We start from the raw sequence: 57,671 nt of genomic DNA, 5'->3' as shown, positions 1-57,671 counted from the left end.
AATGGTTGTAATATCATTATTTGCTTTTCCAAAATGATCTGCCGCACTAATATTTGTATACTCTGCTGCTCTTACATATCTGCACATACCTCTTTCTCCTTTCGGATAAAACTTGGTAGATTTTACTAATCTTTCCGCATCTGCTTTGGTACATATTTGCGGAACCTGAATGCATTTAACTCCAATATCTAAAGTTCTTAGAATTAAAGTTTCAGAATTTTCTGTAACTCTTACAACAGGTGTAATTCCTCTAGCCTCTGCAGCTCTAATCATATTCTGAGTAGATTCTATGCTGTAAGGACCATGCTCCATGTCTATAATAACAAAATCGAAACCTCCTAAAGCAGCAATTTCTACCATTGCAGGGTCTTGTACTTTACAAAAAGGACCGTAAAGTGTTTTACCCTCCTTTAAACTAGCTTGTAATAAATTTTTCGTCATAATTATAGTGCTGATGTAATACGTTTCTTAACTAAATAATCATCTAAAGCTAGGTGTGAACAATCGTGTCCAATTCCACTATTTTTAAATCCACCGTGAGGTAAATAAATAGCATATTTTACACCATTAATTTGAATTTCTCCAAACTCTAAATCTTCTGTAAATCTTTCTATTCTCTTGTTATTGTTTGTAAAAATATAAGAAGCTAAACCAAATTCTGTATCGTTTGCTAATTCTAAAACTTCATCATCAGTATCAAAAGACATTACACCTGCAATAGGACCAAAAGTTTCTTCTCTAAACAATTTCATTTCTGTTGTAGTACCAGAAATAATGGTTGGTTGCATCCAGTTTCCTCCTTCAGGTAAATCTTCAGGAATACTTCCTCCATATTCTAATTTTGCTCCTTTACTTACAGCATCTTCAATTAACTCAAACATTCTGTCTCTAGATCCCCTAGAAGCCAAAGGGCCCATAAATACATCTGGATTTTCTTTAGTTCCAAAACCTATTTTTAATGCTGATGCTCTTTTTACATATTCCTTTAAGAATTTGTCATAGATATTTTTATGAACGAAAATTCTGTTTGCAGCCACACAAATCTGACCTGTATTTCCAAATTTTAATCCGATTGCTAAATCTAAAGCCAACTCTAAATCGGCATCTTCAAAAACAATAAAAGGAGCATTTCCTCCTAATTCCATTCCTAATTTTTTGATAGAAGTTGTACTATCAGCAATAATTCTTTGTCCTGTTTGCGTAGAACCAATCATGGTAATTACTGCAGGAATTTTACTGGTAGTCATTGGTGTTGCCACTTCTCTACTAGAACCTGCTAAAATGGTAACCACACCAGCTGGAAAATTGATACTTTCTAAAATTTCACCTACCATATATGCAGATAAAGGCGATAAACTAGATGGTTTAATAATTAAAGAACAACCAGAAGCCAATGCTGGTCCTATTTTATACCCAACATTTAATAACGGAAAATTCCATGCTAAATAAGCAATAGCAACTCCTGCTGGTTTCGAAATCATTTTATGAGTATGCGTACCTTCATAATCAGGAATTTGCTCTTCTCTTAAATTTTTCATGGCATTTGGGTACCATTCTAATGACTCTGTAAGTCTTAATATATCTTCTTCAGAACCTGCATAGGTTTTACCCATTTCATGCACCATTGCATTTCTTAACTCATCTGATTTTTCTAAAATTGCATCACGCAATTTTAACATCCAAACGGTTCTTTCTATTAAAGAAAGTTTAGACCAATATTTAAAACCTTTTTGTGATGAGATCAATGCTTTTTCTGCATCTGCTTTTCCTGCTTTTGCAACCTGAGCAATTACTTCTCCTGTTGCTGGGCAAATAACATCTTCTCTTTCTCCACTAACAGCATCTACTAACTGACCATCAATGTATAATTTTTTATATCCGAAGTTTTGAGTCTTCATATGCTTGTTTATTTATTTAATATTTTTTCAATTTCTATTTCATTGGTAGTACTACTGATACAATACTTACGTAAAACATCTTCATCTACATCAATTCCTAAACCAGGTCTATTTGGTACTTCTAACATACCATCTTTCATTTCTAATTTAGGAAATGTTAAGTTGTCTCTTAATCCGTTTTCTGTTTGATCAAACTCTATTAGGTAATCTGCTTGATACATTCTACCAGGAATCGCCTCTAAGTTCGCAATAAAATGCAAACCAACATGTAAACCAATAGAAGTTCCCCAAGTATGTGGAATTAAATCGATACCATTTGTACTTGCCAAAGCAGCAATTCTTTTTGCTTCTGTTAAACCTCCACTTGCACAAACATCTGGTTGCAAAATATCTACAGATTTATTTTTGATTAATTCATTAAATCCAAATCGTAAATATTCACATTCTCCACCTGCAATAGGAATCGTCGTCTTTTCTCTTAACTCGCTATACTGTTCATAAAACTCTGGTGAAATTGGTTCTTCAAACCAACCAATATCGTATTTTTCTATTTTCCTAGAAAGCTCAACTGCTTCTCTAAAAGTATAGGCATGATTAGAATCTACCATTAAAGCGATGTCTGGCCCAATAGTTTCTCTAATTAATTTTACATTAGCAACATCTTCTTTGATGCCTAAACCAACTTTCATTTTTATAGCCTTAAAGCCCTGAGAAACGTACATTTTTGCTTCTTCTACAAATCCTTCAGAAAAATTATCGTGATTTGTAAAGTATAAACCTGTTGCATATGGTTGTATTTTCTTTCTATGTGCACCTCCTAATAATGTTGAAACTGGTAATCCTAAAATTTTACCTTTTAAATCCCAGATAGCAATATCTATAGCACTAACTGATGCCATATAAACACCTCTTCTAGAAAAATCTAACGTCTTTCGGTACATTTTGTTCCAAATTACTTCATTTTCTAAAGGATTTTCTCCTACCACAGTTGATTCTAATAATTTTATACCTGCTTCTACCATTGTAGCAGGACCATAAGCCTCTCCCCAACCGTGTTCACCGTTAGAGGCTGTTACTTTAACAACACAGATACAACGTTCTGCATATTCCCATTGTGAAAAGAAAAAACTTTTAGATAAAGTATCTTTAAGAACAAACGCTTCTATTTTTTCTATTGTCATTGTTTAGTTATTTAGTTGACTCTTTAGCAATTATAAATTACAAATCTGTAATTATGCTAGATGTTAAAAGTAAATAATAAGCTGTTTTTGGTAGGCTTCATTTTTATCTAAAACAAATCATATATTACCTTTTAATTCTTACTTAAAAGGTAAATAAAGAAAGTTTAAAAAATCATTTTTAATACTTGTAAGATAACTTTTATATCATTTAGATAAATAAAAAACATAATTTAGTTAAAACAAAAAAAGGCTACAGATATCTGTAGCCTTTCTTATTAAGTTAAAAAATAATATTAATTATAAACTTCTTCTTCAGAAACTTTTACATTAAAAACAGTAGTTCCGTCTACAGTTAAGGTTCCTTCTCCTGTTGTTTTGTCCGCAGATAAAACATAATTTACAGTTGCTTCATCGTCTAACTTATTTACTTCTACTTCAAAATTAGTATCAGTAGAAGAATCGGTAAAACCAGAAGATGTGTAAGATTCTAAATTTACTTCTGTAGAATATTCTACAATTACACTTACTTCTTTGTATATATTAATTTTAAAAGCGGCATTATTACCTGTAATGTCTGTAATGGTATATACTGGTGTTAAAGCTGTCGTAGACTCTTCAAAATTGCTTTCTTCGTCACAAGAAGTGAATGCCAAAACGATTGTAAAAACGGCAATATATTTTATTATATTTTTCATCATTATTTCTAATTTTAATTAAGGTCTTTCTTCTAATTTAATAAGTGTTAACTCATCTAAATACATTAGCTGCTCTGCTGTAGCAATCCCTACATTATCTTCTGCTAAAACTCTTAATGTAGTTCTTCTTTTTGCATCACTGCTTGTTAAATCTGCCGGAATAACAGCAGGCGCATCTGCAAAAACGCGTACCCATTTACCTTTTTCGATACTTGAGATATCAAAATGTAAATAATCTAAAACAGGATTACCAAATTCCATTCTAAAAGTAATTAAGGTTGTACCTGGCTCTACATACACCCAATAAGACACTTGGTAAGTTCCTGCTGGCATACCATTTGGACCATCTGCTAAACCAAAACCAAAAAGGTTTACAGTAGGTATAGCAACATTTGGCAGTTTATATCTCATACTAGCACCACCTGCATATGCTTTATCTGTGCTACGTGCCCAAATTTCTTCTCCAGCTCCAAACTGACCATTTCCATTTCCTCCAGGAATAAAAAACTTACCTGTTGCAAAAGCATTATTTACACCACCTCCTTCAGGCTCAAAACTACCCCAAGAATTTGATGGTAAAACATTGTTATCAAAATGCATTTGTACTTTTTGATTTGCAAAAGGAGCTAACACTCTTTCGTCTGCAGAAAGAATAGTTGTACCATTATAAGAAACCGTAATTACATCAGAATTATAAATTGGTGCAGATAATATTAACTCAATAAAAGTGGCATTACCTTCTTTTACTCTAGCTGTTTGCACAGTGAAATCTTCATCTAATCCTTTAGCAGCGTTTTTTACATTCACAGTAAAATTAGCTTCTTCTCCAGAAAATGCTTTTAACTCTCCAGTAACTCTAAACTCTATTACTTCATTTTCATTTTCTGTTAATGCTTTGTCAAAAACAAAAGGTTGTGAAGACTGAATTACTTTCACTTTTAAAGGTATAATTTTTTCAGCTGAAGCCACTGGTGCATTATCTTCTACTCCATCTACAGTTTGTACTTGTCTTAAAGATCTTATAGTTCCTGCATTATAGGTACCCAATTTATAAAACTTTACATCTTGAGATAATTCTGCCAAAGTACCTGCCTGACTAGGTACTCCATCTGGAATTAACCACGTTACTCTGTTAGGTCTTCCGGTAGTAGATTTATCTACAAAAGTTAATCCGGTTGCTGCCTCTACTTCTATAACTGGCCAAGTACTTTCATCTTTAATATCAGGAATATCTGTTTCTGTAACATTTAATACTTCTGCACCGTCTTTTAAAACTGAAAAAGCAGGTAAAATATTTGCATAAACATCAAACAAAAACTCTACGTCCATTATATGTTCATCTCCTTCTGTTGATGAATTTGCTATAACATACGCTGCTCTATCCTCCGAAACATTAGGACTTACTTCTTCAGTAAATTTATTTCGTAATCTAATTTTAGTTAAACCACTTTTACCAAATAAAACATGTGCCTTACTTTCTGAACTAGACAAACCAACGTCTTCATTAATAAATTTTGATAAAGTATCGCTAGAAGTGAAACCATCTTTTAGAAAATGATCTCCATCCTCTAAAATCCATTCGTGACTTGTTGCTCCTTGAGATAAATCGAAAAAAGAAATATAAGTATCTATATTTACTTTAAACTTTGCATCTATATTTGGTCTATTTGGATCTAAACCAATAAGCCATGAAACATCAGACAAATCATCTGGTGCTGTGTACCCTTTATAAGAATCTTCTTCACAACTTAGCAAGGCCAGTAAACTGAAGAAAAGTATATAATTTTTTATATTTTTCATGATATATCTTTTAATTTATGTTTGGGTTAGAATTTACCTCTGCAAAAGGAATAGGATACGTACCATTTTTAGCTTCATCATAATTTAAATATGGTGTATCATATTCATAATCTACAGCAGTAGAATTTACTGTTGGTAATTCGTTTACTAATGAAGGAAAATTACCTCTTGTAACCGTTTGGTTATTACTTCTTTTTGTATATGAAAAGTCTACTCCGTAATATACTTCTTCAGACAATTCTTTTAATCGGTCTTTAAAACCATAGTTATCAGATTTTTTCCATCTTTGGAAATCTAAAAATCTTATATTATGACCTTCTACTCCCATTTCTAAAGGTTTTTCAACTCTCATTAAACGTTGCATCAATTCATCTGCCGTGTATTCTGCATCAGTATCTTCTTTGTCATACGTACGAGTAGTATCTCCATTTGGTCTTCCTAAAAGCACCAATCCCCATCTTTTTCTAATCTGGTTTATTAATTTGATTGCTCCTTCTACATCACCTGTTTTTATTTTACATTCTGCTTGCATTAATAAAACATCTGCCAATCTATTAAGAGTTACATTTTTAGTAGAATATGCTTGTCCACCAGGAAGTTGACTTTCTGTAGAAACAATATCATCATTGGTGTACTTTTTCCACCAACCGAAGCCCCAATTGGCTCCTCCAAATCTACCGTATTCACTAGTAGTTCCTGTTAAGTAATACGTTGTTTCATTGTCGTCTACAACCGCCATCATAGAAGAGTTTCTTAATGGTACGCTTCTTAAACTAACGCTAGATGTGTTAGGATCTGTATAGTAATTTCTAGAATCTAAAGGATCCATAGGTTCTGTTTTGTATGCATTTACAATCCATGCTGGTCCAGTTGCAGAACGTGTTTGTGCTGTACGAACGTTTATCCAGTTTGTTCCTGAATCTCCATCCCAAGGTGGTAAATCTAATCTTGTGTTTTCTTCAGAAAAATTAATTTCTAAAATAGATTCTCTATTAAATTCACCAGCAGTTGTAAACATCTTAGTTAAATCTGTTTCTAAAGAATAACCATGATTATTAATTACATCATCAAAATAAACCATTGCTTTACTATAGTCTAATTCGTATAAATAGCTAGTACCTAAAATTGTTGCAGCTGCACCAGAAGTAACTTTAGCCAAATCATTGTCTGGGTATTCTCCATTTTTATACAAGTTAGCATACGCATATTCTAAATCTTCTCTAACAAAACTAATTACATCCGACGCAGGAGATAATGCTTTTGAAAAATCTTCATTGGTAGCAGGTACCGCATCTCTTATAATAATACTTCCATTATTAAAAGTGGTGTGTAAATAAAAGTGAAATAACCCTCTAAAGAAACGTGCTTGCGCCATTTGCGAAGTCCATTCTGCTTCATCTGTTGCTGTCTCTTTTATATTATTTAAAGCTTCAATTACTTGGTTTGCTCTAAAAATACCTAAATAAGAATCTTGCCATTTATTTAAGATTGCCAAACTACTTCCATTATATAAGTGTAAATAGAAATCTTCTGTATTGTTTGGATTTGGGCGACCATAACCAGGATATCCCATATCTGAACGTAACATTTCTTCAAACTTATTTAAAATAGCTGGTTTATGTAGTGTTTGATAAACAGCATTTAAACCTGTTTGAGTTTCCGCTAAATTTCTCCAATAATTATCTGTAGATATTAAGTTTGGGTTCTTTTGTTCTAAAAATTCATCTGCATCACAAGAGCTTAACACTCCTAAAGTAAAAATGAATATAAAATATTTAAAAATTAATTGTTTCATCACAAATAAGTTTATATTAAATTAAAAATTAATGTTTACTCCTAACATATATTGTGAGGATATTGGTCCAGTATTTTTATCTAAACCTCTTGCTTGTATTCCCCCACCTACTTCTGGATTGTAACCAGAGTATTTAGTAATAGTTAATGGGTTTTGAGCTCTTACATAAAAACGCAATCTGCTAAGTCCCATTTTGTCTAAAGTGTTTTTAGGAAAACTATATCCCATAGAAACTTGTCTTAATCTTAAATAAGAACCATCTTCTAACCAAAGATCACTATACCCTAAATAGTTGTTATGTCTTGTAACATCGTTTCTATAAGTTGGTACTGTAGAGTTTTGATTTTGTGGAGACCATTGATAAATTTGATCTTTATGTCTACCAAAACCATATGCCCAAGCATCAAAACCATTCATTATCTCTTGCCCTAATGCAGCATACCAGTTCATTGAAAAATCCCAATTTTTATAGTTTGCGTTAAAAGTATATCCTAATTCATATTCTGGTAATCCACTACCACTATAAACCCTGTCTGATTCATCTAAAACACCATCATTATTTTGATCTATAAACTTCGTATCTCCCATTCTTGCATTTCTATCAATATTGTTTTGGTATTCTGCAAGTTTTACTTCTGTATCTAAAATTCCGTCTGTTCTCCATAAGAAAAAAGCTGCTGCCTCACGACCAACTGCCAATGCAGTAACTCTAGATTGTTGTGGTGCTCTACCTACTAAACCACTGTCTGTAGTTAATTGAAATTTAGTATCTCCACTAATTTTTGTAACTTCATTCTGGTTTGTAGAGAATGTACCATTCATTCTATATCTAACATTACCAATATTCCCTCTAAAACCTAACGCTAATTCTAATCCAGAATTAACCATATCTCCAACATTTAAAACTACAGTTGCATTGTTACCACCACCTGCTGAATTAGGAATAAAAACTGGAAATAACATGTTCGATTTATCTGAGTGATAATATTCCGCTGAAAGCGTTAATCTGTTTCTTAAGAACCCAAAATCGAAACCAATGTTTTGTTGTGTTGTTTCTTCCCATTTTAAAACTCTGTTTACAAAGTTTTCTTGAGTAGCTCCTAAACTTACAGAACCGTTAGAAGTTGCGTAATTAATATCTTGAGAAATACCTGCAGAATATAAATAATCTCCAATTCTATCTACACCAACAGTACCCTGACTTAATCTAAGTCTAAAGTTATTAACTGCATTTTTGTATTTATCCCAGAAAGGTTCATCAGAAACATTCCAAGCTAATGCGATTGAAGGAAAAGTTCCCCATCTATTATCTACCGGAAATTTAGAAGAACCATCTCTACGTAAACTAGAACTTAAAATATATTTTCCTTTATAACTATACTGAAGTCTTCCTATTAAACCTATTCTTGTTTGCTCATAATCATTTCCAGAAGAAACAAACTGAGTACCAGTTGCTCCATTTAAAACCTGAACATCATCATTAGTGGCTCCATTTCTTGTTGCTGTAAAAGCTTCACTTTCATTTTTTTCTCCATTTATAAAAGCTGTAAGTGTTACATCATGCTTTTCATCAAATACTCTGCTATAAGTAGCTCCAAAATCTGCTATCGTATTCGTTGTAAATCGAGTTCTGTTAGAAACAAAACTATCTTCTGGTTGACTTTGTAAAACCGGTGGTGTTTGGTTATTATAAATCTCTTGATAAGGTCTGTAAATTTTACCAATACTATTTATAGATGTTAAACCTAAATTACTAGAAAGGCTTAAATGTTCTGTAGCTTGATATTTTAAATTAAGTGTTGCTGCAGCTCTTGTAGTTTTATATACATTGGTTGTTCTTAAACTCTCAATAACCCAACCTAATCTATTTACATCATCTCCACCTTGAGACAATTCATCTAAATTATCTAAATTAAGTCCGTTTTGAGTTGGTCTATACACAATAGATTGTGATAAAAGATTTCCCTGAGGAATATCTCTAGTATCTTTATTCATAGAAACACTAGACTGAATTCTTAGTTTATTTTTTTCGTAAACTGTACTTGCTCTAATATTAAAACGGTTATATGCTGAATTAATTTGTAATCCTTCTTGACTAAAAAATCCTGTAGAAACATTATACGTAATATCTTCTGTACCTCCAGAAACATTTATATTATAGTCTTGTGTTGGTACATTATTCGTAAAGATTAAATCGCTTAAATTCGTTTCATTTAAAAAGGATCTTGGCTGCTGTAAAATCTGTAAACTAACCTGGTCATCATAACTCCCGTTTACATTTCTACTCTGTACAACATCAAAATAAGTTTGTTCTACAGAATTCATTAAAGGCACAGCTGCTCTTCTATGCTGAATAGCATAACTAGCATTAACTCTAACTTGTAAAGAACCTGGTTTACCTTGTTTAGTAGTAATTAAAATTACACCAGTAGCTCCACGAACCCCATAAATTGCAGTAGAAGCAGCATCTTTTAATACGTTAATAGTTTCTACATCTGAAGGTGGAATTCCTGGATCTCCATCTTGTATTACACCATCAACAACATATAAAGGTGTATTGTCTCCAGATAATGAAGTAACACCTCTAATTAATATTTCTGATGTTCCTCCTGGTTCTGAAGAAGAAACAATGTTTACCCCAGATACTTGCCCTTGTAAAGCAGCTCCTAAATCTGAACTAACAATACTCTCTAGATCTTCTGCTTTTACTTGAACAACTGCCCCAGTAATTTCTTTCTTTTTTACTGTACCATAACCAATTACTACTATTTCTTCTAAGCTTTCTACAGAAGGGTCTAAAACAACACTCATGGTTGCATTTTTAACCTTAAGATTTTTCTGTATCATACCAATGTAACTAAACTCTAAAATATCTCCAACATTAGCTTTGATAGAGAAAAGTCCATCAAAATCTGTTGAAACCCCATTTTGAGTTCCCTTAACAATTACACTTACACCAGGAATTGGCCCCTGATCTTCTGAACTAGTTACAGTTCCAGATACCTTAATTGATTGTGCATTAGTGCTAAACTGACACAACAAGGCGAAGAGTAAAAGCAAGAAACTACCTGCTTTAGCTTTCCTCAATAATAAATTTAAAATTTTCATCTATTTAATTTTTGAACTTAATTGAACTTGATTGATTCTGTAATCTTATGGCAAAAAACAATTGCTAATTTATAGTCTTTCTTTTTTTAACATAAAATTACAGTTACAAAGTAACAGTATAATCGGAATTATGTATATGTGGCAATTATCTTATCATTACTGTATTTTATCCTTAATGTATGTTAAATTAATATAAAAAGGTAATTTTATACTAATGGTAAAATACTACTGAAAATTATATTTTTAAGGAATCTAAAACATGGTTCCCTGATTTAGAACCCCTTACTACAATATCGATTCCCTTTACTGATTTATCTACCGATATTTTTTGACGAAGCTGTAGCACTTTTAATGGATTAACTTCTTCCAACATTACCTCTTCTACAATTTTACCATTACTGTCTTTAAGAATCAACACAGCTTGTCCTTCTATAAAAACACCATAAAAGCCTTCTAAACTTTTGGTTTCTTTATTAAAATGTAATTTTTTAGTAATAACGCCAGTAAGGTTTACATCTAAAACAGGTGAAGTTTCAATTTTTGCAGCTCCTTGTATTTCTTTATAGGTAAAACTTTCTTTTGGCTGAAGTGTATATAAAGGTGTTTTCACTTCCGTTTCTATGTATCCAGTTTCTAAGCCGCTGCAAAAAATAGCCATATTTATTCCGTGATCATATTCTTTAGCAGCATCATAAGGTTCCATAATTTTTACAAAAGCAGTGTTTGTAATTTTGTTTACATAGCAAATCCAAGATTTGGATGATATAATGTGTAAACCCGCCATAGTGTTATATTCATACTCCACTTCATAAATTCCGGGTGCAACTTCTCCTTTCCAGTTTGTTCCTTTATTAAAGTATTTTTTAATGTGTTCCGGATTGTTTTTATCAATCTTAAAACGGTTTCTGTCGATGTAATTCCAGCGTTGTTGTGGTGTTGCAGAAATTTCAAATTGTTCTCCACTTGGTAATTTTAAATCTTCAGAAAAAGGAATAAAAGCACTAAAATTATGTCCGTCTTGTAGTTTAGAATCGCTCCAAGAAACATGCTGACTAGAAATCATCAACCCTTTTTTTATGGTTTCTTCTCCAACATTTTTTAAAGTATGGTTGATGTACACCAAACTAGAGTTGGGTTCTATATACAAACTTCTAGCATATTGAATTTCCTCTTCTATTTTATCTGGATATAAAAATTTCTTTTCTTTTCCGTAATAAAAAGGAACTGGTAATTCTTGCACTCCAGATTTTACTTCTATCGTTTTTTTTCCTTCGGAATTTTCTCCGACAGAAACCTGATAAAGGGCATCTCCAATTACAACTGGTGGTGGCCAACGATTGCTTTTATTTCCATTTTTATCGATGGATGAGTTTTCGATAGGCAAAGGCACTAATCTATAACCACCAAAGTTTCTCCACTCGTTCATTTTTACCTCATCAGAAGTTCCAAAAGACTTTCCAAATAATTTTGGATTTACCCACAAAGACGGAACATCACCTAAATTATATTCTAAAATTCTTCCAGCCGCTTCTGGCACAACTGCCAAACTGATGTATTTGTTTTTAGCAACATATACATTTTCCCATCCCCAATTGTTGTAATTTTTTTCTATGGATATTGTTTTTTCTTGCTGAGAAAAACTAGAGATACTTACCAGTACCAATAAGCACAGTGTTATTTTTTTCATAGTATTTTTTTTTTAAGTTTATTGATTATAAAAAAAGCCTCAAAAATGAGGCTTCCTAAATTGAAATTTTATGAAGAATATTATTTAGTAGGACTTTTACTGCCTACTTCATAAATTGTATTTAAGTCTTTTATAGAAACAGTTGCTTTCTCACCATTGCTCCATACAACTTCTGCAGCATCAATTTTATTACAAGTTCCTAAACCTACATTTAAATAGGTATTAAAAGGATGCGAAAAAGAAGAAGACGTTTCACCAACCACTCTTTTATAAATCTTTCCACAAGACTTAATGGTTAAAACAGCACTTGTTGCGGTCGCTTTACCAGAAGGAGAATACCCAACTTTAACCGTTACAAATTTATTTGAATTTGATGCATAGTCATTTGTAAATAAATGCCATTTTCCTCTTTCATTAGAAACTATAAGATCTAAATCTCCATCATTATCATAATCAAAAGCATCTGCTCCCATACCGGTAGATCCTAATTCTTTGGTAATAATTCCGTGATTTTTATCGCGTTTAAATGATTTTCCTTCTTGATTTAAATATAAAATTTGTTTTGTTTCTTTTGATGATTCTCCATAACGCAACACAAAAATATCTGACCAACCATCATTATTAAAATCAGCAATTGCAGAACTGCTCGTTTGTTCCGTAATATTAATTCCTAAAATTTTGGTTACTTCTGTAAATTTACCATCCTTATTTTCTAACAATTTTGCAGGTAAATCTTTTAGCTTGATTATTTCTGGTGAAGTCAAAACATTGTGCAAAACAGCAGAAGTTGGGGAATTTGTATGTCCGCCAATTCTCCACATTCCATCACCTAAATAGCCAATATACAAGGCTTTCTTATTGGTATCTGCTGGATATCCTGCAGCTTCTTCTCTTGTTACCGTTAAATCTTGATGTCCATGATTATCCTCTGTACGTTTCCAAAGCTTCTTATTTACGCCTAAATAAACATCAAAATTAGGAAACGCCATTTGCAGGTTTTCTATTTTTAAATCTCCTTCAACTTTAATATTAGTATAATCAAACTTTGTTCTTCTTGCAAAAAAATAAAAACGTTTGTTTAAAGCATCATAATCGCTTTCTGCATCAAAAGGATGTTTAGAACGAGTTAGAAATAAATCGAAATCTCCATCATTATCATAATCTATTTGCGAAACACTGTTTACCAAATTTGTATTGGCTAAACTCCCCAAAACCTCTTTGGTTACTTCTACAAAACCATCAACTAAACCTTTAACCAACACCAATTCTCGTCCTCCGTGAAAAAGTATGTCTGTAATACCGTCATTATTATAATCCAATAAAGTAGTACGCATCCCCATTCTGTCTGCATTGGCTATATATGTATTGAATTTAAAGGTTGATTTAGCATCATTTGTATATAAAATATTTCCTTTTTTTAAAGCCTTCAACGTAGGAAAAGCTGATGTTACTAAGTCTAATTTCCCAGCTTTTTTGATGTCGACAAATTTTGCAGCTCTTCCTCTTCCTTTTTCAAAATGTTTAAACTCCCCACCTTCTTCTATACTTCTATCTTTATTGACATGATAATATCTTGGTTTTCTCGGATTTTTGCCATCTCCACCACCAGGTTGCACAATAATATCTACGCGTCCGTCAAAATCATAATCACTAATAGCTATTCCATGCGTATCCCCAAAAATAAAAGGATCTCCTAATTCAAAAACACCTTTATTATTCCAATATATTTCTACTCTTCTAGAATGTTCTGTCAATAATAAATCTAAAAACCCATCTTGGTCTAAGTCCGCAATTACTGCATTGTCAAACTTTCTTCTATTTCTATCTTCTAAAGGAATAATCCCACTATTTTCAGAAAAAGTAAGTGCATTATTTTCTTTTGAAGTTGAAGACAATGTATTATTTACAGTAGATTTTGACTGTATAACACATCCAACTGCAAAAACACTTAAAGCTAGTATTAATACTTGAAATATCTTTTTTTTATTGATCATTTACGTTTCCTTTAATTTTTTGCTAAATTACCTTTCCAACCTTTGTTAAACTGTTCTAACAACTGTTTTACTAATTCCGGGTTTTCATCCGCAACATTTTTTGTTTCTGTAGGATCTTTAACATGGTCATATAATTCTACAAACAAAGGCTCACTTTCTGGTTTGGTATAATCTTTCCAAACAATCAATCTATAATTTGCTGTTCTCATTCCATAACCCATTAAGTTATTTTCGAACATTTCTCTATCCCATTTAGAACCTACTTGCTTTTTAATTTTAGCTTCTTGCTCTTCAATTAAAGGACCAAAATAAGTTTCTCTCATTCCTGTAGATAAAGGATTTGCAGCCCATTCTCTTAAAGCAGGATTTGGAAACTGACTAAAAACCGCAGTTTTCCATTCTTGTTTTGGATCTGATAATAAAGGCACAAAACTTTGTCCTTCTAAATGTTCTGGCAATTCTAAACCTGCCAATTCAGATAACGTAGGATACATATCTACCAACTCTACCAAGGCATCAGTACTAGAACCTCTTACTTCTTTTTTCATATCTGGAGTCCAAATAATTAAAGGCACTCTTGTACCAATTTCATAATTGGTTGCTTTACCCCAAATACCCATTTCACCTAAATGCCAACCATGATCAGACCAAACAATAATAATGGTATTATCTCTTAAACCAGCTTCACCTAAAGCGTTAATCATTTTACCAATTTGAGCATCTACATAACTAACACAAGCTAAATATGCATGCTTTAGAACTCTTGCTTGTTCATCACTAATAGGCCCTTTTTTAGGGATTCCGTATCTAGCACGCAACTCAAAAGAAGGATGTAATCCCATTGCTGCACCACCTTCTGGCGCATTTGTTTGATCCGTTAATTTAATATCTTCAGGGTTGTATAAATCCCAATATTTTTTAGGTGCTAACCAATCAAGATGTGGCTTTTTCATTCCCATTCCTAAGAAAAAAGGCTTGTCAGGATTTTTCTCCAACATATCTTTCATCGTTACAATTGCCAATTCTGCATTGTAACCATCCTCGTAAAAAGTATCTGGCACATCTGCATTTTCATAAGCAGGTCCTTTTCCTAAACCATTTCTTGGCGCATCTTTACCATACTTAGCAATCATATCTGCCTGGTTCTTTTTAAACATGGCCTGACTTTCTGGATTTGCGAAACCACCCGGAGTATTGCTTTTTTTAATGGTCATTTTATCATAAGCAGGTTCTCTACTCCAAGACATTCCTAAATCTGCAAATGCTGTTTTATGATAAATTTTACCAGTATACGTAGTTTCGTATCCGTTATTTTTAAAATGCTGCGGAATGGTAATAATATCTGGATTTGCATCTCTAAAATACGTGAAATTTTCGATTACCTTAATCGTTTCTGGTCTTGCTCCAGTCATTAAACTTGCTCTAGAAGGACTACAAATTGCTTGCTGACAATATGCTTTATTAAACATTAAGCCATCTCCTGCCAATGCATCTAAGTTTGGCGTAATTGAAATTTCTGATCCGTAAACACCCAATTCTGGACGTAAATCATCAATAGCTAAAAAAAGAATATTTGGTTTCTTTTTAATTTCGGTTTTTTCTTCGGCCTTAGACTTGCAACCAAATGCAATAGCTAGCACTAAAAATAGTTGAATGAATCTCATTATATAATTTTTTGATGTATCAATTAATAATATAGCGCAAATTACAGCGCTATTTTGATATGAAATTGCTGAATTGTATCTTTTAACATATCAAAATTACCATACTTATAAAAAATAAAGAGATAAATGAGGATTACAACAAAGATTTATTACTTCTCTTGAAACTATTTAAAATTTCGTTTTGTTCTGCTGATAAATTTTGATTCTTCAAAAACCAATACCCTCTTCTAGCTTTGATAAAATCTGCTTTCAATAAAGGAAAAACGTTTTCTACCACTTTTTTAGAATTCGGATTTTTAGATTGCATTAAATCCAGCATAAAGGAAACCTCTTGATAGGTTTTTAACTTAGAAAATTCATTACTTAAAATATCTAAATAAGAATTATCTGTCTTATAACTTATTGATTTTAAAGATCTAATTGCCGCTAATTTATGAGCCGTTTCTCCCTTTACAAACACCTCTTTGGTGGCAGAAAAATAAATGCTTGAAGGAGACTTTTCTAAATAATCAAAAGTTGATTTTAATAAAGACTTTTCTTCTAAAACTCTTTCGGTTATCCTATTGATAAAAGGTGTTGTGTAATTTTTTCTTCGTTCTAAATCACCTAAAGCAATCTTAAAATAAGCCTGATTTTCATCAACTAAAAAAAACTTTAATTGTTGCTCTGAAACGGACTTTCCTGTAATCTCTTTAATTTTCTGAACAATTTCTCCATTTGCCCAATGCCATAAAGTATAACATGTTAAAGCGGCTCCAGGAACGGTATCTTCTTCATCTAACTCAAGAGCTGTTGCTCCAGAAATAGCATCAGATTCATCATCAACAACCGTTAATATTTCATCAATATAAACGTCTTTAAAAGGAGATGCTATATTTGCTAGAATACTGTGTAATTTCGGATAATCTTCCGGATCAAATATAGCATCCTCATATTTTTCTAGTGTTGCTCCATTTTCTAATTCGTAACGTTGGTATTCACCTAAATTATTCCAAAAGATCCTTACCGGAATCACTTTACAAACTTGCTCTAAACAAATTACAGATTGCACATCCATATAATAATCTGTAGGAAGTCCGTTTTCATCTACATTCTGATTCAGAATAATAGTTAAAGACTCCTTTTCCCCAGGATGATTCACAACGATTTTATGTTGAATGGGTTTAGTTGAATTTAAAGGAACCTCAGCGCCACTAATCAAAAAAAGTGGAAGCAATATCCATAAATATGTTTTTACAAAGTTTATCATCAAATACTAAAAAAGTTAGTTTTTTTAGACCTCACAGGTTTTAAAAACCTGTGAGGTCTTTAATTATTATGCATAACAACGCAATTCGAACAACTTCACGTTTTCTACACCATAAGTTTCTGTCATTTTTACTCTAATAGCTGTCGTTTTTACACTGCTAAACTTCATCTTTATTAGACGGGTTCTATTGTCTGTAATTTTACCTAAAGACACCCAATTTCCATTTACTCTAGCTTCAAAACTTAAAGCTTTCAACATTTCTTTAGGAACAGAATTCCCATACAAATCGTCATTTTTACTGTCTTTACGCATCATAATATTGCGTTTTACATTGGTATCACACTTAATTTCTATGGATGATAATGTAATTGGAGATTCCCATTCAGCCTGAATTTCAGCTGAAAGTCCATCTGATTGCCAGTGATTAATTTCTCCGTAAATATCTCTCGAAATTCCGTTTGTTAAGTTTTTTGCATCTCCAGAAGAAGTCGATGAACCAAAAATGGTACTTGCTTTTTTAGCCAAATCTTTTGGGTCGTTTGCATTTCTCTTCGGAATAAAAACATCATCTCTCATTAATTGCTCTTGTAATTCATTAATATGCTTTTGACCAACTTCTCTTGGCAAAACATCATATTTATTACAAATTGTAGCTGCGGTACCAACCGCTTGACCTTGCAAAGCACACGTTGCCATAATTCTACTAGAAGAAAGTGCAATATGCGTCTGACTTACATTTCTACCAGCAAACATTAAATTAGACACATTTTTAGAATACAAACTTCTAAATGGAAATTGATATACTTCTTTAAAGTGATAATGAAAATAACTTGGTGGCTCAGAAATATTTTCAATTCCACCAGGATTGTGCTCATCTAAAGACCAACCTCCAAAAGCAACCGCATCTTCAAAATGTTTGTGCTCTGTCATGTCTTTTTCAGACAAAATATGATCTCCTACAAAACGACGAGATTCTCTTCTTCCGGGTAAAGAACCTACCCAATCTAAGGCTAAGTTTTCCGCTTCCGGAAATTTTCCTGAATTTTTAATATAATCCCAAACCCCATGTAAATAGCCCATTAATTTATGTCTATTCACTTCTGATTCCGCAATAATATCATCTTCACTCCCAACTTCTATCCACCAAATTCCTTCATGAAAACCTGCAAATTTCCTCCTTTCACTTGCACCTTCATGCGTGTATTTAATAGCATAAGAAGGAGGAGAATATTTCATCGGTTTCCCCATATCTTTAGAAGACATTAATAAAGTTGCCCCCATTTGCCAACCATCTGGCTCGTCTGGTGCATATTTTTCATTAAACTCTGCCTTTCCTTCTCTACCTGTTCTATATTCCGCGCCAGAAGTTGCAGCCAATAATCCATCACCTGAACAATCAATAAAAATTGGTGCATTTATGGTAAACATGGTTTCTGTTGTTGCCTGCCAACACAAAGCAGATTTTATTTTATCTCCATCCATAACGGCTTCAATGGCTTGGGTATTTAGCATTAATGTGATGTTAGGTTCTCTCACCACAAAATCGTACAAAACATGATCAAAAACAGGAAAAGCTTCTTGCTCATTTTCAAAACGATTGTGTAACAAAATTTCTTCAATGATCCCTGTTTCTCGTTCTGCTTTTCCTTTTATATTGTTTACTCCGTTTAAATGCACGCGCATTTCACTTGAAGCATTTCCTCCTAAAACAGGTCTGTCTTGAATTAATACTGTTTTATCGCCATTTCTTGCAGATGCAACAGCTGCGCAAATTCCTGCTGCTCCTCCACCAATTACGGCAACATCATATCCATCTGTTTTTTTTCTTGAATTCACACCTGATTTACCGGTTCCTAAATGATACCATTTATCATTATTTCGATCATACACCATGTCATCTGTACTTGCACATGACGTTGCTATCATAGGTATTGCTCCAACTGCGATTGCTGCTGTTGCTCCTTTTTTAAAAAAATATCTTCTTCTCATTATAATGTTGTTTTATATGTTATTTCTTACAAATATATTTTCAACTTTTCAACGGAAATCTGTGAAATCCGCGGGACATTTTTTACACGGTTATTATATCTCCCAAAGATTTCGCTGATTAGCGCAGATATTTTTTATATGGCTTTCTTTGGAGTATTTCCCTCCCAACCTTTATTAAATTGTAGCATTAATTTTTCAACTAATTTCGGATTTTTATTAGCGATATTCTTTGTTTCCGTTGGATCTGTTTTATGGTCATACAACTCAACAAAAACGGGTTCTTTCTCTTTGTTTTCTCTATCTTTCCAAACAATAAATCTGTACTGTTCGGTTCTCATGGCATAGCCCATTAAATTATTTTCAAACAAATTTCTATCCCATTTTTCTTTTTGCTGCTTTTTTATTTCCCCTTCAACTTCTTCTAAAAGTGGACCAAAATAAGTTTCTCGCATTGCTGGTCTTATCGGGAAACCACCCCATTCTCTTAAGGCTGGTGAAGGAAACTGACTAAACGCAGCAGCCTTCCAAGGTGTTTTTGGGTTTTCTATTAATGGTTTAAAACTTGTTCCTTCTACATGTTTTGGAATTTCTAAACCTGCTAATTCTGCTAACGCAGGATACATATCTACCAATTCTACCAAAGCATCTGTGGTTTTTCCTTGACTTCCTTTTGGCATGCCTGGAGTCCAAATTAATAATGGAACTCTTGTAGCAATCTCATAATTCGTTGCTTTTCCCCAAATGCCCATATCTCCTAAATGCCAACCGTGATCACTCCAAACAATTATAATTGTGTTTTCTCTTAGACCTTCTTTTTCTAAAGCCGAAATCATTTTACCAATTTGAGCATCCACATAACTTACACACGCTAAATATGCATGTTTTAAGGTAATTGCTAACTCTTTATCAATAGGGCCTTTTTTAGGAATTCCACTTCTAACTCTTAGCTCAAAAGAAGGATGTAAACCCATGGTTGCTCCGTTTTCTGGACTTTCCACTTGGGTTGATAGTTCAATGTTGTCTCTGTCGTATAAATCCCAATATTTCTTTGGTGCTACCCAGTTTAAATGTGGCTTGTTAAATCCTAATCCTAAGAAAAAAGGCTTGTCACTTTTAGCATTCATTTCTTTCATTGTTGCAATTGCCAATTCAGTATTATAACCATCAGAATAGACATTATCAGAAACATCCGCAGATTCATAAGCAACACCAGAAGCTAAACCATACTTGGCTACAGCACCATATTTAGCAACCATTTCTTTTTTTGTTTTTACACGATCTTCATTGTTCTTTTTTAATGCAAATCCTACTGGTTTTTTAACACCTTTCATACTATCTAAAGCAGGTAATCTACTCCATGATTTCTCATCATCTAAATCTCCATGATGAAAAATTTTACCCGCATAAACAGTTTCATATCCGTTATTTTTGAAATGTTGTGGCAAAGTAACCACATCCGGATTTGCTTCTCTAAATTTGATGTAATTATGAAAAACACCACTTGTTTCTGGACGAATCCCTGTTAATAAACTTGCTCTTGATGGTCCGCAAATGGCTTGCTGACAATACGCGTTTTCAAACAATAATCCTTGTGTTGCTAGTTTATCTAAATTAGGACTTACAGCAATATCAGATCCGTAACACCCTAATTCTGGACGTAAATCATCAATACCTATAAAGAGGATATTAGGTCTTTTCTTAATTTTTTCTTGTTGATTTTCAACTTTCGATTTACAACCAAAAGCAAGTGTTAAAATCAAAATTAATTGAACTATTTTCATGTGATAAAAAATTACTTTTATTATTTATTTGTTAACTCTAAAATCTTTTTTCTCATTATTGGATTCCAGATTTCATATCCCAATTTATTTAAATGCATCCCATCCTGAATAAAAATATCCGTTTTCAATGTTCCATCTGCATGCAACATCGGAGTGGCTAAATCAATAAAATGAACATTTTTTTCTTTTCTACTAAAATCCAAAAGCTGTGTATTGGCAATCGCTTTGTTCTTGCGGATATCTTTCCCTATAAAATCATCTACCAATACAGGTTTCATAGAAAGTAGTAAAATAGGTGTTTTAGGAAAATTTGCTTTAATCTTCTCTACCAGTTTCTTAAACACATCTACAGCTTCTTCTGGCGCTTTTCCTTGCTCAATATCAATATCACAATAAATGGCGATAATTGAAGGATTGTATTTTTTTATAAGTGCGTTGTAATGAAATGTAATTTCATGCATATTCATACCTCCAATTCCTCTATTAATAACAGAAAAATTTGGAAATGAAATAGATGTTTTCCAACCAGCAATACTAGAACTTCCAACAAATAAAATTGAATTTTCTGGAAATGAATTCTTATCATCAAAATTCTGAAAATTAGCAACTGCTTTTTCAATTCTATCGTTCCTTTTTATGCTGATAGCATTACTAGTTTTTCTAAATTTATCTTGATTCTTATGAAACAAAGACATCGCCTTTTTATACTTTTCTGGATGTAAATTATAATCTAATTTATGATCCTTCCAATATGTTCTAGATTCTTTATAAAAAGAATTTCTAACGGCATCAGTTACCACCTCTTTTTTCAAGGAATTCTGAAGAAAATCTACAAACTGTGTATCGTTAAATTTGGTTTTCTCTTGGGAAACAGTAGCATTACCAAGACACAAAAGCAGTATTAAAATTAGTCTAGACATTTTATATTTTTTTTGGTTATCAATGAATTTTTGTTAATTCTCAGCTCTAATATTGTTAATTAATGTTGTTTTTTTATCCTGAATGGTTTCAAAAACCTTGTAGACATAAAATTTGAAAATAAATTAGTTTATTTACTAAACCTACAAGGTTAAAATAAGACCTTGCAGGATCAGAATAATATTAATCTATCGCCAAAGGCAACCAAACACTCATTTCTGAAACACCTCTATTCGACCAGGCAAAATAAGGTACGAATTGTACATTATAATTTTCAAATTTTGGATTTGATAATGTTCTGTACATTCCTTCTTTTTTATCTTTTCTAATTTTAATATTTCCTGAAATAGCAGCAACTCCATTTAATAATCCCGGTTTATAAGTTGCTGTTAATTTTGATTTTATTGGTAAATACACATCCAAAATATCAGTTCCTTTTGGTAAATCTGGCGTTTCTACGCAATACACAACTGGACCTCTTTTTATAGCTGCTTGATTTCTTACTTCTTCTATTAATGGATTCCCTTCTAACAATTTAATATCCATAGGAAGATTTAAAGTAATAACATCTCCTTTTTTCCACTGTCTATTTAAATTTGCAAAAGTCCCTGGTTTTCCAGCTGTATTTTGAGTTTTTCCATTTACAGAAATTTCAAAACTAGTTGCCCAATCAGGGATTCTTAATAGTACATCAAAGGCATCATTTTTACATTCATCAATTGTAATCTTTATGTTTCCATCCCAAGGATATTGAGTTTCTTGTCTTAATTTTATGACAGATCCATCTTGTAATTTTGTATCCAATTTATTCGCTCCATATAAGTTTGTAGCAATTCCGTTTTCTGATAAACTATAAGCCCAAGCAGAAGATTTAGCAATGGTTCTTACTAAGTTTGGTGGACAACAAAAACAAGGAATATATCCAACTCTATCGGGATAATCTGTACCACCCATTTTATGATTCGCAGTTCTTCTTAGCGGATTTGTATAGAAATACGAATCTCCTTTTAAGCTGATACCAGAAAGGGCACTATTGTACAAAACCAATTCCATAACATCTGCATGCTTCGACTCTCCTTTTATATTCAACATTCTATAATTAAACATGGCATTACATAAGTTTGCACAGGTTTCATTATAAGCATGTGCATTGTGCATTTCATAATCTATAGTAAATGCTTCATGTACAAAATCTCTATTCGATGAACCTCCATCATGTTTTTGACCGCAAGCTCCAGTAACAAACATTTTTTTATCTACAATATTCCCCCAAATTCTATCTAAGGCATCAATTAAAGCTTTTTCTCCAGTTTCTGCATACACGTCTGCTGCTCCTGCATAATAATACAAGGCTAATACAGCATGACCAACAGCCTCATCTTCTTCTCTTAACGGAGTTCTCTCTTGTGTCATATCACCAATATTGTTATATCTAACTGATGGATGCGTTTTTACTTTCGACTTCCCTCTCATATTGATGAAAATTTCTGCCAACTCTAAATATTTTTTATTTTTTGTGGTTCTATACAATTCTACCAATCCCATAATCTGGACTTGATTAAACCCCATACGTGCTAATTCTGCAGATTGAGGTTGAAAAACATCGTATAAATTATTTGCGTTTTTAATTGCGATATCTAAAAAATTAGTTTTCCCCGTAACTCTATAATAAATACAAGCAGCAATATATAAATGACCACTATTGTACATTTCATGATACTTTCTTTCGGAAAATGGTTTTCTATTTTTATTGGTGGTTATCTGTGTTTGTAAATACCCATTTTCTAGTTGTGCTTTTCCTATAATTTCAATTAAATCATCTAACTCCCCAATAATTTTTGGATCCTTATTAATTGCATATATGTAAGTTGCAGCTTCCATCCATTTATAAAAATCACCATCATGCCAACTAAACCCTTTATGCTTGCCTTCTTTTAGTCCTGCCGCTATTTTAAAATTGTTTAAAGCATGACCAACATCACCTTTTAAAACTTCCCCCATATAAGGAACCATTACTTCTTCTGCAACTTTAAATTTATCGGCCCAAAAACCATCTGTCCATTCACAATCACCAATATTTAAACTCTTTAATTTAACATACGGACTGTTGGTATAATTAATAATTCCTTTACTGTTATCTAAATCTAAAACATTTGTTTTACTGGTACTAATTGCTAACTGTTTCGGAGCCTCTTTAGATTCCTTACACGCTATAATCAGCAAAAAAGAAAATAAGATAATAGGTAGTTTTTTCATTTTATTTAGTTTGAATATTCACTTGTGCATGTCCTCCTAAAATCCAGTATAATCTTTTAAATCATCTACTACAATTAGAAGAATATTTGGTTTTTTACTTTGAGCAAAACCATTTAATAAGAAGCTTACTAAAAAAATAGTAAAAAAAATTCTTAAAAACCTGTAATTACTCGTGAGTTTATTTTTAACCAAAACTATGGAATCATATTAAAAATCACTCTAAAAAACCAATTACAAAAACTTAACATTGATTATTATTTTAATTAAAACAACTTAATATAAATAATTGTTTATATTTGATAATAATAATATATAACACTGTATATGAAAACATTAAACAACTTAAAAAAAAGTTTTTATCTTATAATCATACTTAACATTAGTGTTTTACAGTATTTACAAGGACAACAATTAAAAACTCATTTTGAAGAGCATATAATTCCTTTAAATATGCCTTTTGATTCTATTTCTAATTTTTTAACTAAAACAAAAAAACAAGCGCTCATAAAAAAAGACAGCACTTTGTTAATTAACACCCTTATTACTCAAAGTAGATTTAATAGATTTAAATTAAATTACTTAGAAGCGTTTAGTTTTGCAGGTGAAGCCCTTTTTATATCCGAAGAATATAAGAACCAACTTTTAATAGCAAAAGCCAATGAAGAATTAGGTGTTTTAACCTATTTATATAAACAAAATGAAGAATCTGAAAGCTATTTCATTAAAGCCCATGAACTATATAGAAAACTATATAAGCATCACAAAATTGACGTATCAGAAATTTACAACTCTTATTATAATTTAGTTTTACACTATCAACGTATTGCGGACAAAGAAAACCTACAATCTTATATTGATAGTTGTATTGTTCTTTCAAAAAAAACGAAACTACCTCCTATCTATTCTATTTTTCTTGACGAAAAAAAAGCAAGTATTAGCGAGTGGAATAATGCACCAAATGAAGCGTTAAAACTACTAAAAAATGCAGCACAGCAATTAGAAAACAGTGCACCAAATTCTGGATTAAAAAACAAGGACAGGAAGTTTTTGCTAATTATTTATGGCAGAATAGCAATCATCTATCATAAAAAGAAAGACCTTAATAAAGCCAAATTTTATTTTGAAAAATTCGCTAAAATAAAGGGAGATTTAGGAGAAACAACCTTCTATAAATCGTTTTTATACTCACGCTATGCGGAAGTTTTAAAAGAACTAAATTTATTTTCACTAGCCTATGAATATGAAAAAAAATCTAATGATATCAGCAACGCTTTACTAAACCCTAGAAACGAAAAAAACAAAGGTTTTTTAACCATTAAAAACTATTACAAAGAAGAACTTATAAAAAAAAGAGAGCAATTAAATATTAAAAACTTAGAATTGGCTAAGGAGAAAGAAGCCCTTCTTAATTTTAGAATTACGCTGTTTATCATCCTATTTTTAGTAATTATTTTAACCTTAATTTTTAGACAAAGAATTAAAAATTTAAAGTTTGAAAAAAAGCAGCAAAACTCTAAAGAATTATTAGACGTTAAGAATAAGGAACTCACCACAAACACGCTTCAATTAATAGAAAAAGAACAAGTAATAAAACAGTTAAGCGATTTTATTAAAGAAGCAAATCCGGGAAACAAATCAAAAATAATTTTAAAAACGATCGAAAGAAGCTCTACCAGTTTATGGGATTCTTTTAATAGAAGATTTAATCAACTTAACAAGGGTTTTTATGATCGTTTACAAGAAAAAGTACCCGATTTAAGTAGAGCAGACAGAAAGCTTTGTGCATTGATAAAACTTAACTTTTCGGGTAAAGAAATGGCACATCTTTTAGGAATTTCTTTAGGCAGCGTACACGTTGCTAGACACAGATTGCGTAAAAAAATGAAACTGGAAAGACATCAAAATCTCACCAGTTTCATTACTTCTATATAAATACAATCTCGTATTTATTTAGTCTATTTTTTAGTAGGAAGATCCGTTAACATATCTACCTCAAAAGTTTCGTTGTATTGTGGCATTCTACCATCTTTCCATAATTCTTCATCTTTTGCAGAATAATACCATAAAGGTTGCGCAAAACCTTCTGTCCATTTTTGAGTTTCTGCGACCATTTTTTTAAGACGTTCTGGATATCTACCTGCCATATTTTTCTTTTCATGAATATCTTCTGTAATATTTGTCAATCTCCAAGGTTCATTACCCATACGTGTAATTTTCCAATCTCCTAATCTTGCTCCCACATCACTAAACCCATGACGATATCTTAAACAGTAAATCATGTCTTCTTTATGTGGCTCTGTATTATTCTTTACAGCCTCCATAATATCTTTACCATCTAATATTTTGTCTTTCGGAATTTTACCATTCGCTAAATTAACAAACGTAGGATATAAATCTAACGATGAAACAGGGAAATCAAACTTTAAACCTTTTCCTAATTTCTTTGGATAATGCATAAACATTGGCACTCTATAACCGCCTTCCCAAGCATCTCCTTTGGTACCTTTTAGTGGATAATTATTGGCTCCGTGATCAAAATTACCACCATTATCACTCAAAAATACAATTAATGTATTGTCATACTGATTTGTTTCTTTTAGCTTTTTCACAATCTTCCCAACTCCTCTATCTACTGCGTACACCATTGCTGCATACGTTCTTCTGTCTTTGTCTTTAATACTTGCAAAAACTTTTAAATCTTCTGCTTTTGCTTCTAAAGGAACGTGTGGTGCATTATAGGCTAAATACATAAAGAAAGGCTCTTTTTTAGTGGCAGCTATTTGAATATCATTCATAGCTTCTCTAGTTAAAGCATCGGTAATATATTCTGTCTCCTTAATTTCTTTACCGTTATGCTCTAACGGAAGAATATAATCGCGAATTTCTTTTCTTCCTGCTTTTAATTGTTTCTGATATTCCTTCTGATATTTTGCGGGAAAATAGTTATGTCCACCACCAAGAAACCCATAATAATTATCGAATCCTCTTGTATTCGGATGAAATTTTGGAGCACTTCCTAAATGCCATTTTCCCAAAGCACTTGTATAATAACCAGCATCTTGTAATACTTTAGACATATAAGTTTCTTCCGTAGGAATCCCCATATTATCAGCATCATTCATACTAGAATTACTATGCAAGTTAAATGCTGCCCCCATTTCATGTGGATAACGTCCTGTTAAAATAGACGCTCTACTTGGACCACAAAATGGATGTGCCACATAAGCAGACGTAAACGTAATTCCGTCGTTTGCCAACTTATCTAATTCTGGCGTAATAATATCTGTAGATCCATTGAATCCAACATCATTATACCCAAGATCGTCACACAAGACGAATAAAATATTTGGACGCTCTTCTTGCGCTGTACATCCCATTACGCTTATAAATGTTCCGAAGAACAATAGTTTTAATTGTTTTGAAATTTGTTTCATAATATTCTATGATTAAAAATAATATTAATTTAGTATCTGTTAAATTTTCACTTTTAAGTGTGCTCTATTTTTAGGTTTTGAAATAATCTCAAAAAGCTTTATTGGGGTATTTCCTTCACCTATTTCAATCGTATAAGAACCTAATTCTAAAACTTTAGGTTGATATGTTTTTCCTTTAATTCTAACCGAAGAAACGATTTCTCTCGTAGCACTTTTTCTAATAGTTACCACTTGGTTTTCTTTTGATAAGTCTAACGTTGGTAGTAAAAACGATTCTCGTGGATTAAAATTATCAAACTGAGAAATTGTTATTGGCCAACCTGTATACTGTTTAGAATTTGGGTTCATAATATCTACATTTCTACCCCAACAATCAAACGTAATGGTTCTCTTAGATTTGTTGTATGTAATAACTCCAAAACCTGCAACTCTGGTAGATAATTTTCCACCTTCTTTTATTTCTTCTGACGAAGGATTTCCAACAGCTTCTACTGTAATTTTATTTTGAAATCCATCCAAAAAATCTCCCGTATAATACGGTGCATTTTTCTTTTTGTTCTTCCCAGAATTTTTTGGATCCCACCAACGCATCCAATAATTAGCAATTGCAGGGGTTACAAAAGAGTAACTTGCATCTCCCCAATTATCTACACCGTGTTTTACAAATGTTGCTAAATGCTGATCTCCACCAATCATTGGTGAAAAACTTTTTCTAATTACGGACAAAGCTTTGTTTCTACCAGATTGTGGCCAACCATTGGTATCAAAATCTGCAATTATTTCTCTATCATGTTTGCCTGTATAATTATTAACCATAGCAAAAACACTTTGAGTTAATACTGTTTTCATTTCAGCATTTTCCCAATCTGTAGTCCAATCTTCTAAAAATTTTAATTGACGCTCTCCCAATAATTTTGCAGTAGGAATATCTAGTTTACGAGTATCAACCGTTGGATCAAAAATAGCATCTCTGGTTCCTTTAGGAAAAATATCTGGCGCATATTTAGGTAAATCTAATAAACCCGACTTAAATTTTCGGTCTTCTAAAATAGCAAAACTGATGCCTCCCCATTTTAAATCTGTATAATAAACACCAATACCTTGCTTTACAGGAGTAGCATCATAAGGGTCTGGCAAATGACTTGTTTGCGCTCTTTCTACTTCTTTTACATATTCCGCAGGTCTATAATAACCTCCTGAAACTCCACTTAACCTTGGTGAACTATCGCCTTCTGCTCCCCATAAATTTCCTTGTCCAACATCATGATCATCAACAATACAAATGGTTGGTGTATTTCTAATGATTTCTTTAAAATCTGTCCCAAATTTTAACCAATACAAATAATGCTGCGCATGATCATATACTTGATCTCCAGAAAAGAATAATAAATCTGGATTTAGTTTTATTAGATTTTCTACAATATCTGTTCTTGGAATGTCTCCACCATGTCTTGGATAAATAGAATTACAAGTTAAAGCCGCTAAAATAAAATCCTCTTTATGAATTGGATTTTTACGAATAATCCCTTCATAAAAAGCTTTGTTATTATGCACAACTCTGTACTTAGCTTCTTTAGTATCATCCCAATTATCAATTCTAAAAAGAGATGTATAACCTGGATATCTAATTGCTGCTTTCGTTTTTTCTACCCATTTGCCATTTTCTTCTATTTCTAAAGTAGCTTCAAAAGGTTCATAATTTATAATCGGATAAAATTGTGCTGTCATTTTCACAGTATTTTCATGTACTGTATACATGGCAAATGCAATTCTATCTTCTGGTTGTAAATTTTTTGGTAAGGACAAAATTTGCCCTTTGATAAAAGATGTTACAAATAAAAATATGATAAATGTTAAAAATTTATTTTTCATCCCTAAATTATTTACCAATTACAACTGCAGTATTAGTTGTTTTTACTGTTTGTTCTAAAACTTCACCATTAGAATAGGTCACTTTTACTTTCACAGATTTACTACAATCTCCTAATCCGAAATGAACAAAAGTGTTGTGGTTTAAAGAATATTGAGAAGCCGAAGTACCTACTCTTTGTTGTTGCTTATTTCCGCAAGAAGAAATAGTTACCAAAGCGCCTAGAGGAGAAATATTTCCTTTTTTAGAATTTTTCACTTCAACAGTTAATGACTTGTTTCCATCTGCCATTTCGTTTTTAAACAAATGCCATTTCGCTCTTTCATCACCAATTACAACATCTACACTTCCGTCTTTATTGTAGTCTATATTCTCTACAGTCATACCAATTCCACCTAAATCTTTGGTAATAATATTATGACCTGCTTTTGATTTAAACCCAGAATTACCATTGTTTAAATACAAAATAGATTCGTTTTCATAGACCAATTTACCTCTTCTAATTACCAAGAGATCATCGAAACCATTGTTATCATAATCTGCAACGGTAACAGCCATGGTATGTTCTTCTAAAAATACGTTTGCTTTTTTAGTAACATCTACAAACTTAGACCCTTTGTTTTCTAATAAAATATCATTTAACCCTGCTGGATGTTTAGATTCTGTGTAGTTTTTTACATTATGAACAACACCTGTTGCTGGCGCCCAAAGATATCCTGCAATTCTCCATTTCTGGTTTCCAACATACCCAATATACCATCCTTTTTTAGCACTAAAATCTGTATTATCAGGAAAACCTAAAGCATCGCTCATTACCAAATTAATATCTTTTCCAGAATGTGTTTCTCCATCAAAAACATAATCGTAAGATGCTTCTCCAATATAATAGGTATCATTATTTGGCCATTGAGATTGAAAGTTTTCCAATTTTAAAACTTCACCTGAAACAAAATCATCTATTTCTAATTCTCCTCTTTTAGAGAAAAAACCTAAGTCTTGCGTTTCTTTATTATAGAATGTTTCTCCTTTAGTAAACTCTAATCCTCTGGTGAAAAACAAATCCATATCACCATCATTATCGTAATCTATTTCTGCAACTGCAGTTACTTCATCAATATCATAAGGCAATACTTTTTTTGTAACATCTGTAAAAGTTAAATCGCCATTTCCTTGATATACAATTACATTTTTATCACCATATAAAATAATATCAATAATGTTATCATTATTAATATCTGTAATCAACGTTTTTTGTCCGTTTACTTTACTTGCTGGTAAAGTTGAATGTAAAATTAATTCTCCAGAACCATTATTTTCATATACATAATTTTCACTTGCTCCTTTTTTAGCGCCATCAGGAAACGCAAAATTTAACAAATCTAAATCACCATCATTATCTAAGTCTGCAAACTTTACAGTTCTACCACGCATTAATGCTAAAGGCACTTCAAAATCTGTCATCGGAATAAATTCTCTTCCTTTTACTTTGTACATTTTAGAGTTTCTAGCATTACTACCAGAACCTCCACCACGTGACATAATAATTTCTAAGTTTCCATCATTATCAAAATCGCCAACAGAAACTCCGTGTAAATCTCCCATAATAATATCAAAAGGTTTCGCAAACTTTCCTTTATTATTCCACTGTACTTGAATTGCATAACCATGGTCATTTATCAACAAATCTGGATATCCATCTTTGTCTAAATCTGCCACCACTGGAGAATCCCATTTTCTTAAATTCTTTTCTTGCCTCGGAAATTCTTTAGAAACTTCTTTAAAAGAACCGTTTTGTGCATTTAAAGAATTTACGCCAATAAAAGAGGCAATTGCACCAAGTATCAATAAGTTTTTAATGTTGAATTTTCTTCTATTCATAATTGTATATTTCGTGTGATGTTTAAATCTAATTATATTTTATTTTCTGGCTTCAAGAACCGAAATAAAATGTAGAAATAGTTCCTTTATTGTACCTTATCATATTCCTATTTTACCATAGTTTATTACAAAAAAAGAAACAGCTTACTCTTTTCAGTTTCCTGAATTGAATAAGCTGTTTTATCAATAAAAAAGTTATTAATAAGGCACTTAAGCCCCTTGTGCTATTTAATTATTCCAAACAACCGGCATAAAAACAGTCATTTCTGCTTGCCCTCTATTACTCCAAGCGTAATAAGGCACTAATTGCGTTTTAAAAGACTTAAAGACCGGTTTTGTAACAGTTTGATACATGTCATCCGATTTACCTTCTCTTAATAAAAGTTCTGTTTCTATTACCGTAACTCCTCCTAAAAATTCTGGTTTATGTACAGCATTTAAAGGAGCGTCTCCTTTTAAATACACATCTAAAATAGCTGCTCCTTCTGGTAAATCTGGAGTTTCAATAGTATATACAATTGGACCTCTTTTTACTGCTAATTGATTTCTAACTTCTTCTATTCTGTTATGACCTTCAATAAAAGTTGGTTCCATTGGCATGTCTAAAACAATCACATCTCCTGCTTTCCAAGTTCTATTGATGTTTGCAAAATTACCTGGATTTACAGCAACACCTGCATCTTCTCCATTTACTTTTAAAGTACTTCCAACTGCCCATTTCGGAATTCTAACTTGAATATCAAAAGCTTCACCTTTACACTCATCAACAGTTATTTTCACCAAACCTTTCCAAGGATACTCTGTATCTTGAGACAATTTTAAAGCAGAACCATCTAACATTTTTGTATCTAAATTGTTTCCACCGAATAAAACAACAGAAACTCCATTTTCTGATAAATTATACGCCCATCCAGATGTTTTACAAATTGTTCTCACCAAGTTTGGAGGACAACAGAAACACTCTAAATAAGGTTGTCTTACAGGACTTTCAGTTACGTCATCATGCGAATCGTAATTTCTAGAATTATTAACCATTCTTAAAGGATTCGAATAGAAATAATCTTTCCCTTCAATACTAATTCCTGATAAACCAGAGTTATATAATACTAATTCTATAATATCAGCATATCTAGATTCGCCATTAATCCCCATCATTCTATGACTAAACATGGCGTTACATAAGTTAGCGCACGTTTCGTTATAAGCGGTCATATTTGGCATCATATACGCATCTATAAAACCTTCTTCAATCATATCTAAACTCGTTGATGCACCATAATGTGCTTGCCCAACAGCTCCGGTTACATACATTTTTTTGCCTGTAACGTTTTCCCATAATTTATCTAAAGAAGTCAATAAAGCTTTTTCACCAGTTTCTGCATACACATCTGCTGCTCCTGCATAATAATACAAAGCTAAAACAGCATGACCAACCGCCTCTTCAGATTCTCTAAAAGGCGTTCTTTCTTGCACCATATCGCCAATCGGGTAACCAACCGTAGTAGAATCGTGCTCTATTTCGTAAGTTCCTCTTCTGTTGATAAACTTTTCTGCTAATTTTAAATACCTTTTATCTCTAGTAGTTCTATACAATTCTACCAAGCCCATAATCTGAGTTTGATTGAATCCAAAACGTTGATAATGCTTAGTATCTGGCATAAAATAAGCATGTAATAAATCTGCCATTTTAACAGCGATATCTAAAAAATTACGTTGACCTGTTAATCTAAAATGAACAGAACCTGCAATAAATAAATGTCCGAAATTGTACATTTCATGGTACTTTCTGTTTTCAAAACGATCTACACCTTCTGTTATTTGAACATGCGTATGTATATACCCATCTTCTTCTTGAGCTTGCCCAATAATATCGATATATTCATCTAATTCCTTTAATAAAGATTCATCTTTAGTTTGCGCATAGATATACATTTTAGCTTCCATGAATTTAAAGAAATCTCCATCATGCCAGTAAAAACCTTTATGCTCTCCTTCTTTTAAACCTGCTGCGATTTTGAAGTTATTTAATCCATGACCAATATCACCACACAAAAGATCTCCCATATAAGGTAACATCTTATTTTCTGCCGTTTTTACTTTGTCTGACCAAAAGCCAGCATTCCATTTACAGTCACCAAAATTGATGCTCTTTAACTTTACAAACGGACTTTCTGAAGTGTTTGTAATAGCGTTTTTATGAAGGTTTGAAGTAGTACTCATGTAATATATTTTTTGACGTAAGTTTTCTTACTGTTGATTTTTAATTATTTTTTCTTGATAACAATATTGTCTATCAAAAGTTTCGCAGCTCTTGTCTTCGGCAAATCTTCTTTTCTAATTTCAATAGCAATGGCATCTTTTTCTCCGGATGCAACTGCTCTAGAAATTGTGCTTTCTACCGTAATCCATTCACGTCTTGGAAGTTTTCTAAGATCTCCAAAAGTTACTTCTAATTCTGGATCCTGTAAAACCAAGTGTATTTTATCTGCAATAACACCTTGATCTAACCAAACTTTTGCCGAAATTGTAAACTCACCAGCTTCTAATTCCAATGAACCTTCAGGAGCCATAGCAACGGCTTTTTCTACTTCTAAACTTTCAGTTTTACTAAATCCTGCAAACTCTAAACTATTTACACCTTTGTAATAATCGCCATAAGCAATTGATAAATATTTTTCTGAACCACCATCTATTGTCCAAAATTTCTGATACTCATCTGGCACAGAACTTTCTGGTAATAAAGTTAAAGGTCTCCCGTTTTCTTCAAACAAAATTGGCCCTTCAAAACCATAAAAAGCTGCATCTTCAGCTAATAAATTATCAGATGGTTTTTGCCAAACTCTCATATATTCAATTTCGAAATCTACTGGTAATTCTTCTTTATGAGGCAAGCCTAACCAGAAGAAAATCTCTGAATCTAACCAAATTTCCATTGGGTTGTTTAAAACAAAAGAAGTTCCTAATTCATCTTGTGTAAAATGACGAATCATTTTTCCATCAATAAATAATTTTAAATAATCTTCACCCCATTCTGCTCCGTACACATGAAAGTCATCCGCTGTGCGGAAACCTAAATCCAATTCGTGATTAAAAATCTTAGTAGGACGTTGAGCTGGTGGACTCCAATCATGCGCTGTTGCTAAATAAGAATCTTCTCTAATATTTCCTTTTTTGTTTTTAGGATTTCCCATTAACTCATAAATATCCAATTCTTGCTCATGTCCAATTGCCCAAAATGCACCTGTAATAGCTGCGTTACCAACCTTAGATTTCACCTCCATATAACCGTATAAAAAACGTTTATTGGTTAAAACACCTGCTGTTGTAACTGGCATTGGCGTTCCGTCTTTATAAATACCATACTGAGATGACCCCATATTACCATCTGCGTAGCTTTCTTTAATAAATGGATAATCTGGTTCCCAAGCTGTTCTTAGCTTTAACTTATCATTTTCTACAATAACGTTTTTAGCAACAAATTGAGAAGGAGCTCGTCCTTTCCAAATATAATATTTATCATTTAAACCTTCTACAAACCACTTTACAGTATCTATTTCTGTTCCTTTAAACTCATCGCTTAACGCTTCATTTAAAACCCAACCTCCTTCATTTTGTTGGTCAGAAAATGGCATTGGAGTCGTTATTTCTGTTTTAACTTTTACTGCTGATTTATTTTGCGCACAACTTACACTCACAAGTGATAACAAGCCGAATAAAGCGATAAATGTATACTTCTTAAATTGCATCATTCTATTATATTTTTATATTTAGTTATTATTGTATTTCTTCATTTCTTCTTTTACCAACTCCGGAGTTCTATAACGATCCATTCTATCAATGTCATATTTTTCAAAAGTTTGTTTTAACATCCACATCGGACGCTCTAGGGTCAATTCCCATTCAAATAACTTTTTAAACATGCTTTTTAAACGTTCTGGTTCTGCTGAAGCCAAATCTTTTTGCTCAGTTAAATCTTTAGAAACATCATATAATTCTGCTGGCCTATCTGCAAAACGAATCAATTTCCAATCGTTATGTCTATAAACAGCACGCGTTTCTTTTTTCCAAAATAAATCTTCGTGTGGTCTTGCACTGTCAGCTCCACTAATAAAAGGCATTAAATCTACACCATCTACCGCATCTAAATCTGCAACATCACCACCTCCAGCAGCATAAAATGTTGGTAATAAATCAAACGTACTTACTGGGTAATTATACACCTGATTTGATTTTAATTTTTTAGGCCATTTTATTAAAAAAGGAACTCTTAATCCTCCTTCTAAATGATTCGATTTTGTTCCACTTAAAGGCAAGTTCAAAGAGGCATTTTTATCTGTTGGACCACCATTATCATTAGAAAAAACAATAATTGTGTTATCATCTAAACCTAGTTCTTTTAACTTATCTAAAACCTTACCTGAAGCACGATCTAATGCCAATGTCATTGCTGCCACTTGTTGACGCTTTCCTTTTAAATTAGGAAACTTTGCCATATCTTCTGGAGTAGCTTCCATAGGCGTGTGCACTGCGTTAAAGGCTAAATAGATAAAAAATGGTTTGTCTTTATTTCTTTCGATAAAAGAAATTGCTTCGTCGGCAAAAACATCTGTAGCATATCCTTTTGGTTCTTCAAAATGACCAAAATTTCTTTCCATTTTATTGTCATGATGAATGCCTTTAAAATTTTTGATTGGAAAAAAACTTCTTGCACCACCTCTAAAACCATAAAACTCATCAAATCCTCTTTTTAAAGGATGAAAACGATCTGCATTACCTAAATGCCATTTTCCGTAGGCAGCACTTGTATATCCTAATTCTTTTAAATAATCTGCGATTGTTTTTTGGTCTAAAGGCAATCCCATATCATCTCCTAAAAACTTTGAGTTTTCACTCATATAACCAGGGACATTTATTTCTCCATACCCAAATTTTTGTTGATATTTCCCTGTAATTAATCCTGCTCTAGAAGGTCCACAAGTAGCATCTGTTACATAACCCTGCGTAAACTTTACGCCTTCTTTAGAAAGCTTATCTAAATTAGGTGTTATCATTACGTCACTTCCTTGAAAACCAAAATCGGCATACCCTGCATCATCAGAAAACAAGAAAATAATGTTTGGCTTTTTTTGAGCACAACTAGCCATTGCCATTGCCATACAAATAAATAGAATACTTTTTTTCATCTTAAATTGAATTCGTTGAATCTAAAAATATAGATTCTTAATTAGCTTTTTTAATTTCAATATCGTCTATGTATAATTTAGCTGCTTTTGTTGCAGGTAAATCTTCTTTTCTAATTTCTATAATCATTCCATCATTAACTGCGGATGCTGCTTGTCTTGAAACTTTCTTTTCTACCGTAACCCATTGTTTTCTCTCTAGTTTTTTTAAACCAGAAAAAGTTAGTTCCATTTTTGGATTCATTAAAGTAACATGGATAGAATCTGTAATTCTACCTTGATCTAACCAAACCTTCATTGATAAATTATAATCTCCTACAGGAAGTTTTAAAGAACCTTCTGGTGTTTTTGCTATTACTTTTTCTACATTCAATGAATCATTTTTACCATATCCAAAAAACTGTAATGCTTCTACACCACTTGCATAATGTCCTTCTGTAATTTTTAAATATCTTTCTGACCCTTCACTAAAAAGCCAAAACTTTTGGTATTCATTTGCAGTTGCATCTTCTGGAACCATGGTTAAAGGTTTTGGGTTTTCTTCAAATAAAATTGGGCCTTCAAAACCATAAAAAGCGCTAGCTTTTGCCAATAAATTATCTGATTCTTTTTGCCAAACTCTTACATATTCAGCTTCAAAAGTTGCTGGTAATTCTTCTTTATGAGGAACACCCAACCATTTAAAGATCTCTGAATCTACCCATATTTCCATCGGATTGTTCAATACCCAATCTGTACCTAATTCATCTTGAGTAAACCCATGAATAAATTTACCGTCTCTATAGATATTCAAATAATCTTCTCCCCATTCTACGCCATATACATGAAACCCTTCTGATGTTACATAATTTAGTTTTTCATCAAAACCAAAAGCTTTTGTTGGTCTGGTAGACGGTGGACTCCAATCATGAATTGCAGTTCTATTCATATGCTTATCTATAGAACCTTCTTTTGCAATTTTTGGCACTGCCAATTGCTCGTACATGTCTAATTCTTGCTCAAAACCAATAGCCCAAAATGCCGCTGTCATTGCTGCATGTGGTGCTTTCGATTTTATTTCCATATACCCGTTTAAAAATCTCTTTTTACTAACAATTGCTGCTGTTGTAACTGGTAAAGGTTTTCCTTCGTGAATTCCATACGTATCTTTATTTGCGCCATCAGCATAAGTTTCTTTAGCAAAATTATAATCTGGTTCCCATTGTGTTTTTAAAATTAAATTCCCGTTTTCTACAACTACGTTATGTGGTGCGTATTGAGACGGAGCTCTACCTTTCCAAATATAATAATCGCCATTTTGCCCTTCTACAAACCACTTTGTAGTATCTATTTCTGTGCCTTCAAATTCATCACTTATTTCTTCATTTAAAATCCATCCACCTTTATTTTCTTGATCAGAAAAAGGTAAAAAACGTTGAGTTACAACTGTAGTTTCTTTTGTTTCTGTTGATTTTTTAGGTGATTCACATCCAACACTTAGAAAAGTGAATGTCCCTAAAAGAAAAGCTGATAAATATATTTTTTGATATTTCATGTATAATTTTGTTTTTAGTTAACCTACTTTTTTATTATTTCCTTTGAAGCTTCGCTTGAATTTCTTCAATCGTTAACCCTTTTGTTTCTGGTAAGAATTTATACAATACTAATAACCCCACAAAAACGATTGCTCCGTAAAACATAAAAATGGTACTTGCTCCCATATTGGCTAGTTGCCATGGAAATAAAAATTGTGTTAAGGCACTAATTGTACTAGATAAAAGTGCAAAAAATGGAATTGCAATTCCTCTTACAGATATTGGAAAAATCTCTGAAAGTAACACCCACATAATTGGACCAACTGAAAAATGGAAAGCTGCAATAAAACTTAAAATACCTAATAAAATTAAAGTAGCATTTAACACTGCTGATTTCTGTAAAAACTCACTAGAATTATCTCTTGCAGAAACGTCTCCCATTACACTTTTTACGGCTTCTTTAAACGCGATATCTGTAGGATATGTTTCTCCAACTAGAGATGATAACTTATTAATATTTGGAATATGAGCCATTTCTGAAATAGCTTTGTTTGTAACCTCATATTTTGCCGAACCAAAACCATACGCACAAATACCTAAACTTAAAATTACCCAAACTAAGCCCCAAATCATCATTGGACGTCTTCCTAATTTATCAATTAAAACCAATGACAAAACAGTAAAAACAATACTTACCAATCCAATCCAAATTGCTTGTTGAAAAGCTGCTTGTTCTCCTAAACCTAATTGCTCCATTACTGTTGGCGCATACGTTAAAACAGCATTAATACCTGTAGATTGTTGCACAATTGCCATTGTAAAAGCAACAATGGTAACAATGGTCATTTTCTTACTAAAAATCTCCTTCATTTGAGATCCAACAGATCTATCTTGATTACTTTCTGCCACACTTACTTTCATTTCTGTAATGTGAGCGTCTATTTCAATTTCAGGAATTACCTTAGACAAAGTACGTTTCGCTTCATCTTCTTTACCTTGGTAAATTAACCACGCAGGACTTCTAGGAACCATATACAATAATCCAAACCATATTAAAGCTGGTAAAATCTCTATTCCTAACATCCATCTCCAAGTATATTCTTTAACTCCTAAAGTTGTAACCCATTCTGCATCTGAAGTGGTTGCTTGCAATAACCAATAATTAATAAAATAGGCTGCTGTTAAACCTACAACTATGTTAATCTGTGTCATAGACACTAGCTTACCTCTTCCTTCTGCCGGAGCAATTTCTCCAATATACATTGCAGCTAAAGTAATTGAGCTAAATGCCAAACCACCTAATAAACGTGCTAAAAACAACGTAATAAAAGTAGGTGCAAATGCAGAACCTAAAGCAGATATTAAATACATTGCTGCAATAACTTTTAAGGTCGCTTTTCGTCCGTATTTATTACTAGACCAAGCTGCTAATGGCAATGCAATTAAAACTCCAATTCCAGGTCCAAAACCTAAAGACCCTACTTGCCATTCATTTAAATTAAACTCTGCTGTGATAAATTTAAAGGCTCCTGATATTAGGGCCGCATCAAGTCCAAATACAAAACCTCCTAAGGCTACAATTGTAGAATATAAAAAGGCATTTTTTTTAAAATTGCTCATATTAGTTAATTCGTTTAGTTAATTATTCCCTGAATAGTAAGATACTATAAACAGTAATATTGCTAGCAAACAAAGTAAGTATAATTTAGAAAGAAGCTGTTAATTAAATTTACCAACTCTTAACCCTATTTTACCTTACAGGTTTCTATTTATAAAAAAATTGTTTATAATAAAAATGCTGAAGAGTTATCTTCAGCATTTTCTCAAATCAAATTCAAATTATTCTAGCTTACACTAAAATAAGTTTTAATACCCGTCATTTTGAAGCAATGCAGGTGCTTTTTGTATTTCTTGATTAGGAATTGGTAAATAATATTGCTTATCAAACCAAGGTCTAGTAACAACACTATATTCTGTATGCGTTAAAACTCCACTAACCTCCTTTTTCCATTTTAATCCTTTAATATCGAAACCTAAATTATCAGGATTCATCCATCTTCTTTCATCCCAAAAATTATGACCTTCAAAAGCCAATTCTATACGTCTTTCTCTTTTGATAGCTTCCTTTAGTGCATCTCCCGTTACTGTAATTTCAGGCTGTAATGCTCGTGTAGAAACTTTGTTTAAGTAAATTTTCGCTTCTGAATCATTGTTTAATTCTGCTTGTGCTTCTGCATAATTTAAGTACACTTCTGCCAAACGGTATAATATATAAGGACGACCTGCAGATACATCTGTTGTTGTCACAAGGCTCTCATCTTGAAATTTTCTAATATTGTATCCCGTTTTTGAAGAATGACGAACATTCCCTAATCCTTCTGAAGAATCCAATCCATGAGGAAAGGCCGGTACTCTATTAGGTGCAACCCCTATAGAATCTGACAATGAATAATCTACAGTTCGACCTCTAAACGTAGCTCCCTGATAATTTAAGTCTGCATAATATCTCATTTCTCTATTTGCATTTGGATCTGCAGCATCAAAAGAAACACCACTTGTAGTAGAACCATCTGCCATATTAAACTCTAAAGCAAAATTGTGTGTTGGAGACGATAAACCCCATCCTCCATAACCACTTGGCGATTGTGTTTGATCTGGTAATGAGTTTACATCTAAACCAAAATCATATAAAGTTTCTCCGTAAGGTCTAGCAAAAAGAATGTCTTGGTTTGCAGATAAAAACAATTTTTGATACGCTTCTGCATCTGGAGTCGCAATTAAATCTCTACCACCAACTAAGTCAATTACAGCTTTGGCTGCATCGGCTGCATCCTGCCATTTTGTTGCTTTTGCATAGTCGTAAAACGGACCGTTAGGCAATGTAGCAGGATCGTGTAACTTACTAGCTGCAAATAATAAAGTACGAGACTTTACTGCTAATGCTGCTAATTTTGTAGCTCTACCAAATTCTGACGCCGGTCTTGTTACAGGTAAAACAGCTGCTGCTTCATCTAATTCCTTAACAATAAAAGCAACACATTCTTCATAAGAATTTCTTGGCAGATTAAATTCTGAACCTAAGCCAAAAGCCGTATCAAAAATAGGTAAGCTACCAAACATCTTAATCATCTTCGCATAAAGATTCGCTCTTAAAAATTGCATTTCAGCTTTTAAAATATTTACCTGATCTGCATCTGTTTTCATTGCTTCACTTTCATCTACATTGTCTAAAAATTGATTAATTTCATTGATAAACAAAAAATAGTCTCTCCATTTATTATTAAAATCTCCTGGATTTAGAGCAGTCCATCCATTTCCTCTAATTCTAAGTCTATCTAAATCATTAAAATTAAATTTAGCTTCAAAAGACCCCACTTCAACATTAAACCTTCTCGCCCACCAAATAGATTTATTTAAACCCCAACTTTCAGTACTATTATAAGCAGAATACACTACCTTTTCTAACTGTGCCGGATCACTAAAAATTAAATCATTAGGGTATGAACCTAAAGAATCTGTATCTAAAACATCTTCACAACTCGTCATTGAGAAAAACCCGATTGCTGCAAATAAGTATATTAATTTTATTTTTTTCATTATTTCTATTTTTATATTAAAAAGTAAAATTTAAACCAACTGTGTACATCGTTAAAGAAGGATATGTAGATCCTCTAAAGTTATTATACCCAGCAGCTTCTGGATCTAAACCTAACTTTTCAATATCTGAAAACATTGTTAACAGGTTAAAACCTCTTGCAAAGACTCTAATGTCTGCAAACTTTGCTTTTTCTTTTGTTATTGTATATGCTAATTCCACTTCTTTTAATCTTAAGAAAGAAGCATCATGTAACCACAAATCTGCACCAATAAAATTATCTGGTTGTCCGTTTTGAATACTACTGTATTCATCATTTAAACCAAAAGCTCTTGGGTATCTTGCATCTCTATTGTCTGGCGTCCATCTGTCATTAAAAACATGACTAGGTTTACCTCCGTCTTGGTCGAAAAACACCAATGCTTTTGCTTTTGCCTGTCCTTGTAATAAAAAACTTAAACTAAAATCTTTATAATTTACCCCACCCGTAATACCGTATTGTATTTCTGGTACGTTAGAACTACTTATTCTAATAAAATCTCCATCATCTATTTTACCATCTTCATTGGTATCTAAATAAATTGGTTCACCTTCTACCGTTCCTGCTTTTTTAACAGCAGTTGCATCTACTTGTGCCTGATCTCTAAAAATTCCTGCTGTTGGCGCTACGACATAAGAACCAATTGGCATCCCTTCTTGTCTTAAAGCAGCTGGAGTGTTTACTGGTTGTGGTAAATAAATTACTTCATTTTTAGCTTGCGTTAAATTAAAACCTAGGTTATAACCTACTTCTCCTATTTTATCTGCCCAACCTAAAGTAACCTCTACACCATAACTATCTACTTGTCCTAAATTTTCATCTGGTAATTGTACTCCTGTAAATTCTGGAACTTCACCACCATTGTCTACTAAAATATCTTTTCTGTTTTGATAAAAATAATTTACTTCTCCAGACAATCTGCTGTCAAACATTTGAAATGTTACGGCAAAGTTTTTCATAATAGCAGTTTCCCAAGTTACATTAGGGTTTGGAGCAACACCAGTTCTATAACCATTTGCAACTACTCCATTTTCTCCAAAAGCATAATAATTTGGTCTTACATTGGTATTATTATTACTAAAATCTCCTCCATAAGAATATTGAGATAAGTATTGGAACCCCCCTATTCTATCATTTCCCATTACGGCATAACTACTTCTTAAATTAAGAGCGCTTAACCAAGAAACATTTTCTAAAAATTTTTCTTTTCCTATAGCCCAAGAACCTCCAACACTATAAAAAGTACCAAATCTATTGTCTGAACTAAATCTACTTGAACCATCTCTACGTAAGGTTGCGTCTATAAAATATTTTTTATCATAATCATAAGACAAAGAACCTAGATAACTTAAAGAAGCATCTTCACTTGCAGATCCGTTTGTAAGTTGATTGCTCGGATCTCCTGCAAATAAATAAGGAAGGTCTGTTGATGGTAGATTACCACTCTGTCCAAAAAAACTATTGATTTCTGATGTCTGTTGCTCATATCCTATAAAACCATTTAAAGAGTGTACATCATTTATAGTAGTACTATATCTAATAGTAGCATTGAATAACGTTTCTTCAAATTTCCAAAAAGTATCTCTTAATATATTTTGTTGTCCGTCTTGAGAAAAACCTGTTTCTGGGTTATAGTCTCCACTAGTTTGGTCTAGTTTATAGATTGTCCATGGAGTATAAAATGACTTCTGATCGTAATTCATTTTTCTAACCCCTACATAACTATTAAAACTTAAGCCTTTAGTTATTTTATCTAATTTCCAATCGATGGCAAAACGACCTCTTAAATCGTTATTATTTTGTTTTGTAAATCCAGATTGATTGCTAGACATAACTAATGGATTTGCTCCATTTTCTCCTCCCCAAGCAGGTAAACCGTTTGGATACACACCTACTTCTGTAGGTAAGTTTGCATATATGTGCTTGTAAATAAAACCTGCATTTACACCAGGTTGGTTGTTTTCTGAAAAACGACCTGATACATCTACACTTAATTTGATATCGTCTGTTAATTTAATATCTAAATTAGAACGCAATTGACTCTGATTAAAATCTAAATCTCCAGAAGCAAACATCCCTTCTCTACTCATTAAATCTCCACTTACAAAATATTTTACATTTTCACTTCCACCTGAAATAGAAATAGAATTTCTAGTTTCTGGAGCTGTTTTTGCAAATGTTAAATCTGCCCAGTTTGTATTTGGGTAATTTAGCAGATCATTCCCTGCTGCATATTTATCTATATCTGCTTGTGAATTAGGTAATGCTAATCCTTTTCTTTCTGCAATTTCATTTTCATAAATTGCATATTGTTCTGAAGACATTAAGTCTGGAAATGCTGAAAATGAAGAAACACTATAAGAGGTAGATAATTTTACTTTTGGCTTACCAGACGTTCCTCTTTTTGTAGTTACTATAATTACACCATTTGCTGCTCTATTACCATAAATAGCTGCTGCTCCATCTTTTAAAACACTTAAATTAGCAATGTCTTGTGGTGCTAATTGATTAAATGTACCAATACCAGTTTGTACACCATCAATTAAAATTAAAGGTGCGTTGTTGTTTAATGTAGATTGTCCTCTAATCAATAAAGAAACATCTCCATCTGAACCAGGATAACCACCTCTATCTGATATAATTACACCCGTTACTTTACCCGAAAGAGATTTAGCAACCTCTCTATTAGAAGTATTTTCTATATCTGCAGCTTTTAAAGTACTTACAGAACCTGTTAATTCTCCTCGTTTTTTAGAGGTATAACCAACAATAACTACTTCATCTAAATTTGCCACATCTGCAACTAAAGTTATATCTAAAGTAGCCTTACCATTTGCAGGTACTTCTTGTGTTTTATAACCTATGTAAGAAAATATTAAAATAGCATTTGCATCCTCTACTGATAAAGAATAATTACCATCAAAATCGGTTACAGTACCTTTAGAACTTCCTTTTACCTGAACACTCACTCCTGGTATTGGTCCGCTTTCGTCTGAAACTGTTCCAGTAATGTTTTGCTGAAACGTTACGTCATTTACATTGTTTTCACTAATTTCAAATGAACTTGCATTGGCAAACATTGGAAAGCTGATTAAACAAATTTGTAATAGCCCGATTACCCTAAATTGTTGTATTAAGGATACATAAGAACCATTATCAAAAAATAGTTTTTTTCTCATAATTATTTGGTTTTTTGAATTATTATAAATTATGAATTTGACAAAAAATCAATTCATTATTCAAATTTCCAAAAAATAAACCACCTTATTTTTATGAATATTACCTACAACCAACACTAATTTACCTTAATTATATGTTAAATTAACCATATAAAAACTTATTTTATTTTTATAACTACAAGTTGACGCAAAGTTTATTTACAAAAAAACTCGCAATAAATATTGCGAGTCCTTAGTTGAAAAAAAAATCTCTTAATTATAATTTAATGATCTTTTTAATGAGAAGGTTTTCGTCTGTTTTAATTTTTATAATATAGATTCCAGACGATAAATTAGAAACATCTATTCTTGGGTTATTTGCATTGGTTTCTTTTACTTTTTTAACCGACTTACCGGATGCTGTAAAAATCTCGACTTCTAATTCACTTAAAGTTCCGCTATAATTTACGTTTAAAAAATTGCCAGAAGGATTTGGAAAAATACTTAATTCTTTAAAAATTTGATCAGCTGTACTCAAAGTACCTGCAGAACCAATATTTCCTGCTGTATTGCTAGAGGTTTTATCAAAACTCCACAAGTTGTATTCTGTATCTTCAGAAAATGACCAATTATTAACATTATTAATACTTGCTCTTAATTGCGCTGGCGTTCCTGATAAAGCACCTGTATAAACTCCGAAATCATGTTTTTCCCCTACAGTATTTGCATTTACTCCATTGGTTAAAGCAGTTGGTAATTCACAAGCAGAGTTTCCGCCACCGTTACCCCATCCAAGGGCAGTATTTATTCCCGTTATCCAAGCAGCTGAATTTGCATCCGCTGGAAGCGCAAAAGGGTCTGCTTGAAAAATTAAGATACCTTCTCCATTTACAGAAAAATCGAAATCTCCGTCACTTGCTTCCGCAACTTTCCCAGTATAATCGTGAGTAGTTGTACCTACAACCTCTTCTGCATTATTTACTACTTGTTTAATAAGGCCATCATCGTCTAAAATAAAAAGATCACCAGTACTAAAAGCAGCACCTGCAGCCCAAGTCCAAATATCATCTACACTATAATCTCCTGTAAATTCATTGGCAGTATTGCTCCAAGTTCTATTAGAAATAGATAGCTTGGTGGTTGCGCTAATGTCTTTTAAAAGCATAAATGCTAATTTACCTTTTCCAGATTTCCAACCTACAATTGCAATATCTCCAGCAGTTAAAACAGTAGATTCTATTACATCAAAAATATTAATTTCTGCAGTTGCATTCTTTATACTACCAAAAGTTGTTGTTGTTAATGTAATAATAACAGTTTCACTTATTTCTTCTAATCCATCTTCTGCAGCAGCAATAATTATTTGAGCAGCGTTTGTTCCATTAGAAATAGTAGTTGTTCCAGATAATGATGTGTAGTCTGTACCGTCAGTTGCAACTCCACTTACAGTATACGTAATGTCTATATTTTCGGTAACATTTACCCCTTCTGGTAAACTTATGGTAAATACCCCATTAACACCACCTTCTATGGCGTCTGTAGTTTTAGCTATTGTAATTTCACTAAGTTCTCCTTCTAACTTTAATAAAGAGGTTTCAAAAAGTCTGTCATAACCAGGTAAAGTTCCGTCTTCCCAAAGAAAACTATGTATGTGTCCATCACCTTCTCCATCTCCATCTACGTCTTCATTATCATTATCATACCAAGCAGGTTTTACGTCTTTAAAATCAACCACTTTTGCAATTGCATTGTCTAAAATTGTTTGCACAATTTGATCTCCATTTGGCTCGCTATTTCTAACGTTAGTTTCTTCTCCCGGATCTGTAGAAATGTCAAATAAATTCCACTGACCACCATTTGCTGTTTTTACAATTTTCCATTTGTCATAAGCAATTCCGCCATTATGGAATCCATTTTGTGGTCTCATCAACAATATACCATCATCTGGTCTTGCATCTTGTCCTGCAATTAATTTATCCATAAAATCTACCCCATCAATAGTTTTTTCTGTAGGTACAGTTGCTCCTGCTAAACCAACTAAAGTTGGATACAAATCTAAAGAGCTAATTTGATGATTATACGAAGCACCACCTGTAATTTTATCTGGCCAATGCACAAACATTGGTACTTTATGTCCACCTTCTTTTACACTTCCTTTTCCTGCATCTAAGGGCCAGTTTACAGCACCTTTACTGTGTGTATAACCACCATTATCACTTAAAAATATAATAACCGTATTGTTAAATTTAGTCATGTCTTTTTTAAGTTCTGTAACAAGTTTTCCTATATTGGTATCCATATTGGTTACCATTGTAGCATAGGTAATACGAGCTTGCACAAACTTTTCTATCAATTCTGCTTTCTTAACAGGATCAGATTCCTTATTTACAGGGTTAGATTCTGTAATGTATGGACTATTTCTAATTAAGCTTTCAAAATTAGGATTGTCTAATTTAAACTGAGCTTCTTCTGCTGCCGGTGCTTGTAAAGGGGTGTGTGGTGCATTGTAAGATAAATACATAAAATACGGTTCTGTAGAACCACTTACACTATTTTGATACTGAATTGCTTCATCTGTAAGCAAATCTGTTAAGTAATCTTCATTTTCAGCATCACTGAATTCACTTTCTGCAACATAACCTCTATCTCTCCAAATTGGGTCTTGATATTCGTTTGTAACAGGATTGTTACCTCCTAATCTGTTATAAAAACCATCTTCATAAACACTTTCGAAGTAATTTTTTCCTCCACCTAAGAAACCAAAGAAATAATCAAAACCTCTATCTAAAGGTTGATATGCTCCATCTTTAAACCCTAAATGCCATTTACCAAAAGCAGCTGTATTATAATTCGCAGTTTTAAGTACTGTAGAAAAATAAGTTTCATTAGTTGGCACACCTAAAGTGGATGTAATATCATTAGGTAAATTATATTGTGCACCAATTCTGTGCGGCATCATACCTGTTAAGATGGCTACCCTACTTGGTCCGCAAAAAGGATGAGCAACGTGCGCATTTTTTAAGACAACTCCGTTATTTGCCAAAGCATCTATATTAGGAGTTGGAATCACTCCTCTGTCTTCGGGAAAACTTCCACCTCTGTTAAAACCGACATCTCCATAGCCTAAATCATCGGCTAAAATTACAATGATGTTTGGTTTTGTTCCTTGCGATTGCGCATAGTTACTCCCCGAAATTAGGACTGTAAAAAAGAATATATAATATTTAAAGTAATTGTTTTTCATAGTTTCAGTTTCTATTTAATAATGATTTTTTTAGTTTGCTTTGTATTTTCTGATGTAATTGATAAAAAGTAAATTCCTGACGATAGATTAGAAACACTTAACTTAGAATTAAGTACATTACTTTCCTTTACTTTTTTGACTGATTTCCCTAAGGCCGCAAAAATCTCTATTTCTAAAGTCTGTTGTGCCTCTCCAAAATTAATAGAAAGTTCCTCATTTGCCGGGTTAGGAAAAATAGTAAATTGACCTTTAGATAGCGTTGATACAAGCAAAGTACCAACAATACCAATATCTCCTGTAGTATTACTAACCGTTTTGTTAAATGACCACAAATTGTAGGTTGTATCTTCAGAGAAAATCCAATTACTTGCATCATTAATACTTGCTCTTAATTGCGCAGGTGTACCTGATAAAGCACCTTTATAAACGCCAAAATCGTGTTTATCTCCAACACTATTTGCATTTATGCCGTTTGTTAATGCAGTTGGTAATTCGCTATAGGAATTCCCTCCACCAACTCCCCAACCTTGAGAAGTATTTATACCCGTTATCCACGCTGTCGAATTTCCGTTTGTTGGTAATGCAAAAGGATCTGCCTGAAAAATCAAGATTCCTTCTCCGTTTACCGAAATATCAAAATCACCATCACTTCTTTGATCTACTTTTCCTGTATAATCATGAGCAGTTACACCTACGACAACTTCGGTATTACCAACAACTTGTTTAATTTGCCCATCTGAATCTAACATCAAAATATCTCCAGTTTTATACTCACTTCCTGCAGTCCAAGTCCAAATATCATCAACCGTAAAATCTCCAATAAATCCATTAGAAGCATTGCTCCAAGACCTATTAGAAATTGATAACTTTGTTGTTGCACTAATATCTTTTAAAAGCATAAACGCAAGCTTTCCACTTCCAGATTTCCAACCTACTATGGCAATATCTCCTGCCGTTAACGTTGTAGATGCAACAAAATCTGATATAGAAATACTCGTTACTGTTGTATCTACTGTTTTAGAACTAGAAGATTGTAAAGTAATAGTAACTGTTTCTGGATCTTCTTCAATTCCGTCTTCAACAGCGTCAATAATTATTTCAGATGAATTCGTTCCGCTTGCTATAGTAAACGTTCTTGGTATTGTAGTATAATCTGTTCCTTCCGTTGCACTTCCATCCACTAAATAGGTAACATTAATATCTTCTGTAGCAATCTCTCCGTTCGGTAACGCCACTTTAAAACTTCCATCAGTAGTTCCTTCAATTGCATCAGTAGTGCCAATTATAGATATTTTACCTGTTTGTTTTTGCCAAACTCTAATATATTCTATTTGATATTCTGCTGGGGTTTGTAAATCTGAAGCATCTGGCAAACCTAACCAAGGAAAAGTTTCTGAATCAAACCAAATCCAAGAAGGGACATCTGTTACCCATCTATCTGGTTCTGCTCCGTTTTTTGTTAAAACAGATTTTAAAATTGTACCATCTGGATGTAAAACACCATCAATGTAAACTTTTATATATTCTGCAGTCCACTCAAAACCATATACATGAAAATCGTCTGCTGTATTATTTGCTGCTTGTATATTTCTAGTATGTGTTGTACCTATTTTACCAAGTTCTTTTTGTTCTTTAAAAATTTCATTGTTTGGATCCCAACTGATAATATTAAGCTTTAATCTTTTTTTCCAAGCGTCGTTGGTTTTATGACCTCCAAACATTTCGAACATGTCTAATTCCGCTGCACCTCCTGGTTTTCCTGGTCCTGGACCTGTAGTCCAAAAAGCACTTGTTATTTCTGCATTTGCCGCTTTAGATTTAATTTCCATATATCCATATTGAAATTGTTTTTTACTAATTACAGCCGCAGTAGTTATTGGTTTAGACACTCCATTATACACACCTAATTGATTGCCACTATTATCTTTTGTAAATGGATAATCTGGTTCCCATTTTGTAAGAATTTTTAACTTTCCGTCTTCTAAAATTGCATTATCTGTAGAAAACTGAGCAGGTACTCTTCCTATAAAATTAGATTGATATTTTCCATTTCTACCCTGAATTAACCATTGATCTTCATTTATAGTAGCTGCTTCAAATTCGTCTGAAATATCAGAGTTTAAAATCCAATCTCCTGTATTTTGAGGATCAGAGAATGGCAATGTTTGTCCATTTATAGTAAAACCCCATAATGATATCATCATGAAAGCAACACTATATTTAAAAGTTGTCGGAAAATGCAGTTTTGTTAAATACATGTATATTTTAGTTTAACGCCAAAACTACATGATAAATAAGCATAGAATTAAGCTAATATTAACCACAAATGGTAGCTTATTATCATAAGCTACCATTTTGTGATTGATAATAAATATACTCTTTATAAAATAAAGGAAAACTGTTATTGTACTTAAATAAAAAAGAAATAAGAGACTAGATATCTTCTCTAAACTTCTTTGGAGTAGAACCCATTATCTGTTTAAATTGTTTATTAAAATTAGTAATTGAATTAAAACCAACAATATAACAAATTTCTGAAACTGGTAAATTTTCTTGCACCAAGATTCTAGAAGCATTTCGAATACGAATTTCATTTAAAAACTGGGTAAATGATTTATTCGTCATTTTTTTAAAAAACCTACAAAATGAATTTGTTGTCATACAAGCAACATTAGAAATATCGTCTAAACTAATACTAGAAGCGTAGTTATCTGATATAAATTTTAAAACCGTATCTATACGCTCAGAACTTTCAGTGGTTGTTGTCTGCCTCATATCTGAGGATGATAAAACTGTTTTATCTTTTTTATCAACCAAAGATAATTTATGTAAAATACTTAAAATTTTAATGTGTTTTTCTGTTGATGACAATCTTGGAAGTGACATAATATCGTTATGTAAAAACTTACTCACATTTTCTCCAAAAGACAAACCAAACTTGCACTCTTCTAATATTTTTTTTACGTTGTAAAAATCTGGCATTTGAAGAATCTCATTTCCTAAAAAATCTTCTGTAAATTTAGTTACAATAGTCTTTACTTCTTTGGTACTTTCTTCTTCGTAATAAGAAGGATCATTCCTCCACAAATGTGGCAGATAAGACCCCACCAAAACTAAATCTCCTGCAAAAAAAGGAGCAACACTATCACCTACAAAACGAATTCCGTTACTTTTAGAAATATACAGTAATTCGAATTCTTTATGATAATGCCACGCAGCATCTAAACAAGGAACATCTCTTGTATAAATGTCTAGTTTTTTATTTACAGGGGTATCAGATTTTTTTAATACGAGTTTCATTGTTAACAAATATAATAAAATATTTTTTGAAATTGAATTCCTATTTTTAACTCACTAATTCAATAAACATTGATAAAAAAACAAAATAAACCTTTAATCTAATTTAAAAGTTTCATCAAACTTTGGCATATTATCTTTTTTCCATTCAACACCCGTTTTTACATTGTGCCACCAAAATGGTTGAATATGTAATTTACTCCAATCTTCTGCATCTTTTACTAAATCTTGTAAGATTTCTGGATGTTGATTTTTTACATCATTTTTCTCTTCAATATCATTTGTAATATTGAACAATTTCCATTTTTGATTGTATGCTTTTACAGCTTTCCAATCATTTTTTCGAACACCAACATCACTAAAACCATTTCTGTGACGCATCACAAAAATATTATCATCTTTATAAGAATCTTTATTCATTAAAAAATTATCCCAAATATTTTTACCATCTAGTTTTTTTCCTGTAGGAATTTCTGCTCCTGCTAATTTTGCTAAAGTTGGATAAAAATCTAAAGCAGAAACTGGGGCATTAAACGTATTCCCCGCAGGCACAACATTTGGCCAATTGAAAAACATAGGAACTCTATAACCGCCTTCATAAGCACTTCCTTTTCCTTCTTTTAAAGGAAAATTTGTTGCTCCAGAAGTCGTTTTTCCTCCGTTATCACTTAAAAAGATAATTAAAGTATTTTCTAACTGATTAGAATCTTTTAATGATTGTAAAATTCTTTTAACTCCACGATCTACAGCATACACCATAGCAGCATAGGTTCTTCTTTTTTTATCTTTTATATGAGAAAACAACTTAAGATCTTCTTCTTTTGCTTCTAAAGGTGTATGAGGTGCATTGTATGCAAGATATAAGAAAAAAGGATCTTCGTTTTTACCAGCATCTGTAATAAAACGAACCGCTTCTCTAGAAAAGGCATCTGTTAAATATTCTGTTTCTTTTATTTGTTTACCATTGTGCTCTAATGGATGTAAATAATCCCAAATTAATTTATTTCCATTAGCTTCTTGTTGTGCATACGCTTTTCTATATTGCTCTGGAAAATAATTATGTCCTCCTCCTAAAAAACCAAAGAAATCATCAAAACCTCTTACATTTGGATGAAATTCTGGATTAGAACCTAAATGCCATTTACCAATTGCACCAGTATTATAACCTGCTTCATCTAACACTTTACTAATAAAAGTTTCTTCTAAAGAGATTCCTTTCTTAATAGTTTCTCCACTATTTGGAGGTAGGTTAAATTGAGCTCCAATTTCATGTGGATATCTACCCGTCATTAATGCTGCTCTACTTGGTCCACAAAAAGGATGTGCTACATAAGCAGAAGTAAAAATAGTTCCGTTATTTGCCAAGGCATCTAAATTGGGTGTTGGTATGTCTTTAGATCCATTAAAACCGACATCTGAATATCCCAAATCATCACATAAAATAAATAAAATGTTTGGTCTTGCAGGAGTTTCAATAGTTGAAGTTGTTTTTGCTACTGTTTTAGAATTGCTCTTATCTTTAGTGGAAGTACAACTAATTGTTGCTAATAAAAAAAAGGCAGAAATAATAGTTACTATTTTTTTCATTTGATGGTATTATTAATAATAAAATTGATGCTGTAAACTAAGAAAAGGTTGCCTTCTATCATTAATTAGAAAGCAACCTTTTTTTTGTTCTAAAAAAAGTTATTTAACCTCTTTTAATTCTTCTCTCATTCTCTTAAAAAACGGAGCCAATTCTTTGTAATTTTTTCCTGTTAACTTAATAACACCATTGTTAAATTCTTTACTAGCTTCACCGTTTTTAGCTTTCTTTTCTTCTTTGGTTATTGTACCTGCTTTTGCCTCTTTTTGAGACTCTCCATAAGCTACAACCATTGTTGTTCTTAATTCTGTAAGCTCTTTTTGTTGAGCTTCGTTTAAATTATATTCTTTCGCTGCTGCTTCTACAAAGTATTTATTTTGTCTTTCTTGAAATTTATTTTGCCCATAAGTAGCAGAAAATGATACTACTAATAATAATATTAAAATGATTTTTTTCATGATATTGATTTAAGGTTAATGGTTAATTACTGCTATTATTTTTTTTGCCAAATTCTTACATACTCAATTTCGAAGTCTACAACTCCGTCCTCTTTTTCTCCCTCTGGACTATTTAATTCTAAGTCTTCTTTACTATCTGGAACTCCGTGCCAAGGAAACGTTTCTTGATCTAACCAAATAGAAATTGCTCCGTCCATAACCCAACCGTTAGGATAGCCTTTTTCTTTAGCATACGCATCTACTTGTTCTTTTGTTGCGCCGGTTTTGTATACTCCATCTACATATAATTTTAGTCCGTTTTCATTCCATTCAATTCCATATACATGAAAATCATCTGCTACTCTAAAACCATAATCTAAATGCTCTGTATACACACTTTTACCTTTCCCTTCTTTAGACCAATCGTGTATAGACCACCAAAGCTCTCTGTCTTTTCCATTTGCTTCTTTAACAGGTTGTCTATGATCTCCAAATTGTTCAAAAATATCTAATTCAGTTTTATTTCCTATCGCCCAAAAAGCACTTGTAATTTCTGCATCTGCAGCTTTACTTTTTATTTCCATATAGCCATATTTAAAGAATTTACGACCAATAAAACAAGCTGTTGTTAAGTTTTCGAATTTAGCAACTTCACCTTCTTTTTTACCCCAAGGTTTTTGCACATCATCAGAAAAAGGAAAATCTGGCTCCCAACGAGTTTCTAAAATTAGTTTGCCATCTTCTAAACGGTAATTTCTTCCTGAAAATTGAGATGGAGCACGTCCTTTCCAAACTTTTTTGTTTGGCAAATCTGGATGTTTGTAAAAAGGTTTTCCGTCTTTAAACTTCCCAACTATATACCATTTATCCTCGTCTATTGTATCATCTTCAAATTCATCAGAAGCATCCGTATTTAAAACCCAATTACCTGTATTTGTTGGATCTGATAAAGGAAAAACTTTAGCCTTCTGTTTAACAGAGTCATCTTTTGTAACATTCTTTTGATTACCACAAGCTAGCAGTAAAAGAGGGATACTAAGAAATAATATTCTTTTTATCATCATTTTATTCTTTTTTAAAAATTAAGCTTTAAAACTTAATCTTACAAAGAAAAATAAAATTAACGTACACCCTTTATTTAAAATTACCCACTTATGATTATAATTTATCCGTTAATTAAAGTTTAATTAACCTTTAAGTGATGAATTAAAAAAATAAAACAAAAAAGGCATCCTTTAAATTATAAAGAACACCTTTTCTATTTGTGATATATCGACTAAAAAAAACTACTTTCCTTAAAAGCTATAATTGTTAGATTTTAAATCTTTTGCTTCCGCAGAAACAGTTCCGTTTAAAGAATTTCCTACTCTTATTAATGCAGTTGCAATACCTGCTTCTGCTTTAATAACATCCGGATTCATTATTTCTAAATCACCTGTTAAAGTAACGTTTATCTCTTCTGAATAATCTGTGTTAATTGTTCCGTTTTCATCAACGGCAGCAATATAACAAAACACCACATCGTTAACTCCTGCTTGTGGTTGCTTTCCGCTTTCATCAATCCAAATTTTTAATTTAGTTGGCTCTTTAGCAGTTGTAATACTATCTTCAGACACTTTTTTTCCGTTGATAAAACCTACCGCTTTTAAAGTTCCCGCTTCAAAAGAAGATACTTTAAATGTAAATGGAGGGTGGTTTAATTTGTCTGTATTTTTATTTTGATCTGGTTTTTGAGTCGCAATTAATTTATCATTTAAAAACAATTGAACCTCATCTGCATTAGCAAACACTCTTACATCTAAAGGCGATTTTTCATTCCAAAAAGTAGCCAACTTTAAGATATTTGCCTCGTCTGAATCTCTCTGACTCTGATAAAAATAATATCCGAATTTTGGCAATCTAAAAAGATCCATTACTCCAGAGTATTCAATATCTGGATGATATCCTCTGTTATAATCATACATTACCCAATAACTATCTGAAAATGCTACCGTGTGTAAATTATCATTATGCGATTCTTGTAAATTGAAAGCCATGTTTAACAATCTTTCCTCTCCATTAGCTCTAGATTGACGACTGCTTAGTTCCGCTCTCATAGAGTTTGGTAAATTATCTTGATTTAAACCTGCATTTTTAGAATGATATTCCCAATCTCCATACTCAGAAACAGAATATGGTTGTCCCTCTTTTAAAGGATGTGGATGTAAAATTCTATGCTGACGTGCTTGAAAATAGATGTCATACACATCATCCATCCATCCACAAGAATACACATTCTCTCCAGGATATTCTGCATGCGTAATTCTATTTAATTCTGTCATAAAAGGAACTGTCATTTCTTTAGTTTCATTTAAAGAAACTTCCCAAGCCAAAACAGAAGGTCTGTTTCTATCTCTTCTAATTAATTCTGATGCAGATCTGTAGCAATACTCTCTAAAAGCATCGGTATCATTATAATATTGCCATCCCATAATAGCATCTACCACTACAATACCCAACTCGTCACAAGCATCTAAAAAAGCTGGAGATTGGGGGTAATGTGATAATCTGATATAATCGAAACCACCATCTTTAATCTTTTTAGCATCTCTATACTGTGCATTATCAGACAAAGCATACCCAATAAAAGGGTAATCTTGATGGCGATTTACACCTCTTAAAAATGTTTTTACGCCATTGATTTCTAGTTGATTTTCTTTATCAAAAGTAAAAACTCTAATTCCGAAATTTGTTACTTCTGCATCAATTTCATTCTCATCAATAAAAATCTTCGTTTCTAACTGATATAAATTAGGATCTTTTGGCGACCATAATTTGGCATCGTTTAATGTAAATATTTGTTGCACTTCTACATCATTTTCTGCTCCTATGCTTTTTACAGTTAATTGTTCTTTTACCAAAGTTCCATCGTAAAAAATACTTTGTACAATTTTAACTTCTTTTGCTTCTTTTTCTTCATTAATTACATGCGTTTTTATAGCAACTTCAGAAACAGCTTTAGAAACTTTTGGATAGGTTATAAAAACACCACCTCCAGCAACTTTATTCGCCAAAACAGGATCTGAAATATATACTTTATCCGAAAAATGCAACCAAGCATTTCTATACAAACCACCATACATATTAAAGTCTAACCTTTTTAATGGTTTTGGCCCTGTAATATCGTTGTCCGTATTGTCTAATCTTACAGCAATTACGTTAGCACTTCCTTTTTCTACATAGTTTGTAATGTCTACTTTTACAGGCAAATAACCTCCATGGTGTTCTGAAACTAAAGTTCCGTTTATCCAAATTTTAGAAAAATTCATGGCTGCTTCCAATTCTAAAAACACTTTCTTTTTAGATGGATTTACAGGAACATTAAAACTTTTTCTGTACCATGCAATTCCTTGCCATTGATCATTTACAACTTGTGGTTCTATGTTTGTTGTGTGTGGTAAGCTTACCGACTCCCAAGAAGTTGCATCGAAATTTGGTTGACTAAAAGCAGCATCTGAATCTGTGGTTTTAGCTAATTTGGTAAACTGCCAACCTTTATTAAAATTAACTTTTGCTTCATAATTAGCTTCTTCTTGACAAGAAGTTAAACTGATGGCAATGATCAGTAAAAATGAATATTTTAATGTGTTTATAAAATTGATCTTCATAGGTTTTGTTTTTAATTTAAACGCAAAATTCGCGAAGGCTTTTCAGTTAGAAAGTATACTTCTTTGTCTTATTTTTTTAATGATTTTTTATACAACTGGCTATACTTTTTATAACCAACTTCTACTCCATTTTGCATATCTAGGTACGCTTTTGGGTGTTCTTGTCGAAACCATTTTACAAAAGGTTGTCCAGGAACATCAACCGGATTGTAAGTGTCACTTACCGGCGTCATTTCTTTATCAAACTGAACAGTTTCTGCTCTTAATTCTTCTAATACGTCTTTATATTTTTCGTTTGTAGCTAAATTATGTAGCTGAAATGGATCTTCTTTTAAATTATACAATTCTTCGTTTGGTTTTGTAGGCTCAAAAAATGGTTTTTGGTTTTCATTTAACTTCCCTTCTTTGTACAATTTTCTCATAATATGTACTGCAGGTCTATAAAACTCTAAATACGCTTGTTCTGCATCATAAGGAACTTCTGGTTTGTCATTTCTAATATAAGACCAATCTCCAGAAGTTACAGCTCTTGATTTTTCTTCAATTTCATCCCATAAATCTCTTGCTCCATATACATATTTTCTATCAAAATTATTATTAAAAATTGGTTTTCCTGTCATGTAGTTTGGAACATCGATTCCTGCAAAATCTACAATAGAAGCCGTTATATCTGTTGCAGAAACCACATCTTTTCTTACTTCTCCTCCTTTAAATTGTTTTGGATAATAGATAATAAAAGGAATTCTTAATCCTGGATCTTGTAAATATCCTTTTCCT

34 protein-coding genes (2 of these 34 only partly in view) are annotated in these 57,671 nt (G+C 32.4%); 1 reads left to right on the top strand and 33 read right to left on the bottom strand.

Annotation, left to right across the window (positions count from 1 at the left end; genetic code table 11):
• From GQS57_RS09935 to GQS57_RS09865, 15 genes are all read right to left on the bottom strand, one after another.
• Window positions 1–441, bottom strand: the 5' portion of a protein-coding gene (locus tag GQS57_RS09935; RefSeq protein ID WP_165732690.1) for an HpcH/HpaI aldolase/citrate lyase family protein. The gene continues 324 nt to the left of window position 1, outside the view; the window shows 441 of its 765 coding nt (coding positions 1–441); the start codon lies at window positions 439–441; the stop codon falls past the left edge of the window.
• A 2-nt stretch (window positions 442–443) separates the two neighbouring features.
• Window positions 444–1,898 (bottom strand): NAD-dependent succinate-semialdehyde dehydrogenase, encoded by a 1,455-nt coding sequence (locus tag GQS57_RS09930; RefSeq protein WP_165732689.1) that lies wholly within the window; start codon window positions 1,896–1,898, stop codon window positions 444–446.
• A gap of 8 nt (window positions 1,899–1,906) precedes the next feature.
• Window positions 1,907–3,079 (bottom strand): mandelate racemase/muconate lactonizing enzyme family protein, encoded by a 1,173-nt coding sequence (locus tag GQS57_RS09925; protein WP_165732688.1) that lies wholly within the window; start codon window positions 3,077–3,079, stop codon window positions 1,907–1,909.
• Window positions 3,080–3,372: 293 nt separating this feature from the next.
• Window positions 3,373–3,777 (bottom strand): hypothetical protein, encoded by a 405-nt coding sequence (locus tag GQS57_RS09920; protein ID WP_165732687.1) that lies wholly within the window; start codon window positions 3,775–3,777, stop codon window positions 3,373–3,375.
• Between the two features lie 15 nt (window positions 3,778–3,792).
• Window positions 3,793–5,574: a hypothetical protein gene (locus GQS57_RS09915; RefSeq protein WP_165732686.1), complete on the bottom strand. Its 1,782-nt coding sequence runs from the start codon at window positions 5,572–5,574 to the stop codon at window positions 3,793–3,795.
• A 10-nt stretch (window positions 5,575–5,584) separates the two neighbouring features.
• Window positions 5,585–7,369, bottom strand: a complete 1,785-nt coding sequence (locus tag GQS57_RS09910) for a RagB/SusD family nutrient uptake outer membrane protein (RefSeq protein WP_165732685.1) — start codon at window positions 7,367–7,369, stop codon at window positions 5,585–5,587.
• 21 nt (window positions 7,370–7,390) lie between these two features.
• A complete protein-coding gene (locus tag GQS57_RS09905) occupies window positions 7,391–10,477 on the bottom strand; it encodes a TonB-dependent receptor (RefSeq protein WP_165732684.1) in 3,087 nt (1,028 codons plus the stop codon).
• A gap of 235 nt (window positions 10,478–10,712) precedes the next feature.
• On the bottom strand, window positions 10,713–12,164 hold the full coding sequence (locus tag GQS57_RS09900) for a hypothetical protein (protein ID WP_165732683.1): 1,452 nt from the start codon (window positions 12,162–12,164) through the stop codon (window positions 10,713–10,715).
• 80 nt (window positions 12,165–12,244) lie between these two features.
• A complete protein-coding gene (locus GQS57_RS09895; protein ID WP_165732682.1) occupies window positions 12,245–14,158 on the bottom strand; it encodes a VCBS repeat-containing protein in 1,914 nt (637 codons plus the stop codon).
• An 11-nt stretch (window positions 14,159–14,169) separates the two neighbouring features.
• Window positions 14,170–15,822 (bottom strand): sulfatase, encoded by a 1,653-nt coding sequence (locus GQS57_RS09890; protein WP_165732681.1) that lies wholly within the window; start codon window positions 15,820–15,822, stop codon window positions 14,170–14,172.
• A 133-nt stretch (window positions 15,823–15,955) separates the two neighbouring features.
• Window positions 15,956–16,963, bottom strand: a complete 1,008-nt coding sequence (locus tag GQS57_RS09885) for a hypothetical protein (RefSeq protein ID WP_165732680.1) — start codon at window positions 16,961–16,963, stop codon at window positions 15,956–15,958.
• A 174-nt stretch (window positions 16,964–17,137) separates the two neighbouring features.
• Window positions 17,138–19,060 carry an FAD-dependent oxidoreductase gene (locus GQS57_RS09880; protein WP_165732679.1) on the bottom strand — a complete coding sequence of 641 codons (1,923 nt, stop codon included), beginning with the start codon at window positions 19,058–19,060 and terminating at the stop codon, window positions 17,138–17,140.
• 134 nt (window positions 19,061–19,194) lie between these two features.
• Window positions 19,195–20,841: a sulfatase gene (locus GQS57_RS09875; RefSeq protein WP_205860250.1), complete on the bottom strand. Its 1,647-nt coding sequence runs from the start codon at window positions 20,839–20,841 to the stop codon at window positions 19,195–19,197.
• A 20-nt stretch (window positions 20,842–20,861) separates the two neighbouring features.
• Complete coding sequence (locus tag GQS57_RS09870) at window positions 20,862–21,761, bottom strand: GDSL-type esterase/lipase family protein (protein WP_165732678.1); 900 nt, start codon at window positions 21,759–21,761, stop codon at window positions 20,862–20,864.
• A gap of 181 nt (window positions 21,762–21,942) precedes the next feature.
• Window positions 21,943–24,015 carry a glycoside hydrolase family 127 protein gene (locus GQS57_RS09865; RefSeq protein ID WP_165732677.1) on the bottom strand — a complete coding sequence of 691 codons (2,073 nt, stop codon included), beginning with the start codon at window positions 24,013–24,015 and terminating at the stop codon, window positions 21,943–21,945.
• Between the two features lie 324 nt (window positions 24,016–24,339).
• On the opposite strand from GQS57_RS09865, the gene GQS57_RS09860 reads away from it, so the two are divergent.
• Window positions 24,340–25,947 carry a hypothetical protein gene (locus GQS57_RS09860; protein WP_165732676.1) on the top strand — a complete coding sequence of 536 codons (1,608 nt, stop codon included), beginning with the start codon at window positions 24,340–24,342 and terminating at the stop codon, window positions 25,945–25,947.
• A gap of 23 nt (window positions 25,948–25,970) precedes the next feature.
• On the opposite strand, the gene GQS57_RS09855 is transcribed toward GQS57_RS09860, so the two are convergent.
• From GQS57_RS09855 to GQS57_RS09770, 18 genes are all read right to left on the bottom strand, one after another.
• A complete protein-coding gene (locus tag GQS57_RS09855; RefSeq protein WP_165732675.1) occupies window positions 25,971–27,449 on the bottom strand; it encodes a sulfatase-like hydrolase/transferase in 1,479 nt (492 codons plus the stop codon).
• 39 nt (window positions 27,450–27,488) lie between these two features.
• Entirely contained in the window at window positions 27,489–29,321 is a 1,833-nt protein-coding gene (locus tag GQS57_RS09850; RefSeq protein ID WP_165732674.1) for a hypothetical protein, read from the bottom strand.
• Window positions 29,322–29,328: 7 nt separating this feature from the next.
• On the bottom strand, window positions 29,329–31,197 hold the full coding sequence (locus GQS57_RS09845) for a CRTAC1 family protein (RefSeq protein WP_165732673.1): 1,869 nt from the start codon (window positions 31,195–31,197) through the stop codon (window positions 29,329–29,331).
• A 228-nt stretch (window positions 31,198–31,425) separates the two neighbouring features.
• Window positions 31,426–33,417: a glycoside hydrolase family 127 protein gene (locus GQS57_RS09840; RefSeq protein ID WP_165732672.1), complete on the bottom strand. Its 1,992-nt coding sequence runs from the start codon at window positions 33,415–33,417 to the stop codon at window positions 31,426–31,428.
• 44 nt (window positions 33,418–33,461) lie between these two features.
• Entirely contained in the window at window positions 33,462–34,946 is a 1,485-nt protein-coding gene (locus GQS57_RS09835; RefSeq protein ID WP_165732671.1) for a family 16 glycosylhydrolase, read from the bottom strand.
• An 18-nt stretch (window positions 34,947–34,964) separates the two neighbouring features.
• Entirely contained in the window at window positions 34,965–36,380 is a 1,416-nt protein-coding gene (locus tag GQS57_RS09830) for a sulfatase-like hydrolase/transferase (protein WP_165732670.1), read from the bottom strand.
• A 37-nt stretch (window positions 36,381–36,417) separates the two neighbouring features.
• On the bottom strand, window positions 36,418–37,911 hold the full coding sequence (locus GQS57_RS09825) for a family 16 glycosylhydrolase (protein ID WP_165732669.1): 1,494 nt from the start codon (window positions 37,909–37,911) through the stop codon (window positions 36,418–36,420).
• A gap of 34 nt (window positions 37,912–37,945) precedes the next feature.
• Complete coding sequence (locus GQS57_RS09820; protein WP_165732668.1) at window positions 37,946–39,511, bottom strand: MFS transporter; 1,566 nt, start codon at window positions 39,509–39,511, stop codon at window positions 37,946–37,948.
• 246 nt (window positions 39,512–39,757) lie between these two features.
• The gene (locus GQS57_RS09815; RefSeq protein ID WP_165732667.1) at window positions 39,758–41,488 is read right to left on the bottom strand and encodes a RagB/SusD family nutrient uptake outer membrane protein; all 1,731 of its coding nucleotides are present in this window, start codon (window positions 41,486–41,488) and stop codon (window positions 39,758–39,760) included.
• Window positions 41,489–41,504: 16 nt separating this feature from the next.
• Entirely contained in the window at window positions 41,505–44,705 is a 3,201-nt protein-coding gene (locus tag GQS57_RS09810; RefSeq protein ID WP_165732666.1) for a TonB-dependent receptor, read from the bottom strand.
• Between the two features lie 256 nt (window positions 44,706–44,961).
• Window positions 44,962–47,928: a sulfatase-like hydrolase/transferase gene (locus GQS57_RS09805; RefSeq protein WP_165732665.1), complete on the bottom strand. Its 2,967-nt coding sequence runs from the start codon at window positions 47,926–47,928 to the stop codon at window positions 44,962–44,964.
• Window positions 47,929–47,939: 11 nt separating this feature from the next.
• Window positions 47,940–50,132: a T9SS type A sorting domain-containing protein gene (locus tag GQS57_RS09800; protein ID WP_165732664.1), complete on the bottom strand. Its 2,193-nt coding sequence runs from the start codon at window positions 50,130–50,132 to the stop codon at window positions 47,940–47,942.
• Window positions 50,133–50,361: 229 nt separating this feature from the next.
• Entirely contained in the window at window positions 50,362–51,228 is an 867-nt protein-coding gene (locus GQS57_RS09795) for an AraC family transcriptional regulator (protein WP_165732663.1), read from the bottom strand.
• Between the two features lie 93 nt (window positions 51,229–51,321).
• Window positions 51,322–52,812 (bottom strand): sulfatase-like hydrolase/transferase, encoded by a 1,491-nt coding sequence (locus tag GQS57_RS09790; protein ID WP_165732662.1) that lies wholly within the window; start codon window positions 52,810–52,812, stop codon window positions 51,322–51,324.
• 99 nt (window positions 52,813–52,911) lie between these two features.
• Window positions 52,912–53,268: a hypothetical protein gene (locus GQS57_RS09785; protein WP_165732661.1), complete on the bottom strand. Its 357-nt coding sequence runs from the start codon at window positions 53,266–53,268 to the stop codon at window positions 52,912–52,914.
• 35 nt (window positions 53,269–53,303) lie between these two features.
• Window positions 53,304–54,311, bottom strand: coding sequence for a family 16 glycosylhydrolase (locus GQS57_RS09780; RefSeq protein WP_165732660.1), 1,008 nt, complete (start codon window positions 54,309–54,311; stop codon window positions 53,304–53,306).
• Window positions 54,312–54,542: 231 nt separating this feature from the next.
• Window positions 54,543–56,894, bottom strand: coding sequence for a glycoside hydrolase family 2 TIM barrel-domain containing protein (locus GQS57_RS09775; RefSeq protein ID WP_165732659.1), 2,352 nt, complete (start codon window positions 56,892–56,894; stop codon window positions 54,543–54,545).
• 68 nt (window positions 56,895–56,962) lie between these two features.
• On the bottom strand, window positions 56,963–57,671 hold the end of the coding sequence (locus GQS57_RS09770; RefSeq protein WP_165732658.1) for a sulfatase. The gene runs 809 nt beyond the window's last position; 709 of the gene's 1,518 nt are visible here — the last part of the coding sequence; its start codon lies off the right edge, out of view — the gene reads right to left on this strand; it ends in the stop codon at window positions 56,963–56,965.

The organism is Polaribacter sp. 20A6 (assembly GCF_011378915.1).
GTDB lineage: Bacteria > Bacteroidota > Bacteroidia > Flavobacteriales > Flavobacteriaceae > Polaribacter > Polaribacter sejongensis.
The sequence above is the reverse complement of the archived record's forward strand: the minus strand, read 5'-3'. Positions and strand labels throughout refer to the sequence as shown.

Excerpts from the sequence above, each read along its gene's own strand:
- GQS57_RS09820 (WP_165732668.1), bottom strand. The coding sequence starts at position 39,511 with ATGAGCAATTTTAAAAAAAATGCCTTTTTATATTCTACAATTGTAGCC.
- GQS57_RS09825 (WP_165732669.1), bottom strand. The coding sequence starts at position 37,911 with ATGAAATATCAAAAAATATATTTATCAGCTTTTCTTTTAGGGACATTC.
- GQS57_RS09775 (WP_165732659.1), bottom strand. The coding sequence starts at position 56,894 with ATGAAGATCAATTTTATAAACACATTAAAATATTCATTTTTACTGATC.
- GQS57_RS09915 (WP_165732686.1), bottom strand. The coding sequence starts at position 5,574 with ATGAAAAATATAAAAAATTATATACTTTTCTTCAGTTTACTGGCCTTG.
- GQS57_RS09840 (WP_165732672.1), bottom strand. The coding sequence starts at position 33,417 with ATGAGTACTACTTCAAACCTTCATAAAAACGCTATTACAAACACTTCA.
- GQS57_RS09790 (WP_165732662.1), bottom strand. The coding sequence starts at position 52,812 with ATGAAAAAAATAGTAACTATTATTTCTGCCTTTTTTTTATTAGCAACA.
- GQS57_RS09815 (WP_165732667.1), bottom strand. The coding sequence starts at position 41,488 with ATGAAAAAAATAAAATTAATATACTTATTTGCAGCAATCGGGTTTTTC.
- GQS57_RS09920 (WP_165732687.1), bottom strand. The coding sequence starts at position 3,777 with ATGATGAAAAATATAATAAAATATATTGCCGTTTTTACAATCGTTTTG.
- GQS57_RS09860 (WP_165732676.1), top strand. The coding sequence starts at position 24,340 with ATGAAAACATTAAACAACTTAAAAAAAAGTTTTTATCTTATAATCATA.
- GQS57_RS09875 (WP_205860250.1), bottom strand. The coding sequence starts at position 20,841 with ATGAAAATAGTTCAATTAATTTTGATTTTAACACTTGCTTTTGGTTGT.
- GQS57_RS09895 (WP_165732682.1), bottom strand. The coding sequence starts at position 14,158 with ATGATCAATAAAAAAAAGATATTTCAAGTATTAATACTAGCTTTAAGT.
- GQS57_RS09810 (WP_165732666.1), bottom strand. The coding sequence starts at position 44,705 with ATGAGAAAAAAACTATTTTTTGATAATGGTTCTTATGTATCCTTAATA.
- GQS57_RS09800 (WP_165732664.1), bottom strand. The coding sequence starts at position 50,132 with ATGATGATATCATTATGGGGTTTTACTATAAATGGACAAACATTGCCA.
- GQS57_RS09900 (WP_165732683.1), bottom strand. The coding sequence starts at position 12,164 with ATGAAAAAAATAACACTGTGCTTATTGGTACTGGTAAGTATCTCTAGT.
- GQS57_RS09905 (WP_165732684.1), bottom strand. The coding sequence starts at position 10,477 with ATGAAAATTTTAAATTTATTATTGAGGAAAGCTAAAGCAGGTAGTTTC.
- GQS57_RS09835 (WP_165732671.1), bottom strand. The coding sequence starts at position 34,946 with ATGATGCAATTTAAGAAGTATACATTTATCGCTTTATTCGGCTTGTTA.
- GQS57_RS09830 (WP_165732670.1), bottom strand. The coding sequence starts at position 36,380 with ATGAAAAAAAGTATTCTATTTATTTGTATGGCAATGGCAATGGCTAGT.
- GQS57_RS09930 (WP_165732689.1), bottom strand. The coding sequence starts at position 1,898 with ATGAAGACTCAAAACTTCGGATATAAAAAATTATACATTGATGGTCAG.
- GQS57_RS09925 (WP_165732688.1), bottom strand. The coding sequence starts at position 3,079 with ATGACAATAGAAAAAATAGAAGCGTTTGTTCTTAAAGATACTTTATCT.
- GQS57_RS09845 (WP_165732673.1), bottom strand. The coding sequence starts at position 31,197 with ATGAATAGAAGAAAATTCAACATTAAAAACTTATTGATACTTGGTGCA.
- GQS57_RS09880 (WP_165732679.1), bottom strand. The coding sequence starts at position 19,060 with ATGAGAAGAAGATATTTTTTTAAAAAAGGAGCAACAGCAGCAATCGCA.
- GQS57_RS09865 (WP_165732677.1), bottom strand. The coding sequence starts at position 24,015 with ATGAAAAAACTACCTATTATCTTATTTTCTTTTTTGCTGATTATAGCG.
- GQS57_RS09890 (WP_165732681.1), bottom strand. The coding sequence starts at position 15,822 with ATGAGATTCATTCAACTATTTTTAGTGCTAGCTATTGCATTTGGTTGC.
- GQS57_RS09850 (WP_165732674.1), bottom strand. The coding sequence starts at position 29,321 with ATGAAAAATAAATTTTTAACATTTATCATATTTTTATTTGTAACATCT.
- GQS57_RS09795 (WP_165732663.1), bottom strand. The coding sequence starts at position 51,228 with ATGAAACTCGTATTAAAAAAATCTGATACCCCTGTAAATAAAAAACTA.
- GQS57_RS09780 (WP_165732660.1), bottom strand. The coding sequence starts at position 54,311 with ATGATGATAAAAAGAATATTATTTCTTAGTATCCCTCTTTTACTGCTA.
- GQS57_RS09785 (WP_165732661.1), bottom strand. The coding sequence starts at position 53,268 with ATGAAAAAAATCATTTTAATATTATTATTAGTAGTATCATTTTCTGCT.
- GQS57_RS09910 (WP_165732685.1), bottom strand. The coding sequence starts at position 7,369 with ATGAAACAATTAATTTTTAAATATTTTATATTCATTTTTACTTTAGGA.
- GQS57_RS09805 (WP_165732665.1), bottom strand. The coding sequence starts at position 47,928 with ATGAAAAACAATTACTTTAAATATTATATATTCTTTTTTACAGTCCTA.
- GQS57_RS09855 (WP_165732675.1), bottom strand. The coding sequence starts at position 27,449 with ATGAAACAAATTTCAAAACAATTAAAACTATTGTTCTTCGGAACATTT.
- GQS57_RS09870 (WP_165732678.1), bottom strand. The coding sequence starts at position 21,761 with ATGTCTAGACTAATTTTAATACTGCTTTTGTGTCTTGGTAATGCTACT.